The organism is Anaeromyxobacter oryzisoli (genome assembly GCF_022690765.1).
Taxonomy (GTDB): domain Bacteria; phylum Myxococcota; class Myxococcia; order Myxococcales; family Anaeromyxobacteraceae; genus Anaeromyxobacter; species Anaeromyxobacter oryzisoli.
In genome coordinates this window covers 1-57,671 of sequence record NZ_JALCZA010000011.1, presented here as the reverse complement: position 1 = coordinate 57,671, position 57,671 = coordinate 1, and the positions used below count along the sequence as shown (strand labels likewise).

Genomic DNA, 57,671 nt, shown 5'->3' with positions numbered 1-57,671 from the left:
GCAAGCTCGTGAGAACGCGCTACGCGGGGCGCACCTCCGGCGACCGCGGCGCGGAGCGGTACCGGCAGGCTATCCGGGAGGTGATCCTCGCGACCGCCCGCCTGGATCTCTCCGCGGGTCGCTTCGGCCCGGCCGAGCGCGGCGCGGACGCGTACCTCCTCCTGCGGCCGCGCTCCGCCGAGGCCCTCACGGTCCTCGCCGACGCCGCGCGCCAGCAGGGCGATCGCGACGACCGCGCGCTCGAGCTGTACCGCAAGGCGGTCGCCCTCGATCCGGCCTGCCCCGAGGCGGAGCGCGGCCTCGGCCTCGCCCTGTCGCGGCGCAACGACCGCGCCGGCGCGCGCGCCGCCCTGCGGACCTACCTCAAGCTCGCCCCGGCCGCCGTGGACCGCGCCTGGATCGAGGGCGAGCTCGCCGATCTCGATCGGAGGAAGCCGTGAAGACCCGCCCCGCGCCCCGCGCCGCCGCGCGCGTCGCCGCCCTGGCGCTCGCCGCCGCGCTGCTCCCCGGCTGCATGCAGAAGTACTCGCCGTGGGATCCCATCGGCGGCCGGTACGACTCCGGCGAGTGGTTCGGCGCCCGGTTCGCCCTCGACCTCCCGCGGGACTGGATGATGCTGAACCAGGTCGAGAACGGCCTGGTGGCCACGCGCGACGGGTTCAACCTCCAGACGGTCCGCGTGCGGAAGATGAAGTTCGGCGCGGACCTGCCGCACACGAAGAAGAAGGTCTCGAAGGGCATGGACCCGCAGGCGCTCGCGGAGGTGCTGCTCGACGACCTGCGCACCGACCCGTCCGCCAACGCGATCAAGGTCCTCGAGACCCGCCCCGAGACGATCGCGGGGAAGCGGGGGTTCCGCACCACCGTCGGCTTCAGGGACGGGCACGGCCTCCGCTTCAAGGCCGTGCTGTGCGGCGTCATCGCCGAGGGGCGCGCCTGGCAGATCACCTACGTCGCCCCGGCGCGCTACTACTTCGACCGCGACCTGCCGACCTTCGACTCCGCCCTCGGCTCGCTCCGGATCTGGTGAGCGCGGCCCGCGCGCGCCGCAGGTGACGCTCCGGGCGGCGGCCCCGCGATCTCCTGGCGCGCCAGGGGCGCCGCTCCTATGGCGCCACGGGAGACCGCGATGGCGGACACCTTCAAGGATCACTTCTCGGGCGTCGCCGCGGGGTACCAGGCGTTCCGGCCCGGGTACCCGCCGGCGCTGTTCGAGCTCCTCGCCGACCTCGCGCCGGCGCGGGGGCGCGCCGTGGACCTGGGGTGCGGGACCGGCCAGGCGACGGTGGCGCTGGCCCGGCACTTCGACGAGGTGATCGGGATCGATCCGAGCGCGGCGCAGATCGCCCGCGCCGAGCCGCACCCGCGCGTGCGGTACATGGTGGCGCCCGCCGAGGCGACGGGCCTGCCTCGCGCCTGCGCCGACCTCGTGACCGCCGCGCAGTCCCTCCACTGGCTCGACCCGGCCCGCCTGCCCCGGGAGCTCGAACGGCTCGCCCGGCCCGGCGCCGTCTTCGCCGCCTTCACCTACGGCCTCTGCCGCGTCGGCCCGGCGGTGGACGCGGTCGTGGACCGGCTCTACCGCGAGATCCTGGGGCCGTACTGGCCGCCGGAGCGTGCCCACGTGGACGCCGGCTACCGGACCCTGCCCTTCCCGTGGCCGGAGCTCGCCGTGCCGGCGTTGCACATCGAGGAGCGGTGGCCGCTTGAGCGGCTCACGGGCTACCTCGCCACCTGGTCCGCGGTGAGCGCCTACCGGCAGCAGACCGGCGAGGATCCACTCGCGATCGTCTCGCGCGCCCTGGGCGCGGCGTGGGGACCGCCCGAGCGCGCGCGTCGGATCACCTGGCCGCTCACGATCCGGGCCGGGCGCCTCGCTCCCTGACGGCGCCCCCCACTCGCGTCGAGCCGAGGGCGCCGGAGGCTTCAGCGCCGGCGCGCGAGCAGGCTCGCGAGGAACAGCGCCGCCGCGATCGCGATGATCACCGGCCCGGTCGGGCGGTGGATGGAGGCCGCCAGGACCTCCCCGGCGAGGGTGGCGGAGACGGCCACCGCCACCGCGATCGCGAACATCCCGTCGAGGCTCCGCGCGAGGTGCTTGGCCGTCGCGGCCGGGATGATGACGAGCGAGCCCATGAGCAGGACGCCCAGGTAGCGCAGCCCGAGGGCGACGGTCAGCGAGAACGCGAGCAGGTACAGGAGCTCGAGGCGCGCGACCGGGATCCCGGTGGTCCGCGCGATGTCGGACGAGACCAGCGCGATGACCAGCCGGCTCCGCTGGGTGAGCACGAAGACGGCCACCGCGGCGGCGCCCGCGAGCCCGAGCGCGAGCTCCCACGGCTCGAGCGTGCCCGGCGCGCCGAGGAGCGCGTCCACCAGCTCGTCGCCGGTGGCGAGCATGCTCCCCACCGCGAGGGCCAGCGAGAAGACCACGCCGATGAGCGTCTCGGTGGAGATGCGGGTCTGGCGCTCGAGGCCCCAGATCAGCAGCGTCCCGACGAGCAGCGCGGCGAGGCCGCCGAGCGCCGGGTGGAGGTGGAGGACGAGCGCGAGCCCGATGCCCGGCAGCGCGACGTGCGACATCGCGTCGGAGGCGAGCGCCATCCGCCGCATCACGGCGAAGCAGCCGACGAGGCCGGCGGCCACCGCCATCCCGATCGAGAGCGCGAGCCCGGTCCACGACATCGTCATCAGTGGTGATGGTACTTGAGCGGCGCCCCGTAGACCTGCTCGATCCGCTCGGGCGTGAGGATCTCCTCGGGGGGGCCGAGGGTCGGGCGGTCCCGCGAGAGGCACAGCACGTTGTTCGCGTGGCGGTACACGACGCTCAGCTCGTGCGAGATGAGGAGGAGCGTCAGCCCCTCGGCCTGCTGCACCCGGCGGATCATCTCGTAGAGCCGCTCCTCGCCCGGCTCGTCCACCCCGGCCGTGGGCTCGTCGAAGAGGAGGACCGTGGGCCGCCCCATGAGGGCGAACGCGAGCAGCAGGCGCTGGAACTGGCCGCCGGAGAGGGTGCCGACCGGCTGCGCCGCCACGGCGGGCGGCAGGTTCACGAGCTCGAGCGCGCGGTCCGCGTCGTGGCCGGGCGTTCCGGTGACCGAGGTCTTCGCCCGGAGGAAGTCGCGGCCGGTGATCGGGAGATCGCGCTCGATGTCGAGCTTCTGCGGGACGTAGCCGATCCGCGTCCCGGGCGCCCAGCGGACCGAGCCCTGGTACGGCAGTGCGCCGATGAGCGCCCGGAACAGGACGGTCTTCCCCGCGCCGTTCGGCCCGATCACGGCGAGCGCGCTGCCCGTCGGGACGGTGAAGCCGAGGTCCCGGAGGATCACGGTCCCGCCGAGGCGCACCGTGAGCTGCTCCACCTCGAGCGCGTTCGGCACGATCCCCCTCACCTCTCCGGTCGCGAAGGCCCGCCCGCAGGCGCGCGGCCCCGCTCGGCGCGCCGCACCAGGGCCAGCGCCGCGACCGCGCAGAGTACGCCCCAGACGGCGCCGGCGACGATGTCGCTCGGCCAGTGCACGCCGACGTAGACCCGGCTCAGCGCGACCGCCGCCGCGAGCACCAGCACCGCCCCGCCGAGCCGCCGGCTCGCGGCCCAGGCGACGGAGGCCATCGCGAAGAAGTTCGACGCGTGCAGGCTCGGCAGCGAGCCGACGTTCGCCGCCCGCGCGAGCCAGCGGAAGGTGCCGGGCGGGAGCGCGTAGCACGGGCGCATCCGGCCGAAGAGCGGCTTCAGCACCTGGGAGCCCACCATGTCGCTCAGGACGACGGCGATGACGAGCGAGAGGAGCAGGGCGACCCGCCGGCGCCCCGCCACGGCCGCGATGGCGAGCGCCAGGGAGACGAACGTGAGGACCCCGAACCACGGCGCGGAGAGCGTCACCGCGAGCGCGTCGAGGACCCGCCCGCCGCCGGCGTTCACGGCGTGGAAGACGGCGGCGTCGAGGGCGGTGTGGTGATCGACGGTCATGGGCCTCGCCAGGGGAGCGCCGGGGCGCGAGAGTAGGCCCTCCCCGGAGAAGATGCCACGTCGGAGCGGCGCGAGACGATCCTCGACGAGCGCGGGCCCCCCCGGGCGGGAGCCAGGCGCTCGGCCGGGACTAGCTCGCGAGGACGTGCAGCACCGGCGCGATCACGAGGGCCGGCAGCATCGCGCCGAGCCGGATCTTCCGGTCCTCGAGCCCGAGCCCGGCGAGCAGCAGGTTCACGCCGATGCCGGTCACGAGCAGCCCGCCCGCGCCGGTCACCACGAGCAGCCGCGGGTCGGTGGCGGGATCGGGGAGCACGCTCGCGAGCGCCGCCGCCCCCACGCTCACGCCGCCCTGGAGGAGCAGCAGCGGCACCGCCGCGAGGGCGACCCCGACCCCGTAGACCCCCGAGAGCGCCACGGACGCGATGCCGTCGAGGGCCGCCTTGACCACGAGCGTGCGCGGGTCGAGGGCGAGGCCGTTCTGGATCGACCCCACGATCGCCATCGGGCCGATGCAGAACAGGAGGGTCGCGGTCACGAACCCCTCCGTGAACCGCCCTCCCCCGCCGAACCGGCGCCGCGCCGCCTCGCCGAGGGCGGCGAGCCGCTCCTCGATCCCGAGCAGCTCGCCGGCGACGCCGCCCAGGGCGAGGCTCACCAGGGCGACGATCACCCCGGGGAGCGGGCCCGAGCGGACCCCCTCGAGCGAGCGCGCCATCCCGAGCCCCACGACCAGCGTCACCAGCCCGAGCACCTGCATCAGCGTCCGGCTCAGGCGCTCCGGCAGCCGCGCCCCCGCGGCCACCCCGACCGCGGTGCCCGCCGCGATCGCGGCGACGTTGATCCATGTCCCGGAGGTCCGGGTGAAGAGCTCGAGCATCGAAGCGTGCCTCGAAGGTGCGGACCCCGGCCGGCGCGACGCCGGGCGGGGTCCGTGTGACCGCGGGCGCGGGCGAGCACCGCCGGCGCCGGATGTTCCGAATCGCGCCCCGAATGTAACCGATCGGCGCGCCGGCGGCACACGGCCGGGCGGTCGGCCGGACTAGTAGGCGACCAGGGCGTCCGGCACGAGGAGCCCCGAGCTGGCGTCCACCTGCCCCAGGACGAAGCGCCTCGTGCCGTCCTTCGAGAAGAACACGAACCGTCCGTGCACGAGGTACCCGGTCCCGCTGATGCCCAAGTGCGGGAGCGCGACCGTCTCCTGCCGAGCGAGGTAGTCGTCGCTGAACACGCGAAGCTCGGCGTCGGCGGCCGGCTGCGGGGGATAGGCCCAGGGGTCGGCGGCCGGAATCGCGAGGACCCGATGGGCCGCGAGCGAGTGGTCCACCCAGCGCACCCGCGCGGTGCCCTCGAGGGCGCCGGCGTACGTCATGTCCGACCCCGCCGTCGTGCCCTGGACGGTGTTCGAGTGGAAGGTGTTGCCGCACGCGGTGAAGATCCGGAGCCCGTCTTCGGAGATCCACAGGTCGCCGCACATGGCGTAGTCGCCGTGGTACGGCGAGTCGTACAGGTACTTCGCCGTTCCGGACGCGATGTCGTACTTCTCGATGTCCGACGGCGAGACGCCGTTGTCGGCACCGTAGATCGAGGTGCCGCCCGGGTGGAGCTTCGCCTTGGTCCCGGCGTAGATGCTCCAGTCCGCGCTCAGGACCTCCTTGGCGGTGGAGATCTCGAGGCAGTGGATCTCCGCCCACTGATCCACCCGCGGGAACGCGTAGATCCAGCCGTTCCCCGCGAGCACGACGTCGAGGACGTCGGCCGTGGTGGCGATGGTCTTCTCCACGACGAGCGGCGCCGGCGAGAGCCGCACGTACGACACCCAGCCGTTGTGGCCGACCGCGGCATGGAGGCCGTCCGGCGACACGCTCACCGAGGTAGGGGCGAGCGAGAGATCGACCGATTGCTCGGTCATGCCGACCGGATCGGCGAGGTACAGGCGATTGGGCGACGTCCCTACGATGACCACGCGCTCGAGCGCCCGCGAGTACTCCGCGTCTACCACCGCGTGACCGAGCATCCACACCTTCCGGTATGCCGTCACCAGGACGGTATCCGCCGCGCTCGCCAGCGCCCCGTCGCTCACGGTCAGCGCGATCGTATAGGCACCCTCGGCGTCGGGGGTGAATGTCGGCGCGCAGGCCGCCGCGTCGGACGGCGCAGCGGTGCTGCCAGACGGGCGAGAGACGATCGTCCAGGCGCAGGTGAGCGGATCACCGTCGGGGTCCCTCGAGGCGGCCGCGGAGAGCGTCACGGCGGAGCCCTGGTTCGTCTCGAGATCGAGGCCAGCGTCGGCCACCGGCGCGTGGTTCACGACGGTGATCGTCACCTCGTCGGACGCCGAGAGGGCGCCGTCGCTCACCGTGAGCCGGATGACGTACGACCCGAAGACGTCGGGCGTGAAGCTGGTCGCGATGGCGGAGCTCAGGAGGACCGCGGCGCTGGACTGCGGCTTCGACACCAGCGTCCACGCGAAGGTGAGCGGGACCCCCTCCGGATCGAAGCTCCCCGAGGCGTCGAGGACGACCGCGGCGCCCCTCGGCGAGGTGCGATCCAGCCCCGCTTGCGCGACCGGTGGACGGTTTGAGCCGGAGATGGGCGAAACCTTGGCGCCGCTGCTGCACGCGCTGCACGCGCACAGCGCCAGCGCGACCGCGGCACGGCGGATCGATGGCATGTGGTCCCCTCCATTGATTGTCATGCTCGATCCTCCCGGAATCGAGCACGGACGGTGAACACATGCATCGTACCCGAGCGGGCACGCGCGAGAGGGGAGAATCCGCCGCACGGCACATCTCTCCACACCACCCACGCTCGCCAACATCGCCTACGGGCGGCCGAACGCGACGCGCGGCGACATCGAGGCGGCCGCGCTCGCCCACCACCGTCCCGGGTACGCGTCCGGGGGCGCGCGTGCCGCGTCCCGCGCGAGCGCGATGGCGGGCCGTGACGCACAGCGAGGCATGACGACGTCGCGCCGCGGCGCATCGCGGCGTCGGAGCTCATGGATGTGTCGAGGAACGTTCCGCCGGAGCGCGCGAGGGCCACGGCTCCGCGGCGAGCGGAGCGGGCCGCATCGAGGGCACGCCCGGGGAGTGAAAGCAAAGGAGGCGGGGGCGCGCGGCCGAGCCGCGCTGCCCCCACCTCCAGTCCGTCACGGCAAAGCTACTTCATGCTGCCGACGAGGCTCTTCACCGCGGCGACCGACTTGTCGAACATCGCCTGCTCCTCGGCGTTGAGCTTCAGCTGGAGGACCTTCTCGGCGCCGCCGGCGCCGATCACGACCGGCACGCCGACGTAGAAGCCCTTCACGCCGAACTCGCCGTTCAGGTAGACGCAGGACGGCAGGACCCGCTTCTGGTCCTTGAGGTAGGACTCCGCCATCGCCATCGCGCTGGAGGCCGGCGAGTAGAAGGCGCTGCCGGTCTTCAGCAGGGCGACGACCTCGCCGCCCGCGACGCGGGTCCGCTTGACCATCGCGGCCATGACCTCGTTGGCCTTGGCGGCGCTCCCGTACTTCTGCTCGAGGAGCTCCATCACCGGCACGCCGCAGACGCTCGTGTACCGGATCAGCGGCACCATGTCGTCGCCGTGGCCGCCGAGGGTGACGGCCGTGACGTCCTTCACGGAGACGCCGAGCTCCCACGCGATGAACGCGGCGAAGCGGGCCGAGTCGAGCACGCCGGCCTGGCCGACGACGCGGTTGTGCGGGAAGCCGGTCACCTTCTGGCAGAGGGTGACCATCGCGTCGAGCGGGTTCGAGATCACGATGACGAAGGCGTTCGGGGCGTTCTTCTTGATGCCCTCCGCCACCGTCTGCATGATCTTGGAGTTGACCGAGATGAGGTCGTCACGGCTCATCCCCGGCTTGCGGGGGAGGCCGGCGGTGACGATGACGACGTCGGCGCCCTTGATGTCCTCGTAGGAGTTCGTGCCCTTGAGGTTGACGTCGAAGCCGTCGACCGGCGAGGCCTCGGCGATGTCGAGGGTCTTGCCCTGGGGCAGCCCCTCCACGATGTCGAAGAGGACCACGTCGCCCAGCTCGCGCAGCGCGGCGAGCTGCGCGAGGACGCCGCCGATCTGACCGCCGCCGATCAATGCAATCTTGGCTCTAGCCATTGTTTTAGTCTCCTCGAGTTACGGGTCTGGTTCCGCTTCCTACACCTTACGCGAGCGCGTCGACGATCGCGTTGAGCGTCTTGCTGGGGCGCATCGCCGCGGCCGTCTTCACCGGATCGGGCTTGTAGTACCCGCCCATGTCCACCGGCTTGCCCTGTGCCGCGATCAGCTCCGCGTCGATCTTCGCCTCGTTCTCCTTGAGCTGCTTCGCCACGCCGGCGAAGCGGGCCTGGAGCTCCTTGTCCTTCGTCTGCTCCGCCAGCCCCTCGGCCCAGTAGAGGGCCAGGTAGAAGTGGCTCCCGCGGTTGTCGATCTGGCCGACCTTGCGGGCCGGGGACTTGTTGTTGTCCAGGAACTTGCCGATGGCCTTGTCGAGCGCCTCGGCCAGGATCTGGGCCCTCGGGTTCTCGTACACCCGCGCGATGTGCTCGAGCGACGCCCCGAGCGCGGAGAACTCGCCGAGCGAGTCCCAGCGCAGGTACCCCTCCTTCACGAACTGCTGGACGTGCTTCGGGGCCGAGCCGCCCGCGCCCGTCTCGAAGAGCCCGCCGCCGGCCAGGAGGGGCACGATGGAGAGCATCTTCGCGCTGGTGCCGATCTCGAGGATCGGGAACAGGTCCGTGAGGTAGTCACGGAGCGCGTTGCCCGTCACGGAGATGGTGTCCTTGCCCTGGCGGATGCGCTCGAGCGAGTACCGCATCGCCTCCACCGGCGACATGATCTTGATCTCGAGCCCCTTGGTGTCGAACGTGGGGAGGTACGTCTCCACCTTGGCGATGACCTGCGCGTCGTGGGCCCGGTTCCGGTCGAGCCAGAACACGGCGGGCGCACCGGTGGCCCGGGCGCGATTCACGGCGAGCTTCACCCAGTCGCGGATCGGGATGTCCTTCGCCTGGCACATCCGGAAGATGTCGCCCTCCTCGACCTTCTGCTCGAGGAGCGTCTTGCCGGTGTTGGCGTCCACCACCCGGATCGCGCCGGCGCCGCTGGCGATGAAGGTCTTGTCGTGCGAGCCGTACTCCTCGGCCTGCTGCGCCATCAGGCCGACGTTCGGGACGTTGCCCATCGTGGCCGGGTCGAGGGCGCCGTGCTTCTTGCAGTCCTCGATGATCTCCTCGTAGATGGTCGCGTAGCAGCGATCGGGGATCGTCGCCTTGGCGTCGTGCAGCTTCCCGTCCGGGCCCCACATCTTGCCGGACTCGCGGACCACGACCGGCATCGACGCGTCGATGATGATGTCGTTCGGCGCGTTCAGGTTCGTGATGCCCTTGTCGGAGTCCACCATCGCGAGCGGCGGGCGCTTCGCGTAGGTCGCCTTGATGTCGGCCTCGATCTCGGCGCGCTGGTCGGCGGGGAGCGACTGGATCTTCTTGTAGAGGTCGCCGAGGCCGAGGTTCGGGTTGACGCCGGCCTGCTTGAGGGCGGCGCCGTGCTTCTCGAACACGTCCTTGAAGTAGACGGTCACCGCGTGGCCGAACATGACGGGGTCGGAGACCTTCATCATGGTGGCCTTGAGGTGCAGCGAGAAGAGCACGCCGCGCTTCTGCGCGTCCTGGATCTGCTCCTCGTAGAACTTCCGCAGCGCGCGGACGTTCATGATGGTCGAGTCGATGATCTCGCCATCGAGCAGCGGCGCGTTCTTCTTGAGGACCGTCGCCTTGCCGTCGGCGCCCACGAACTCGATCCGGTATTCCGTCGCCTTCGGGATCGTGGTGGACGTCTCATGCGCGTAGAAGTCGTCCGCGTTCATGTGGGCGACGTGGGCCTTCGACTCGGGGCTCCAGGCGCCGAGCTTGTGCGGGTGCTTCTTCGAGAACGCCTTCACCGAGAGCGGCGAGCGGCGGTCGGAGTTGCCCTGGCGCAGCACCGGGTTCACGGCGCTGCCGAGGCACTTCGCGTAGCGCGCCTGGATCGCCTTCTCGGCGTCGTTCTTCGGGCTCTCCGGGTAGTCGGGGACGTTGTAGCCCTTCGCCTGCAGCTCCTTGATCGCGTCCTTGAGCTGCGGGAGCGAGGCGCTGACGTTCGGGAGCTTGATGATGTTCGCCTCGGGCTTCAGCGTGAGCTCGCCGAGCTGCGCGAGGTAGTCCGGGATCCGCTGGCGCTCGGTCAGGTTCTCCGGGAAGTTGGCGATGATCCGCCCGCTGAGGGAGATGTCCCAAGTCTCGACGGCGACCCCGGTGCCCTTCGTGAAGGCCTGGACGATGGGGAGCAGCGAGTACGTCGCCAGCGCGGGAGCTTCGTCGATCTCGGTCCAGATGATCTTGGAGGTCTTCGTCGTCATGTCCCTCTTCCTTGGTTTCCCTGCGTTCGTCACCAGCGCGTGGTGAGGTTCACTGTTCGTACCCGGTGCCGCTCGCCTCGATCCGGCAGCGCCACCGCTGATGAGCTGCGGCGCCGGATCAGCCCTGGGCTGTCCTCGTCTGCGGCGGTCGGTCTGGGCAAGAAACCCGCGGAATTTACCCGATCCCGCGGGCCTTTGTCTTTGAGGACCGTCACAAAGTATCGGACCGGCAATGTCGACGAAGGAGGTCGACTGGACCGCTCCGGGCGCGCGCCGCCGCCTGCGCGCGCGACGGCGTGCACGAATGACAACAGCACAGGCGGCTGGTTCGTTCCGCCACGCCCCACCAAAGGCCCAGCGCGGGCGCGCAGCTCCTGGGCGGGCGATCGAGGACCGCTCCGGTCGAGCTTCGACCGCGGGGCTCGAGCCGAGGTGCCCGCGGGCGCTTCGCGCGAGTCGAGGAGCGAGGGACGGGGGGCTCGTGACGCCTGCGAGGCGCGGCCGTCACCCTCCCCGGCGCTCCATCGCGGTGCGGCCCACCCAGTCGCAGGCGAACTGGTACGCGATGCGGCCGCTCCGGTCGCCCTTCCGCTGCGACCAGAGGATCGCCGCCGTCTCGGCGTCGCGGGTCCAGGGGAGCGGCGCGCCGACCTTCCCGGCGAGCTTCTCGACCCACCGGCGGACCACGTCCACGTAGAGGTCCTGGCTGAAGGGATGGAAGGACACCCAGAGCCCGAACCGGCCCGACAGCGAGATCTTCTCCTCCACCGCCTCGCCGTGGTGGATCTCCCCCTCCACCATCATCGCGCCGCGGTTGTCGCTCTCGTACTCGGGCACGAGGTGCCGCCGGTTCGAGGTGACGTAGAGGAGCACGTTGTCCGGCAGGCCGTAGACCGAGCCGTCGAGCGCGCTCTTCAGCACCTTGTAGCTCGCGTCGCCGGGCTCGAACGAGAGGTCGTCGGAGAAGACGACGAACCGGTACGGCTGCGCCTTCACCTGGTCCACGATGGTGGGGAGGCTCACCAGGTCGTCCTTGTCCACCTGGATGATCCGGAGCCCCTCGTGCGCGTGGGCGTGGAGCAGGGCCCGGACCAGGGAGGACTTCCCGGTGCCGCGCGTCCCCCACAGGAGGACGTTGTTCGCGGGCAGGCCGGCGAGGAACTGGCGGGTGTTCTCCTCGACGACGCGCTTCTGGGGCTCGATCCCGAGGAGATCGTCGAGGTGGATCCCCTCGATGCTCGGGACCGGCTCCATCGCGCCGGCGAAGGTGCTGCGGTGCCAGTTGGCGGCGTGGCAGGACGCCCAGTCGATCGGCCGCGGCGGGGCCGGCAGCAGCGGCTCCAGCGCCGCGAGGACCCGCTTCAGCTGCAGCGTCAGCTCGGGATCGAGGCTCACCGTTCCTCCTGGGCCTTTGGATGACGCCGCGCGCGACGGGTGCGGCGCGCCGCGGGCGACCGTCGCCATTCAACGAAACGGGGCAGGGACGCTGCGGCCCCTGCCCCGTTCACGGATCGACCTGTTGCGGCGCGGGCTACTTGCCCGACTGGGCGAGGGCGCCGACCTTGTCCTGGGCGAGCGCCTTCACGAACTCGCGGTTCATGCGGGCGATGAACTTCACGTCGATGCCCTTCGGGCAGGCCGCCTGGCACTCGTAGTGGTTCGTGCAGTTGCCGAACCCGTTCTCGGCCATCGCGTTGATCATCGCGGCCACGCGCTCGGGGGCCTCGACCTGGCCCTGCGGGAGCTCGGCGTACTGCGAGATCTTGGCCCCGGCGAAGAGCATCGCCGCGCCGTTCGGGCACGCGGCCACGCAGGCGCCGCAGCCGATGCACTCCGCCGCGTCCATGGCGTAGTCGGCGGTGCGCTTCCCGATGGGGGTCGCGTTGCCGTCGGGGACGCCGCCGGTGTGGGCCGAGATGTAGCCGGCCGCCTGGATCAGCTTGTCCAGGGCGCCGCGGTCCACCATGAGGTCCTTGACGATCGGGAAGGCCCGGGACCGCCACGGCTCGATGTAGATGGCGTCACCGTCCTTGAACTTCCGCATGTGGAGCTGGCAGAGCGTGGTCCGCTTGAACCCGCCGTGCGGGACCCCGTTCACGACCGCCGAGCACATGCCGCAGATGCCCTCGCGGCAGTCGTGATCGAAGACGATCGGCTCCTTGCCTTCCTTGATGAGGTCCTCGTTCACCACGTCCATCATCTCCAGGAAGGAGTGATGCGGCGTGATGTTCCTGGCCTCGTAGGTCTCGAACTTGCCCGGCTCGTTCGGACCCTTCTGCCGCCAGACGATCAGCTTGAGGTTCATCGTCCCGTCGGAAGCGTGCGCGCTCATTACTTGTAGCTCCTCACCGCGAGGTGGACGTTCTCGAACTTGAGCGGTTCCTTGTGGAGCTCGGGCTCCTTCCCCACTCCCTTGAACTCCCAGGCAGCCGAGTAGCAGTAGTTCTCGTCGTCGCGCTTCGCCTCACCGTCCGGATACTGGTGCTCCACGCGGAAGTGGCCGCCGCACGACTCGTTGCGGTGGAGCGCGTCGCGCGTGAGCAGCTCGGCGAACTCGAGGAAGTCGGCGGTGCGGCCCGCGTTCTCGAGCTGCTGGTTCGTGTCGGCGCCGGTGCCGGGCACCTTCACGTTCTGCCAGAACTCCTCGCGGATGGACGGGATCTTCTTCAGCGCGTCCGTGAGCGTCTTCTCGCTCCGGGCCATGCCGACGTCCTCCCACATGGTCGCGCCGAGCTCGCGGATGAACTCGGTGACCGTCCGCTTGCCGTTGATGGCGAGGAGCTTCTCGCGCTCCGCCTTCACGTCGGCGATCGACTTCACGCACTCCGGGTTGTCCGTCTTGACCTTGCCCGGCTTGGTCTTCGCGAGGTAGCCGCCGATCGTGTACGGGATGACGAAGTAGCCGTCCGCGAGCCCCTGCATGAGCGCGCTCGCGCCCAGGCGGTTCGCGCCGTGGACGGAGAAGTTGGCCTCGCCGAGGACGAAGAGGCCGGGGACGTTGCTCATCAGGTTGTAGTCCACCCAGAGGCCGCCCATCGAGTAGTGCGGGGCCGGGTAGATGCGCATCGGCTGCTTGTACGCGTTCTCGTCGGTGATCCGCTCGTACATCTCGAACAGGTTGCCGTACCGCTCGCGGATCTTGTCCTCGCCGAGCCGCTTGATGGACGTCGAGAAGTCGAGGTAGACGCCGCGGCCGCCCGGACCGACGCCGCGCCCGTCGTCGCACTGCTCCTTGGCGGCGCGGGAGGCGATGTCGCGAGGCGCGAGGTTGCCGAAGGAGGGGTACTTCCGCTCGAGGTAGTAGTCGCGATCCTCCTCGGGGATCTGGTTCGCCGGCTTGTTGAGGTCTTCCTTCTTCTTCGGGACCCAGATCCGGCCGTCGTTGCGGAGCGACTCGGACATCAGGGTCAGCTTGGACTGGTAGTCGCCCGCCTGCGGGATGCAGGTCGGGTGGATCTGCGTGTAGCAGGGGTTCGCGAAGAACGCGCCCTTCTTGTGCGCCTTCCACGCGGCCGTGACGCTGCAGCCCATCGCGTTCGTCGAGAGGTAGAAGACGTTCGCGTAGCCGCCGCTCGCCAGGACCACCGCGTCGCCGACGTGGACGCGGATCTCGCCGGTCTTGAGGTCGCGGATCGTGATGCCCTTCGCCTCGCCGTCCACGACGACCAGGTCGAGCATCTCGGTGCGCGGGAACATCTTCACCGTCCCGGCCTTGATCTGGCGCGAGAGGGCGCTGTACGCGCCGAGCAGGAGCTGCTGGCCCGTCTGGCCGCGCGCGTAGAACGTGCGGGAGACCTGGGCGCCGCCGAAGGAGCGGTTGTCGAGGTAGCCGGCGTAGTCGCGGGCGAACGGGACGCCCTGCGCGACGCACTGGTCGATGATGTTGTTCGAGACCTGGGCGAGCCGCCAGACGTCCGCCTCGCGCGCCCGGAAGTCACCGCCCTTCACGGTGTCGTAGAACAGGCGGTAGATGCTGTCGCCGTCGTTCGGGTAGCTCTTCGCGGCGTTGATGCCGCCCTGGGCCGCGATGCTGTGCGCGCGCCGAGGGCTGTCCTGGTAGCAGAACGCCTCGACGTTGTAGCCGAGCTCGCCGAGGGTCGCCGCCGCGGACGCGCCCGCGAGGCCGGTGCCCACCACGAGGATCTTGAACTTCCGCTTGTTCGCGGGGTTCACCAGCTTCAGCTCGAAGCGGTAATTGTCCCACGAGTCCTGGATCTTGCCCGTCGGTGCCTTGCCGTCGAGGATCACGGTGTCTCCCTTACTTGAGGATGCCAAAGAAGATCGTCACGGGGATGGCCACGAACCCGACGAGGAAGACGCTGGAGAGCACCTTCCCGAGCGCGCCGTAGCGCGGCAGCATCACCCCGTTGCTCAGCCCGAGCGTCTGGAACGTGCTCTGGATGCCGTGCTTCAGGTGGAGGAAGAGCCCGCCCATCGCGACGACGTACAGGAGCGCGATCAGCCCGACCTTGAACTGGGAGACCACCATCGTGAACACGTCGAAGCGGTTCAGCGCGTCCTGCTCGAGCACCAGGCCCGGCGTCTTGCGGATGGTGAACTGGAGCAGGTGGTAGACGATGAAGGCCCCGAGGATGAGCCCGGTCCAGATCATCGTCCGCCCGGCGAACGTCGCCTTGAGGTACCGCTCCACCTTGTACTTGGTCGGCTTCGCCGCCTGGTTCTCCATCGTGACCTGGATGGCGAGGATCACGTGCACGATCACCGCGAGGCCCATGACCACCCGGTTGCCCCACACGAGCGCCGGCAGGTGATGCAGCTTCTCGGCGTACGCGTTGATGCCGTGGGCGAAGATGCTGAAGTTACCGAGGAGGTGCCCGATGACGAACAGGACCATCAGCAGGCCCGTGATCGCCATCACGACCTTTCTTCCAATCGAGTCCGAGAACAGTCGCATTGAGCCTTTCCCTTCCTTCGTGGATGAGCAGCCGTCGTCGTAGTCGCGACGCAGCGCGCAACGGAGACAGGTAGCGAGGATGTGCAATTTCCTGCGACCTGCGCGCGACTGTCAAGGAGCGGACACGTCCGCAATGCGCGGTTTTCGCAGCGGATCGCGGCCGCTTGGCGCGCTGCCCGCTCGTCGCCGGACGCATCGGAACCGGGCACGCGCTCGGTTCCGTTCGAGCGCCTCCTCACGCCAGCTCGAGCCGGATCGCCGCGACCTTGTGGCGCAGTCGCCGCCAGAACGCGACGCCCCACGCGACGAGGACGAACGCGACCACGTGCTTCACCAGGAGGGCGACCACCTGCCCCCTCCCCGCCGCGTTCGCCCACTCGAACCGTCCGTACCAGATCGTCCGCGGGATGCCCCCGAGGACGATCCAGGCCAGCGAGAAGCGGGCGAGGCGCGCCATGCTCCGGTGGATCTCGAGGAAGTAACGCGCGGCCTCCGGCCCGCGGTCGCCCGCCTCGTAACGGCGGAGCATGACCCAGAGCGCGAACGCGCTCGAGACGAGGAGCGCCGTCGCCACGTCGTGGAAGTAGTTGTTCATCATCAGGGCGACGCCGGCCGCCGGGCTCATCTCAGGCCACCTTCCCCTCGTCTGCGCCGCCCGCCCGGCGGCGCGCGTGCTCGCGCGCGTACTCCGTGAACGCCCTGCCCTGCGGGAACTGGATCATCCAGGAGGTGACGTGGCTCATGGGGAACCCGCGCCAGCCGACCTGGACGACGCGCTTCAGGATGCGGGGCAGCGTGAACAGCCGGGCGCGGAGGTCGATCACGAGATCCTCGCGCTCGGCCACGCCGAGCGTGGGGTGCTCGAAGACCGCGTGGTTGCCGTCGAAGTCGTCCCAGTCGTGGCCGGGCACGAGGTACGGCTCGTACTGGGCGTAGAGCGCGGTGCCGGGGAACGGGGTCGTCATCACCGGGTGGGCGGAGACCTTCAGCTCGTCGCAGAGCTCCAGGAGCTCGTCGTAGTCGGCGCGGACGTCCTGCCGGCCGCCGAGCATCGTGAAGAGCATCACCTCGATGCCGTGATCGCGGATCCGCTTGATCTGGTCGCGGCGGTGCCGCCCCTGCTTGCCGACCGCCCGGTACTCCTCGAGCGTGGCGAGGTTGTTCGACTCCCAGCCGACGAGGACCGCGGTGAGGCCGGCCCGGCGGGCGTTGTCGAGCAGCTCGTCGGCGCGCGCGTGGTCGAGGGTCACGAGGTCGCCCGAGCCGAACCACCACTTGGCACGGATCGACCGCGCCATCTCGGCGTAGAGCTCGATGGAGCGCTTCACGTCCACGCCCCAGATGTTGTCGTCGATGCCCCAGAACAGCCGCCGCTTCGAGGCGGCGACCTCGGCGACCACCTCCGCGATCGGCCGCACGCGCGCGCGCCCGCCGAAGAACTCGTGCACCGAGCAGAACGTGCAGCGGTGCGGGCAGCCGCGGGAGGTCTGGAAGTAGCCGTAGACGTACTTCGTGTTCCAGAGGTCCGTCACCGGGTGCGGGAGACCCACGAGCTCGGGGAAGTCGCCGCGATAGACGGGCTCCGGCGCGCCGCGCGCCAGATCGGCCAGCACGCGCGCCCAGATCGTCTCCGCCTCGCCGAGCACGATCGCGTCGGCGTGCACCTTCGCCTCCTCCGGCAGGGCCGAGACGTGGATGCCGCCGAGGACCACCTGCTTGCCGAGCGCGCGGAGCCGATCGGCCATCCGGTAGACCCACGGCGCCTGCGGCGTGAGGACGGTGAAGCAGACCGCGTCCGCGGCGACCTCCTCCGGGACGAGGACCTCCTTGTTGGCGTCGAGCAGCGAGAGGCCGACGCCCGGGTCCACCTGGCGCGTGAGGCCGGCGAGGTACTCGAGGACCGGCGGGGCGATCGGCAGCCCCTTGGACATCTGGCCCTTCTCGCCGAACGGGGGGGAGACCAGCAGCAGGTTCATCGTGCGCCGGAGTCTACCAGCCCGGCCTCCGCGGGAGCCATCGCGCGACCGGTGACGAAGCTGCGGGCGTTCGCGAACTCGATCACGGGGTGGTCGTCCGTGTTGAGGTCGTCCAACGCGCTGGGCTTGGGGCGGGCGTCCGACAGCGCGACCGCGAGCGCTCCGCGCGCCCGGGGCGTCGCCCCCAGCGCGAGCTGCTCCACGTGTCGCTCGTCGGCGTACTGCCCGGAGCTCGCCCCGACGAGCACGACGTCTCCGCTCGGCACGCGCCAGGCCGTCACGTGGCGGAAGCTCTTCGCGAACGTCCGGAGCAGCCGGCTCATGTCCGCGTCGTCCATCATCGTGAAGTCCACCCAGACGCCGATCGCGCCGGTGGGCGTGAGGTGACGCGCCGCGAGGGAGAAGAACTCGTCCGTGAGCAGGCCCGCGGACGCGACGTCCGTCGCCCACGAGGGGCTCACGACGATCACGTCGTACGGGTGCTTCTCGACGAGGAGGTGGTTCCTGCCGTCCGCCACGACGTGACTGACCCGCGCGTCCGAGAAGAGCTCGGGGCTGAGGAACCGCCGGTTCGCCTCGAGCACGCCCCGGCTCAGCTCGACCGACTCGACCGACTCGACGGGCAGCTCGACCAGCCGGCGCAGGGTGCGGCCGGAGCCGAGGCCGATGCTCAGCACGCTCCGCACCGGCCCGGACAGGCGGGCCGTGAAGTAGGGAAGCTGGCCCAGCAGCGCGAACGAGACGTCGTCGCCCGCCTCGAGCTTGCCGCCGTTCAGGAGCGTCGTCTCGCGGTGCCCCGGCGGACCGCTCCGGAGGAGCCAGACGTCCCCCTCGATCCCCTCGTCGTGGAAGAGCACCTCCGCGCCGTCCGCCGCAGAGGACACCTGCCGCGCCAGCGCCGCCGACTCGAAGCGCCGGCCGTAGGCGTAGCCGAAGGTCGGGACCGCCGGGGGACGGATCTGGGTCGCGAGGAACGCCGCCCCGATCCCGGCGACGCCCGCCGCCGCGGCCCGCGCCGCGCCCGCCCCGAGCCAGAGGAGGACGACCGCGTTCAGGACGTCCACGGTGGCCGCGACGCCGGCGGCGCGCCCGACCCCCACGAGCGGGATGAGGAGGAACCCGGCGGAGAGCGAGCCGGCGATGCCGCCGAGCGTGTTCACCGCGTAGAGCCGCCCCGCGTCGCGCCCCACGCCTGCCGCCCCGCGCCGCTCCGCGAAGAGCTTCACGACGACGGGGAAGCTCATCCCCATGAGCGTGGTCGGCGCGCCCATCACCAGGAACGCGATCGCGAACTGGACGACGGAGAAGCCGACGAAGGACTCGTGGAACGAGTAGTACGTCGTCACGTAGAGCGGCGTCAGGCTGCGGATGATCGGGTTGATGGCGAAGCCGAGCACGCCGATGCCCAGCTCGCACAGCGCGAAGGTCACGACGAGGCGTCGCGTCCGCTCCGCCACGAGCGCGCCGACCATCCCGCCCACGGAGAGCCCCGCCATGAACGCGGCGAGCATCGTCGAGAGGGCGTAGGTCGACGACCCCATCACCGTCGACAGCGTGCGGGTCCAGGTCACCTCGAAGACGAGGGCGGCGGCCCCCGAGGCGCCGAAGGCGAGGTAGACCGACCGGCGAAGGAGCCGCGCTCGCATCCGTCACCGCTTCTCGATCGAGCGGAGCTCGATCTCGTACACGAGCGTGGGGCCGCCCGGGACCTCCGGGGACGCGAGGCGCTTCGTCGGGCGCGGATGTAGCAGGCGAAGGGAGTTCGCCGCCATGCGGCCCTCCGGCCCGGGCGGCGGGCTCATCGTGTCGTCGCGACCGTCGCGACCGTCGGGACGGTGAAGACGTGCTGCGTGCCCTTCAGGACCACGCCCACCCCGAAGTACGCGACGACGACGAGGAGGACGGCGAGGACCGCGAACCACGCGAACCTCGCGTCCCTCCAGCCGTACGTGACGCGCAGGTGGATGAGGATGCCGTACGCGAGCCACGCGACGAGGTTCCAGGTCTCGACGGGATCCCACGACCAGTAGGAGCCCCACAGGTCCTTCGCCCAGATGGCCCCGGCGCCGATCATGACGGCGCACGTGATGAAGCCGAACACGACGTAGAGGTAGGCGACGCGATCGAGCTGCTCGAGCGGAGGCAGCCAGTCCGGCCCCCCGCGCCGCGCGCGGACGAGGTAGGCGAGCGCCGCGCCGCTCGCGACGGAGAACGCCGCGTAGGCGAGGAACGCGAACAGCACGTGGACGTACAGCCACGCGCTGCGGACGGACGCGACGAGCGGCGTGACCGTGAGGTCCTCGGTGACCGACCAGCCGAGGATGAGCAGCGCGAGCGCGATCGCGCCCGTCCCCGCGGTGCGGTAGACGGCGAGGCGCCGTGGGGCCAGGAACGCGAGGAGCACGATCGACCACGCGCCGACCGACGCGTTCTCGTACGGCGTCACGACCGGGAAGTGGCCCGACACGACCGTGCGCGCCGCGATCGCGAGCGTGTGGGCGCCGAGCCCGCCGAGCGCGGCCCAGCGACCGGCGCGATACGCCCCCTCGCGCCCGGAGATCAGGCCCGCGAGCGACAGGGCGAACCCGGCGGCGTAGAGCGCGAACGTCGCCACGACGAGGACCGCTTCGACCCGGGGCATCGGTCGATGCTGCGGAAAGGGACCTGCGCTGTCAAGCGCGCGAAGGCTGCCCTTCCGGACCGCCGGCCGCGTCCGCGACGCGCGCGAGCAGCGCGTCCGGCCGCCACCCGGGGACGTCCGCCGCGACCGCGACGAGCACGCGCCCGCCGGGGCCGTCGGCGACGACCGCGACCTCGCGCCGGAACAGGAGGAGGCGGAGGACCAGCCCGATCGTCCCCAGGACGAAGCCCGCCCAGAGGAGGCCGCCGCCGTGCTCGTCCACGATCTGGAGCTTCGCGTAGTAACGCAGCTCGGGCATGTGCAGGACGCGCCGGCCGTCGGGCGTCGCGATGGAGTCGCCAGGCCGGAGCACGCCGCGCGCGATCGCGCCGTCCGGGCCTCGCACCGCGACCTCGACGCCGCTCGCCGCGAGGTCCTCGAGGCGCGACAGCCCCGCGCTCGCGAGCATGACGCCGCGCGCCTCCGCGCCGGTGGCCTCCGAGGTGTACGGTCGCGCGAGGACGTCGAGGGCGCAGGGCTCGAGCGCGAACCGGGTCCGTCCGGTCGGGTTGGGCACCAGCTCGACGAAGGCACCGTCCGTCGCCCCGCCCGCGTCGCACGTGAACAGCGGCGCCGCGCCGGCGGACACGACGAGGACCGAGGTGCTCCCGACCTCGACCGGCTCGTTGACGTTCGCGAGCCGCGGCGCCGCGTCGCCGCGGACCAGCAGCGCGACGTGCAGCGAGATCGGGAACCCGCCCTCGCTCCGGGGCCTGACCCCGACGACGGTGAACGCGAGGTCGGGTCGGCGGCCGCCGACCCGCGGCTCCCGGACGGGCTCGGCGTACTCGCCGGTCGCGGCGTCGAAGGGCTCGCCCTCGCCGACCAGCGCGACTCCCGAGAAGCGCGTCAGGTCGAGGACCACGCCCCCCGCGAGGAGGAGCGCGAAGGCGCCGTGGAACAGCAAGAACCCGAGCGGCGCGATCCGGAACCGCACCGCCCGCAGCGCGCGCGGCCCCGGCGCGTGGAGCCGGTACCCGGCGGCCTCGAGCACGCGCCCCACCCGGCGAACCGCGCCCTCGGGGTCCGCCGTGGACAGCGCGAGCGTGCCCTTGCGGCCGCCGATCGCGCCCGCGTCGAGCGGGATGCCCTGGTCGAGCCGCGTGCGGCGGAGGAGCCGCGGCAGCCGGTCCACGACGACCGCGCCGAGCGAGAGGAAGAAGAACCCGAGGGCCACGTACGTTCCCGGCGCGCGGTACACGTCGGAGAGGCCCGTCACCTCGAGCGCCCGGAAGAGCCCGGGCCGCTGCTCGCGCCATGCCGCCCACGCCGCCGCGGAGACGCTCCCGCGCTGGGGCACGACGAGCCCGAGCGCGTACAGGCTCGTCAGCAGCACGATGATGAACACCACGAAGCCGCGGTGCCGGAGGGCCTCGAGAAATCCTCGGATCGCGGCTGACGCGGCGCGCACCACCCGACGAGCCGCTGTCTCCCCCGCCTTCGGGCTTGCCCCGCTCGGCCGACGCGTCTCGATCACTCGGTCGGGCACGATAGCACGGCGCCGGAACGCGCGACCCGGCGGGACGGCGGCACCTCTTGAGCGAGCTCTCCGTTGCGCGTAAACCTCGTTCGCCCGCTCCCTGCGACCGCGAGAATGTCCTTCAGCCCCGCCCGCGTCCTCGCTCCCGCTGCCGTCCTGATCCTCGCGGCGGCGACGCGGCTCACCTCGTACGACATCGTGTACGGCGGCGAGCGGACGCGGCTCGTGGGCGACTCCGACCCGCACTACCACGTCCTCCGCGCCGCGAACTGGCTCACCGGAGCTCCGGGTGCCCCCTGGCGCGATCCGGGGCTGAGCTGGCCGGACGGCGCCGACATCCCCTGGCCGCCGCTGTTCGACGCGCTCGTCGCCGGCGCGGCGCGGCTCGTCCACGGAGCGACGCCGGCGCTGGACGCCATCGCGGCCGTCGCGGCGCCGTTGCCGGTGCTGCTCTCCCTCGCGCTCGTGCTGCTCGTCGCCGCCCTCGGCCGTCGGCTCGGGACGATCGGGTGGATCGCCGCGTCGCTCGTCGCGGTCCTGCCGGCGGCGTCCGAGCCGGGTGCGCTCGGCCGCGCCGATCAGCACGTCCTCGAGGTCGTCCTCTTCACGGCGGCCCTCCTGCTGTTCGTCGCCGGAGCGGCTCCGCGGCGGCGCGCCCCGTGGCCGGCGGCCGCCCTCGCGCTGGTCCTGACGCTCGCGTTCTGGTCGTGGATGGGATCCGCGCTGCACCTGGTCCCCCTGATCGTCGCCGCGGCCGCGTGGCACCTCCTCGACGACGACGCCGCCGGCCCCGGGCTCGCCACGCTGGCCGGGGGAGCCCTCGGCGCGGCCGCGCTGCTCGCCGCCTCGGTCGCATGGCTCGGACCGCCCGGCGCGCTCGCGAGCGGCGCGACCACGCGCGTCGGCGGGCTCCACGTCGCGCTCCTCGTCGCCGCGGGAGCGGGCGCCGCCCTCGTCCTGGCGCTTCGCCGGGCGCGGCGCGCCCCGGCGTCGATCCCACGCCGCGTCGCGGAGCTCGCCGCCGCGACCGCGCTGCCCGCGGCGGCGCTGCTCCTCGTCCCGTCGCTCCGGTCGGGGATCGAGGGGGGGCTCGTCGCCCTCCTCGCCGCCAACCCCTGGTACGACCGGATCAACGAGTTCCGGCCGATCCTCGGCTCCGGGACGGGCTCGGCGAGGACCTCCTCGTCCTGCTCGACGGCTACGGGCTCGCCCACGTCGCCGGTGTCGCCGGCGCGGTGTTCCTGGTCGCGCGCGTGCGTGAAGGGAGCGCGCAGCGGGCGCCCGCCGCCCTCCTGCTCGTCACGCTCGCCCTCCTCGTCCCCGCGTCGCTCGCCCGCAGGCGCTTCGGGATCTACGCGGTCGTACCGCTCGCGCTCGCCGCGGAGCTCGGCCTCGCGCGCCTGTCGGAGCGGCTCCTGCCCGTCGTCGCCCGCGTCGTGCCGCGGCTCGCGCGACCGGGCGCGCTCCGGCTGGCGGTCGTCCTCGCGACGGTCGCGCCGACGTTTCCGCACCTGCTCGCGCCACCGTGGGTCCTGCCGGAGGAGGAGGAGGAGTGCCTCCTCGCGGCGGGAGCGCTGCCGCTCACTCCCGGGGCCGAGGCGATCCTCACCCCGTGGTCGTTCGGGCACCTCGCCCGCTACCTCTCCGACCGTCCGGTGATCGCGAGCCCATTCGGCACCGAGGGTGGCGCGGGCGCCCTCGAGGACACCGCGCGGTTCTGGTTCGCCACCGACCAGCGGACCGCCGAGGAGGTCCTGGCGCGCAGGCGCGCCGGCCTCGTCCTGCTCGCGCAACCGGTGACGGAGGCCGTCGGCCTCCACCCGTTCGCGCCGGCGGGGACTCCCACCGCGATCGTGCGCGTCCGCGCCGGCGCACACGGCGGGCCGGTGCGCGACACGGACGCGTTCTGGCGGATGGTGCCGAACCGGCTCTACTTCCACGACGGGCTCGCGTCGAGCGACGGGCCCGCGCTCGACGCGTTCCGGCTCGTCTGGGAGACGCCGACGACCTCTCCGGAGAACCCGGCGCTCGAGGAGCGGTGGATGCTCGTCGAGCGCGTGCCCGGGGCGCGCGTACGCGTCTCCGGCGCGCGCGGGACGGTGACCGCGACCGTGCGGGTCGAGACCGGCGCGGGCCGGCGGTTCACCTGGCGAACGGAGGCGTCGCCCGACGCCGGCGGCGTCGCGACGCTGCGCCTGCCCTACGCGAGCGGCTACAACGGCTCGACCCGGGTCAGCGAGTGGACCCTCTCGGACGGGAGCTCCGCGACGCCGCTCGTCGTGCACGACGCGCACGTCCGGGAGGGGCGCGTGCTCGAGCTGCGCCTGGGGGCCGGCGGGGCCCCCTCGGCCGCGTTCACGCGTCGGCGCCCCTGAGCCCCCGGGCGCGCCGCGCGACCACGAACGCGGCGGCGACCGCCAGCACCGCGAAGGCGATCGCGCGCGCGTCCGGCGCGGAGCGGAGCTCGATCCGCGCCCACGGCGCCCCCTCCTTCTCGAGCCGGAGCGTGATCCCCTCGAAGCGCGCCTCCGAGCCCGCCGCGAGGTCGCCCTCGTGGACGCGCAGCTTGCCGCGCTGGACGCGCACGTGAAGCGACCGCGGCGCGGCGAGCGCCGTACCGGCCGGCTCGGGGACCGTGACGTAGAAGCGGTGCGGCAAGGTCCCCGCCGTGAACCATTCGCGCCGCCCGGGGTCGAGCTTCACGAGCGCGGACCCCTCGACCTCGCCTCGCGCGCGCTCGACGGACAGCGCCGGCGCGATCAGGACGTCTCGCACCACGAGCCGCCGCCCCCGGCCCACCGCGACGGGCTCGCCCGCCTCCGCGACGACCTCCCGGCCGTCCACCAGCAGCCGGATCTTGCCCGAGGGCCGGGTCGCCGGCACCTCGAGCACCTTCAGCGCCGGGGCGACCGCCGCGAGCCCGGCGTGGGCGATCCGCCAGGACGGCCCGTCCTCGTCGAGCCCGGCGTCCACCTCTCCCTCGATGCGCGTCGCCAGCGCCGCGGCGCCGGCGGCGAGCGCCAGCGCGCCCGCGACCCACGCGGCGGCCAGACCGCGCCTGCCCGAGGCGGACGCGCGCCCTCCGGCGGCGGCCGCCGCGAGCGCGGCGAGCCCCGCGAAGATCGTGACCGTCCGCGCCGCGAGCAGCTCGGCCCAGGGGACCCACCCGACTGCGGCGAGCGCGCCTGCCGCGAGCAGGGGGGCGACGAGCGCCGCGACGGCGCGCTCCGGGGCCGCCCACCCCGCCGCGCGGCGGGCCGCTCCCGCGGTCGTCACCACAGCCGCCTCCCGTCCCGCTCGGGCGCGGGGAGGTCGGCGAGGTCCCAGCCGACCACGCGCCACCCCGAGCCGTCGCGCCGGAGCGTGTACCTGAACCCCTGCCCGAATCCCTTCGGCGCGGTCACGGGCTTCCGGTCGCCCACGGTCTGGAGCATCTGATTCCACTCTTCGTACACGTCCGCCTCGACGACCCCGGCGCTCCTCCGCCGGACCGCGACGACCGTCGTCGCCGCGAGGTCCTGCACCTGCACCATGCCGGCGTCGCGCAGGAACCCGACGTCGCGGAACACGAAGTGCTTCAGCTCCTTCGTCGCCGGGAAGGCGTCCAGCATCGCCGGGCCCCCGCCGGACGCGAAGAAGTCCTCGTAGATGCGCTGGTACTGGCCGAGCGTCTCCCGGACCGCGGCGTCGTCCCCGGCCTCGAGCGCGCCGGGCCGCTCGACGCGCAGCGCCGGGTCGAGCAGCGCCGCCGTCGCCGCGAACACGACCGCCCCGACCAGCGCGGGCGCGACGCGCCGCGCCCACCTGCGAACGGCCGCGGTTCGCGGCGCCGGCGCCGCGCGCTCCGGAGGAGCCGAGCTCATGCGCGCATTCTATCGCAGCGCCGTCGGCCGACGCGCCGCCCATGGTTCAGTGCTTCAGTGCCCGGACTGCGCGCGGAGGAAGCGGGCGCGGAAGCCGTTCGCCCGGAGCAGCTCCGCCGCCACCTGCGACCGCATCCCGATCGCGCAGTACACGACGACCTCGCGATCGCGCGGCAGCTCCTCGAGGCGCCCGGCCAGCTCCGCGAGCGGGATCTTGACCACCCACGGCTCGGGGCTCTCGCTCGCGCCGCGCACGTCCAGGAGCGTCGCCTTCGCGCTCCCCTCGCCGCCGTGGCTGGCCCACAGGCGCTGGAACTCCTCGGGCGAGATCTCCGCGTCATCTACGGGGACGAACGTCGGCGCCCTGCGCGGCGTCCCCCCGCGCTCGACCGGGAGCCCGGCGCGCTCCCACGCCTCGAACCCGCCGGCGAGCACCGCGAGGCGGACGAGCGTCCGGACGCTGTTCGCGAAGCGGAGCTGGCGGAGGTGGTCCGCGACCGCCGCTGGCGTCGCGTCCGCCGCGTCGGCGCCCACGAAGAGCACGGGCGGGAGCGGGTGCTCTCCGTCGAGGTCCTCCCACCGGAGCGCCTCCGGCGGGATCGAGACGGCGCCGGCCGGACGGGCCTCGGCCGAGCGCGCGCGCGGGCGGACGTCCACGACGAGCCACCGGCCGACCGGGAGATCGCGGAGCGCGTCCGCGGAGACCTCGATCCATCGATCCGAGTCGACCCACTCCCGGATGCCGCCCCGATAGACTCGAACGTCCTTCGCCCCCGCGGCGAGCAGGCGCCGAGCGACCTCGGCCGGCGCCGGATCGCGAGGCCCTCCTCCGTACACGACGACGGAGCGGTCCGGCGTCAGCAACCGTACGACGTCCGCGCCGGGCGCGCCGGGCGGCAGCGCGACCGCCCCCGGCAGGCGACCCGCGCGGTGATCGGACGCGGGCCGTGCGTCCACGAGGAGCGGTGACCGCCCCTGCTCGATCGCGACGGCGAGCTCCGACCGGTTGCAGGTGAACGCCGGCTCCGTCGTGATCACCGGTGAGGCGTCGAGCTGCTCGGCGAGCCGCACGCCGCCCACCTCGCGCCGCCAGCGGTAGCGCACCGGATCGCCCGCCCCCAGCTCGCGGAGCGTCGCGATCCCGGTGAGGCTCGCCCCGGGGGCGGGGGCGACGAACGTGCGCCCACCCCCCTCCTCGAGCATCACCGGCGCGCCGGCGGCGACGACGACGCGTCCCTCGCCGGACCGGAGGTCGGTCGGGCCGGGGCCGCCGGGGCGGACCCCGGCGCAGCCCGTCGCGATCACGAGCGCGGCGACGATCCCGGGGCCCCGTCGAAATACCATCCCTCGCTCGCGCATCGCCTCGCGCATCGCCTCGCGCATCAGTACTGGAGCGGGCGCGCGTAGTTGGGGCTGAAGGTCTTGGCGCCCGTCGAGTGCTGCGTGCACCCACCGTACGTGTCCGCGGGGTTCGCGCCTCCGAGGGTGTAGCAGCCTCCGGTGGTCGTGCCACTCTCCCACATCGTCTCGGCCTCCGTGGCGTTGGCGGGCGCCGCCGCCTTGGGGGAGTACCAGCGCCAGGTGCCGCCGCCGCCCTGGAACCGGTAGGTCTTGGACGTGACCGTCCCGTTGTACGGCTTGTAGGTGAAGTTCATCCCGTGGATGTAGCCGAGGCCGCCGCCGGCGTGGCACATGAGGCAGGGGATCTGGTGCGTCGCGTCGCCGGAGTTGTCGTATCCGATGTTGGCCCCGAGGTTGGTCTGCACCGAGGGCCCGTCGATGCGGGGGCAGGACCCGGTGTGCGCGTCGGTCCGGGACTGGGTCGTGGCGTTCGCCGCGCCCTCGCCGTAGGTGCCCGGCGCGTGGCAGCGGAAGCAGCTGTCGGTCCCGGTCGGCGACCCGGTGGCGAGGAACTTGTTGTCCGCCGTCGCGTCGCTGAAGCTCGAGTCCGCGAGCATGTACCAGGTGGTTCGCGTCCCGTGGGCGTTCGCCTCGTTGAGGTGGCAGTCGGAGCAGTGGAGCTGGGCCGTCTCGCGGACGGTCGAGGCGTTGAGGGTCTGGCCCTCCTTCGTGACGTAGGCGGTCCAGGCGGTCGCGGGCCAGTTCGCGTTCACGGTCGTGTACCGCCGCGTGAACTGCTTGAGCTGGTGGTGGCTCGCGAAGTTCTTCCCGGACAGGTTGCCGGAGTTGAACTGGGACCTCACGTCGAGCACGCGCGTGCGGAGGGCGTTGATCGCCGTGGTGTCGTGCGCGTTGACCCGGGTGTCGTTCGTGTTGAACGGGGTGGTGGCGCGCCCGACCGGCGCGGTCGTCGGGTTCGTCGAGAGCTGCATGCCGTCGTTGGTCGCGTTCACCGCGATGCCGGCTGCGCCGTTCGAGTCGTGGCACCGGAGGCAGAACGTGTCCATCCTGTCGCGGTCGTTCGTGAGCGGGTCCGCCCCGCCGACGAACGCACGGGCGGTGGCTCCGCCGCGCGAGCCGGGCCAGGGGGCCGCCACCGTCCCGCCGCTCGCGGAGTCGACGTCCCGCAGGTCGACCGTCTTCACGGTCTGCGAGTCGCCGCCGTGCAGCGTGGGGACGGTCTTCACGTTGGTCCCCGTGGAGGTCGGGTCACCCTCCGCGTGGCACAGGATGCAGTCGAAGTTCGTGACGATCGGCGTCCCCGTCAACGCGCCGTTCGAGACGTGACGGCTCGGGCGGAGGAAGTCGTCGCCCGCGAACCCGAGCGACCCGCCGACGATCTGCGCGCGCGGGATGGTGCCGCTCGTCGCCTTGCCGTGGCACCCGAGGCAGTCGCCGGCCCCCTTGAACGCGAGGTTGGGCGGCTGGTTGTGGAGGTGGCACGCGGCGGTGCAGGTGGACCCCGCGTTGTGCGCGGCCGGCTCCGAGTTGTACTGCCAGTACTTGGTCGTGGTGTGGCAGATCTGGCAGACGCCGTTCCGGGTGGTGGTGTTCGCGTACCCGCTGGTGGTCGTGAAGACCGCCGGCGTGGTCGAGCGGGTCCCGGTGAGGCCGTGGACGTCGCTGCCCTGCTGCATGGTGTCCGACCCGATCATCTTGAGGTTGGTCGCGTCGCCGTGCGGGTCGTGGCAGTCCCAGCACCGCTCGCCGCCGTTCAGCGTCGCGGAGTGGACGCCGCCGGCGTGATACGCGTCGATCCGCGCCGTCGCCGGCCCGACCTTCGGCAGCGCGCCCGTCCCGTCCGGATCGACGCCGTAGGCGACGCTCGTGCTCGTCGCGTGGCAGTTGAAGCAGACGGCGTTCACGGCCGCGACGCTCGCGCTCGAGTAGGCGTTGGTCGCGCCCGTGCTCGTGGCCGCGCCGCGCAGCCGGAACGGGTTCGTGGCCTGCTGGTGGCTCGCCGCCGCGTTCTGGTTGTCGTGGCAATAGACGCACCGGTCGGCCGAGGCCACCGCGCCGAACTCCGAGAAGGAGTTGCCGGTGGTCGAGGTCGAGCCGTGGCCGTAGGTCGTCCACTCGGTCCCGGTGCCGATGACGGCGGGGGTGCCGTCGCCGATGTTCCAGTTGTTCGTGTCCGCCGCGCCGCTGTGGCAGCTCGTGCAGCTCAGGGTCGTGTCACCCCAGCTGATCGCCGTCGCGTTGTTCCCGTGGCAGGCGATGTTCGTGCACGTCGCCGACACGTAGGTGCTCGGGGACGTGAAGGAACCGGGCGCCGCGCTCGCGCCGGTGCCCGCCTTGGTCGTGTCGAACGCGATCTCGATCGTGCCGTTGGTGTGGAGCCCGCCGGCGAGGATCGCCGCGCCGGTCGTCGTGGTGGTCTTGTGGCACGTCGCGCAGGACGTCGCCGCCGAGACGTGCCTCGCGTGGCTGTTGGCGGTGGCGGTGTTCTTGCCGCCGTTCGCGTAATCCGGCGCGCCGAACAGGCTCCCCGTCGTGCCACCGTGGCACTTGACGCAGACGCTCCCGGTCCAGGCGGCGTCGGCCCAGGTCACCGTCACCTTCGTGTTCGCCGCGCCGCGCTGTCCGTCGGAGTGGCAGTAGGCCGCGCTGCACGTCGTGCCGGTGTCCGTCGTGTCCGTGTACGTCCCGCGGGCCGCGATGGACACGTCCTTCGTGCGGTTGACGTGCTTGCCGCCGGTGTAGCTCACGACCGGCGTCGCGCCGCCCGTGACGGTCGTCGCGTGGCAGTCGTCGCAGTGGTAGCTCTCGCCGAGCGTCCCGTTGTCGACGTGGTTCGTGTGCTTGCCGGTGCCGATGATCGTCCCGGTGTAGCCGCCGTGGCAGCTCGCGCACGTCGCGCTCGCGCTCCACGCGATGGACGTGTTCACGGGCGGGCTCGACGCGTTCGTCCCGTTCGAGTGGCAGTACGTGTTCGCGCAGGTGTAGGCAGGCCCCTGGTTGTAGCCGGTCGTCCCGGGGTTGAACGTCGCGTCGAACGCCACGTCGCGCGCCCCGTTCACGTGCCTGGTCTTGTCGGCGATGGTCGCGGCCGTCGTCGGGTAGTCCGCCTGACCGGTCGCCTCGCCGTAGTGGCACTGCGCGCAGCCGAAATAGTACCCGCTCGCGCTCGTCGCGGCCGTGTGGACGAAGTGCGCGTGGGACAGCTTCGTCGAGGTGGACGCGCCGGTCGAGTCGGCGGCCATCTGGTGGCACTTGGTGCACTCGTTCGCGGTGCCCCCGGTCTTCACCCACGCCGTCTCGTTCCAGGTCGGCGCCGCGCCGAGGTTCGTCCCGCCCAGCGGCGTCGCGTTCGAGTGGCAGTACGTGCTGCTGCAGGTCCCGTTCGTCCACTTGAAGGAGAGGGACCCGGTAGGCGCAGTGTCCGCGGTCTGGGCCGTCCCAGCGGCGTAGGTGCCGCCGACCGCCTTCGCGTCGAAGCTCCCGAAGACCACCTGCACCGAGTACGGGTTGTTCGAGTCCTGGTGCGTCCCGGCGTGGCAGGTGTTGCACGCGAAGCCGTACTGGGTCGCCGAGCCGTGGCGCGCGGCGTTCGTGTAGCTCGTCTCGGTGAACGTGGTCTCGTCGTGGCTCCCGTGCTTCCCGAGGGTCGGGGGCGCGTTGTGGCACGCGTTGCAGGTGGTGGCCTCGTGGAACGCGAGGCCGCCGGTCTGCTCGTGCGCGTGGCACGCCACGCACCTCGCGCCGCTGTTGTGGCCGTCGTTGGTGGTCGCGTTGTAGTGCGCCGCCGTGGTGTGGCACGCGCGGCACAGGCTGGTCGCCGAGGTGTTCGCGAAGTCCGTGCCGGTCGCGTCGGCCGTGAAGGTCACGCCCGGGGTCCGGGCGGCGGCCCAGCTGTGGTTGTCGGTCGAGGTCTTCACCACGTCCGCGCCGATCATCTTGATGTTCGACCCGTCGCCGTGCGGATCGTGGCAGTCCCAGCACCGGGCGCCGCCGGTGGTCCCCGCCGCGGTGTGCGCGGCGCCGTAGTGGTACGCGTCGATCTTCGTCGCGCCGGTGATGAGCGGGTTCGCGCCCACCCCGTCGGGATCCACGCCGTTCGCCCCGGAGGCGGCGTGGCAGTTCAAGCAGACCTGGTTCGCGGACGACGCGGTCAGCGCGCTGTAGTTGCCGTTGGTCACCGCCCCGCCCGTCCCGGTCGCCCCGCGCAGGCGGAACGGGTTGGTGGTGCTGTCGTGCGGCGCGGACGTGGAGCCGTCGTGGCAGTACAGGCACGGCGTGGCGGCCGCGCCGATCGAGGTCTTGCCATGCCCGACGCTCGTCCACTCCGTCGTGTTGACGATGCCCGCCGTCCCGAACGCGAAGCTGTTCGTGTCCGAGGCGCCGACGTGGCAGTCGCTGCAGAGCAGCGAGGCGCCGCCCCACTGCGGCGTGCCGGAGCCGTGGCAGCTCACGTTGCTGCAGCGCTTGTTCGCGTCGTTGGAGTAGGTCGCGCCGGTCCCGGCGGTCGCGCCGTCGAACAGGACCTGCCGGTTGCCGTCCGTGTGCGTCGTCGCGCCGGTCGCGATCGCGTTCCCGGCGGCGGTCACCGTGGCCTTGTGGCAGGTGTAGCAGTCCGCCGCGCTCTTCACGTGCGCCCCGTGGCTGTTCGCGGTCGCCGTCCCCGCGCCGCCGTTCGCGTAGTTCGGCTCGCCGAACCGCGACGTGAAGTCCGCCGGGCTGTACCGCCCGTGGCACTGCATGCAGTCGTTGGTGAGCGCAATGCCCCACGCCATGTCGCTGTACTTCTGCGGGGTGGCGGTGCCGCCCTGCCCCGACGAGTGGCAGTACGTCGCGCAGGACTTCGCGGCGCTCGAGTACGTGTGCGTCGAGTCCACGTCCGCCGCCATGTTCACGTGCAGCGTCGTCGAGGCGATGGTCGCGCCGTCCGCGGTCGTCCCGGCGTGGCACTGCTGGCAGGTGGAGTTCGCGCCGAACCCGGACGTTCCGTCATGGTTCACGTGGGCGGCGTGCGAGCCGGTCGCGAGCGCCGTGCCGGTGGCGTGGCAGGCGCTGCAGCCGCCGGCGCCGCCGTTCCAGGCGCGCGACGGCCCGGACGTGAACGGGTTCGAGCGGTCCTGGCCGTTCGAGTGGCAGTAGGTGTTGGAGCAGGTGTAGGCGAGCGTGTCGTAGTTGCCGCCCCCGACGTACGCGTCGAGCGCGGCGAAGCTCACGTCGTTGGCGCCGTTCACGTGCGCGCCGCCGCCGGAGACGATGCTCGCCCCCGTGTCGGTCGTGGCCGCGTGGCAGGCCTGGCACCCGATCCCGTAGGTCGAGACGTGCTTCGCGTGCCCGTTCGTCGCGAGGCCGGTGGAGGCGTGGCAGCTGGTGCACCCGAGGGCGGTCTGGCTCGTCCAGGCGATCGCCGCGGCCGGCGTGACGGTGCCGCCGATCGGCTTGCCGCTCGAGTGGCAATAATTGGTGCAATTCGGGCTCGCCCAGGTGGGCGTGACGCCCCCCGCGTTGGCGGGCGCGCTCCAGCCGATGGCCACCGCCCCGTTCGCGTGCGCCTCGTCCGCGGGCGTCGAGCCGTGGCACACGCTGCAGCTCTTCGCCGACATCAGCCCGGCGTTCACGTGCTTGACGTGCGCGCCGACGCCGAGCTGGGCCCTGTCGGTGCTGCCGCGCGTGTCCACCGAGAGCGCGTCGTAGCCCGGCGCCGCCTGGGGATCGCCGCTCGGCACGACCGTGCCGCTCGTCCCGGTGAGCTTGCCGTGGCAGGCGGTGCAGCCGTTCGGCCGATCCAGCGTGCCGTCGATGTGCTTCGACCTCGCCGGATCGACGACGCTGCCGGCGCCGGCGTTGTAGGCGTACCCGGCGCCGTGGCACGTCGCGCAGCCCTGGTTCTGCGGGTGCACGCCCGCGGTGGCGCCGCCGACCGGCGGGAGCACCGCGTGGCAGGTCCCGCACGCGGCGTCGGTCGAGGCGCCGTTCCAGGCCGGGGTGGTCTTGCTGCCCGCGGCCCGCGTGAGCGAGGCGCCGTGGCAGTAGTTGCTGCAGGTCGGGGCGGTCGTCCAGGCGGTGGCGACCGCGCCGGCGGCCGGCGTGGGCGTGAGGCCGCCGGTGCTGGCGAGCCCGGCCCAGGCCACGTCGGTCTGGCTCGGGCTCTGGTGCGTGTTGGGGCTCGGGTGGCAGCTCGCGCAGGCGAGCGGGGCCGCCCGGAGGGAGGCCTGGTTCACGTGCGCGACGTGCGCGCCGCCGTTGGCGACGAACACCGTCGCGCCGGTCGCGACGGCGGGCGGCGCGCCCGGCTGCTTGGCGTCGGCCCCCGCGATGGAACCTCGTCCCTCGGTGCCGTGGCAGGTGGTGCAGGTCGCCGCGAGCCCCTTCGCGTGCGCGTGACAGGAGGAGCACGGGCCGGTCTCGTGGGATCCGCCCGGCGACGTGCCGTCGGCCCGATAGTACTGCGTCTGCGTGTGGCAGACCTGACACGGACCGTTGTTGGCGCTGCTCGCGTACGAGCTCGCGGCGTAGCCGCTCTTGGACAGGAACGAGACGGTCTTCGCCGACTGCGCGCCGGTGATCGCGGGCGGGGTGATCTGGGGCGCGACGAGGGAGAGGTTCGTCGTCCCGTGCGGCGTGTGGCAGTCGCGACAGGTGGTGGACCACGAGCCGCGCGCGCTGCCGGTGACCTCGCTCGTGTGCCCCTGGAGCGCGTGGCAGTCGGTGCAGAGCTGCGCCGAGTTGTCGCGGACGAGCAGGTTTCCGTCGCCGGTGCTCGTCGCCGCGACGGTGAGGGCGACGCCGTTCGAGAGCACGTCCGTCGCGACGGCGTTGGAGGCCTTCGCGCGCAGCGTGTGCCCGCCCGCCGCGGGCGTGAGCTGCACCTCGTACGTCCGGCCGGTCAGGACGCCGCCGGAGAGCGTGTCGTAGGCGGTCAGCGCGGTGAGGTTGGTGCTGCTCCACGTCGTGCCGTTGTCGAGGCTGTACGCGAGGCTGTTCGCGGTGAGGCCGGCGATGCCCCCCTGCGCCGCGGAGTTGAACACCCGGATCTGGACGCGGAAGGTCCCGCTCACCGTGCTGCCCGTGAGCGGGTTGACGATCGAGACCATCGGCGCGCCGGGGACCGTGCTGCCCTCGGCCACGAACGCGCCCGCGGGCGTCCACGGTCCGCTCGCCACGCCGGCGCTGAAGTTGCCGCAGCCGTCCATGGCGTACAGCCGGTACACGTAGGTGTTCCCGTCCACCGCGCTCGTGTCGGTGAACGAGACCGCCCCGCCGGAGGTCCCGGCGCGCGAGTAGACGACGGTGCTCCCGCCGCTCGTCGTCGAGCCCTCGGTGGGCGCCCCCGCGCCGTCGGTGAGGGTCTCGGTGAACGCGGTGCTCGTCTTGCGCCGGAGCACCACGATCTGGCTCAGGGCGGCGTCGGTGGGGTTGGTCCACGCGAGCTGGACCTGGTTGTCGCCCGGCGTGACCGTCCCCCACGTCCCCTCGGCCGGCGCCTGGTTGTCCACGGTGAACGCGTTCGCCGTGTCGGCCCCCGCGCCCTGCGTGTTGGACGAGGTGTAGCTCTGGACCCGCGGCTGCACCGTGTACGTACCGCTCGCGAGCGCGGCGTGCCCCTTCGCCGTACCGTAGAGCCGGTAATACGTGGTCCCGACGGGCGCGCCGAGGCTCGCGGCGCCGAAGGTGTAGGTGTCGCCGGTGGGCGTGCCGGTCCGCGCCGGCGAGAGCGCCGCCCCGGCGCTGTCCCGCAGCTCGATGGAGGCGAGCGGCGCGGACGCGCCGAGCCCCTGGAACGTGACGGTGCCGATGGTGTCCGCGGTCCCGGTCACCGTGAAGCCGAGCTGGTCCAGGTACACCGGCGTCGTGGCGCCGGGGCAGATCACGGCGCCGGCGGGATCGGTCCCGGGGACGAGCGTGGTCTGGTTCGAGGGCGCGGCGGCGAGCACGGTGAGGGTCGCGCTGGTGGTGTCGTTGTCCACCCAGGCGAAGCCCGTCGCCGTCGCGGCGTAGGCGGTCCCGGTCACCGCGGTCGAGCTCCCGACGGTGCCGCCGGTCGCGCACAGGTAGCGATCGGTGTTCCCGGTGTTGGTCCTCGCGGTGATGGAGGTGGTGAGCGGGATGGTGTTGTTCCCGCTCACCGGGGACGACAGCGTCCCGTAGACGGTCCCGCCCGAGCAGGTGCTCGAGCTCTGGACCGAGATGGCCGAGAGCGCCCCGCCGTTCGTGAGGCTGACCTTCACCTCGGTGACCGTCGCCGTGGCCGTGCTCCCGAGGGTGAACGTGTCGAGGGCGAGGGTCTGGCCGGAGCTCAGGCTCTGGCTCGTCGGCTCCGCGGAGCCGTTGCCGATCGTGATGGTGCCGGCGGAGGCGCTCACGGTGAAGCTCGGGCCGGTGTCGCCGTCCGTGACGGCCCAGGAGCCGCTCGCGGCGGTGGCGCCCGTGACGTGGACGGCCACCGTCGTGCTGGTGCCGACGGCGGCCGCAGTCCCGCAGAGGTAGTACGTCGTCGACCCCGAGGTGGTGCTGGCGGGCAGGGAGACGCTCCCGAAGCTCGGGGCCGCGCCGGGGCTGGTCACGCTGGCGAGGTTGGTCCCGGTGCACCCGGCGCCGGTCCAGAGGTCGAGGCTCGTCAGCGCCGTGCTCCCCGTCAACGCGGTCGCGACCGCCGTCACCGTGGTCGAGCTCGCGCTCGTCGAGAGCGTGAAGGTGTCGAGCACGACCGTCGAGCCGGCGGAGATCGTCGTCCCGGTCGGATCGCTGCCGTTCCCGATCGTCAGCGACGAGGCGTTCACCGTGAAGTCGTTCGCGGCGTCGCCGTCCTGGACCGTGTAGGCCCCGGAGTACGTCACCCCGGAGACGTTGGCGTTGACGATCGTGCTCGACGCGACCACCGCGCCCGTGCCGCAGAGGGTGTAGCTCGTCGCGGTCGTGCCGATGCTCTGCGTCAGCCCGGAGAAGGTCGGAGCGCTGCCCGGGCCGTTGATGGCAGATCCGACGAGGGCTCCGCCGCACCCGGTGCCGGCGCGGAGCTCGAGGCTCGACAGCGCCGTGTTCCCGGTGAGCTGGACGGCGATCGCGCTCACGGTGCTCGTGCCGGTGCTCGTGGCGAGCGTGAAGTAGTCGAGGGCGGTCGTCGTGCCCGCGTTCAAGGCGGTCCCGGCCGGATCCGCGCTCGAGCCGTTCCCGATCGTGAGCAGGACCGGGGCGGCGACCGTGAAGCTCGGCCCCGTGTCGGAGTCCGTGACGCCCCACGTGCCGCTCGCGGGCGTCACCCCGGTGACGTTCACCGAGACGGTCGTGTCCGCCGCGACGGTCGCGGCGGTCCCGCAGACGTAGTACGTGGTCGAGGCCGAGGTGGTGCTGGCGGGCAGCGAGAGGCCCGAGAAGCTCGGGGTCGGGCCCGGGCTGGTCACGGTGGCGAGGTTCGTCCCGGTGCACCCGGCGCCGGTCCACAGCGAGAGGCTCGTCAGCGCCGTGTTCCCGGTCAGCGACGTCGCGACCGCGTTCACCGTCGTCGAGGACGTGCTGGTGGAGAGCGTGAACGTGTCGAGCACCGCCGTCGAGCCGGCGGAGACGGTCGTGCCGGTCGGATCGCTGCCGTTGCCGATGATGACGGACGGGGTGTAGTCCACGGTGACCCGGACGTAGTCGAGATAGGCCGTGAACGAGGTGTTGCTGGCCCCTCGGTTCGCGCGGACGCGCGCCATGAACGGGCTGGCGCCGCCGTCCAGGAGGTCCGCGCGCGTGAGCCCGGTGAACTGCGCGGTGTACGCGGTCGTGGTGGCCGGTTCGCTCGAGTCGATGGCTTCGGTACCGGAGAGCGTGCCGCCGTTCGCGACAGGCTGCAGGCCGAGGTTCGCGACGGACGCGGCCGTGGAGGCGTACCAGGCGACCTCGATCGTAACGGAGTTGATGGTGGACCCCGCGGGGATCGACGTGTCGAACCCGAAGCCCCCGAAGTCCGAGGTGATGCTCACGTTCCTGCCACTGGGCGTCGCCGTCGCGTAACTCGCGTCCGCCGCGTAGGCGTTGGTCGGGACCGTCCAGCCGGTCGTGACCACGGCGTTGGTCGTCGCGTAACTCGTGACCGTTACCGCCAGCGCCGGGTCTGGCAAGCCGAGCAGCAGGGCCGTCGTCATCCAGAGCCGAGTCCACCAGCGCCCAGCGAGATCTCGTCGAGCGTCTGTGTGGAGATGCGCCGCCATGCCCGCCTCCCGGGTGCAGATACACGAATCCGGGGGGCCCCGTTTGCAAGCGACGATCCGCCAGGAAGCCGTGCACCCCCGCGCGCGCTCTTACGTGGCGCACCATTCAGATAGGCGGAAATTGGGCTACCAACTTTGCTGCGACGATCTGCCATCATGCGCGCCGTGCCCCATTGGGTCATCTCGCGCAGCCGTAAAACGTCCATCACGACCGACGATGTACGCTAGACAAGAGACAGAATGACAATTTGCCGCACCTGAAACAATCGAGAATACCTGCGGCGCATTGACGCATGCGGCACTCAATCTAGCGACACTTTGCCGCAGGGCCAGGCTCGAACTCCGCGAGGCGGGATCTGCTACTTCGCCGAGGGCGCCCCGAGGTCGTGAGCCTTCATCGTGACCTGGGCGCCCGACCCGGAACGCTGCGGCGCGCGTCGAAGTGGATCAGGGCCGCCGAAGCCGGCGGCCCAGCGCGACCGAGCCCCCGCCCACGACGCCGAGGACCGCGCCGATCAAGACCAGAGGCAGCCCGGGATCGTGCGAAAGCTCGAGATCGACCCAGGGGAGCCACTCCGGGAACGAGAGCCGGACACCCTCTACGACGATGGGCTCTCCGCGCGCGACGGCCCCTTCGGCGATCGCCAGCTTCCCGCGGAAGGCCATGACCCGCAACGAGGGCGGCCGTCCGTCGGAGAACGCCTCGCCATCGCCGGGCGAGACCACCGCTCGGAGCGGGGCGCCCTCGAACCGGATTGCATCGGCGCGCCGCGCGCCCGGTGTCAGCTTCGCGACGACCGAATCGAGCGATGCGCCGCGCTCCGTGGTCAGGTCCGCGCGGACCGCCACGCCGGAGTCGACGACGCGCAGCCATCGTCCCCACGCGAGCCACGTCGGCCACCGCGAGAGCGTGATCTGCCGACCGCCCGTCGCCTCCGCGGCCCGAGCGCGCAGCGACGTCCTCCCGGCGGACGCGCCGCCATCGACCCGCTCGATCAGGAGGTCGAGCGGCACCGGCCCGGGTCGCATCGGGCGAAGGCCCTCGCGAGCCACGAGCTGGTCCGGCGATGCGGTGAAGCGCTCGCCCTGCGCGACGCGGAACCGCAGCGGCTCGGTCCCTGCCGACGACGCCACCAGTCCGAGCGCCACGAACAACCACCCCACCCTCATGGCGACGCTGCCGATCGAGCCGCGGTCGATCGACCGCCGCTCGAATCGCCCCTCCGCTCCCAGCGTGAGCGGCAGGCCGCGCAAGACGGCGGCACCCGCGTCCGCCACGGCGATCCAGGCGAACCCCCACCAACCCCAGGTCGAGGCGAGCGTCGAGGGCGCCGCGCCCATGCGTCGCCAGGCGGCGTCGGCGCCCATGAAGGCGACCGCCAGCACGGCGAGCGGAACCGACACCGCCGGCGTGCCGACGGACCAGAGCACGCTCCAGAGGAGGCGCGAGATCGCGAGGCGAGCCCTAGTCCACATTGAAGACGTGCGCGCTCCCCGACATGACGAGGTTCACTCCCAGAAGGTGACCAGCACCGTGACGATCGCGGAGACGAGGAGCCACGCCAGCCGTCGGCCCCTCCAGCCCATCGTGGTCCGCAGGGTCGTCCGCAGGGAGACGGCCACCGCCCAGACGCGCGTCACCTTCGTGCCCTCGACGCCGAGCCATCCTCGACGTCGATGTCCCAATCGGCGACGCGCCAGCCTCTACCGTCGCGCCGGACGGCGTAGCGGACCGGGACGACGTCCGAGCGGCTCGACGCTCCGTCCCGCGTCGAGCGTGTCACCCAGAACTCCCGCGCGCGGACCTCGGCGAGGCCCGGGGCCACGGGCTTCACCTCGCGCACCTCGAACTGGACGAGCTGCGGACGCTCCTCGCGCCCCTGGTGCTGGACGAACGCGATGTCGGCGAGGACCTCCGAGACGACCCCGTCGTCCGCCGGGAGCCGCTCCGCGAACCGCCGGTCCCCGCCGCTCGCTCGCAGGTGACCCGACAGGCTCGCGAAGAGCGCCGCCGAACGAGCCGCCGCCTCACGCGACGCCGCGTCGAGCCAGGTCCCGTCCTCGCGACGGCTGCTCGCCTCGACCACCGCGCCGCAGAGCAGGGCGAGCCCGGCGACCCCCACGAACGCCGCGACCCTCGTCGTCACGCCGATCTCCAGCGAGCGACGACCCAGACGCACAGGCCGACGGCCGTCGTCAGCAGGCCGAGCAGCGCGGCGACGTGGAAGTCGTGCCGGCGGAGATCGATCTCGGACCACATCTTCATCCCGCCGAACCCCACCTGCCAACCGTCCTTCATCGTGGCCCCGTGCCCCGGGAGCAGCTCACCCGCGCCGATCGTCTCCTCACCGCGCCGCAGCGCGACCCCGAGGACGGGGTGGCCCTTCATGCGTTCGTCGAGGCGGCTCAGGTCGACCGCGAGCTTCAGCTCCGCCTGTTGGTCCTGCAACGGAATGCTCGCCTCGAAGGATATACCCCGAGCGTCGTCGCGACGCGACTCCAGCTGGACAGGCTGGTCGAAGAGCGTCTTCCCCCGCCGCTGCACGATGATCCGCGGCACGAACCCGAAGGCGCCCTGCTGGAAGATCGCGCCCGAGCCGCGGCCAGGCTGGCCGGGCGCGACGACGATCTCCCGGCGTCGCGCAGGGGCGTCGGTCGCGAGCAGGAGCCGGCTCGCGGGGACGAATCCACCGTCGGGGGACGGCCTCAGCTCGACCTTCGCCAGCTCCAGCGTGCCGCTCAGGCCGCCGACGCGCCCCAGCGGGCCGGCGGTCACGTCACGCAGGTGCCGTTCGGGCCCGAGCAGCACCTGCTCGCCCTCCGTCAGCAGCAACAGCCCTCGGTAGTCGAAGAGCCAGTTCGCGAAGCCGACGCCGATGATGACGAGCAGCCCGGCCATGGCGGCGGCCTCGCCCGCCGCCGCTGCGCGTCTTCCCCCTTCGGCCACGAGGCGCTGGACGGCGCAGGCGAGCGCCCCCGCCGCGGCCAGCGCGGCCACGCCTCCGACCGCTGCGACGAGCCACGGCCGCGCCTCCAGCGCGCCGGAGCGGACCGCGAAGATGATCGCCGCCAATCCTGCGCCGGACGAGACGAGCGCGAGCCGCGTGGCGTTCCGAAACCTCGTCGTCACGTGGCTCGCACCCATCGTCCTAGTAGGTGAGCGGTCGCTTCAGCGTGGTCGGGCTGCCCGCCGACCTGCTGTGCTGCGTGCAGTTGCCGAACGTGGTCGCGTTCGCGAGCGTGTAGCAGCTCCCGCCCCCGGTGTCCCAGGTCGCGGCGCCCGGCTGGTAGAAGCGGAGCGAGCTGCCGTTCATGAACCGGTAGGCGTTGCGCGTGCCCACCGCGCCGCTCGCTCCCGTCGGGAACACCTGGCTCGTCCCGTGGATCCAACCGAAGCCGTTCGTGTCCCCCGTCCCGGAGCCGTTGCCCTGCCCGCCTCCGTGGCAGTTCAGGCACGCGATCCCGAAGATCGAGCCCGCGCTTCCCTTCGGGGTCGAGCTCGTGAGACGCGCGCTGCCGGTCTGCGCGACGCTGTCGTTGAAGTCGCTCCCGTTCCCTCCCGTGTGGGTCGTGCCGTAGCTGGCGTGAGCGTGACAACGGCCGCAGATCTCCGTGCCGCTGGCGTAGGCGCCCTCGGTGGCGGCGCCGGAGGCGTCCTTCAGCAGGTACTCCGAGGTCGACCCGTGGGCGTTACCGCTCGTTCCGTTCGCGCCGTCGGTCGTGTGGCAGTCGGCGCAGCCCATCACGGAGGTGTCGTTCCAGTTCGGCTTGCCGCTCTCGTCCGTGCCCATCGCGGTGAAGCGACCCGCGTCGTACATGGTCGTGAAGCCGGTCCCGATGTTCCCCGTGTACGCGCCGTACTTCGACGAGGACTGGCCGCGAATGGCGTGCCGGGCGAACGAGCCCTGCGCCGGCGGGCTGCCGCTCACCTTCGACTTGATGTCGATGACGTGGCCGCCGGTCGTCGGGGGCGCCGTGGTCGGACCGGCGGTGCTGCCGGCCTGGTCGGCGCGGTTGTAGGTGTCGTACCCGTTCGTGATGTTGCCGGCGCCGTCCCAGAACGGATCGGTGGCCGTCCGGCTCGTCTCGGAAGACAGGCGGAACGAGGAGATCTGGGCCGCGCCGCCCGAGTCGTGGCAGTTCAAGCAGAACTTGTCGAGGCCGGCGTTGGAGGGCAGCGCGCCGTCGGTGCCGTCGTTGCTGGTCTCGTTCACGCCGGACGTCCACTCGCGCCACCGCTGGTTGCTGCTGTTCCAGTTGGCGGCGGCGCCCGCGGACGCCGCGACCGCGGCCTTGTCGTACAGGAACGACGTGCCCGTGCCGTCGGCGGCCGGCGCCGCGACGTCCACGTCGCGGAGGTCGATCTTCCCGTTCGCGTGGTAGCTCGGGTTGGTGCAGCTCATCGGCAGCGTGCCGCTGCCGGACCCGCAGTCGGCCGAGTAGGCCGTGATGACCTGGCCCTCCATGTGGCAGACCACGCAGTCCGCGTTCGTGCCCGCGCCGGCGACGTTGCTCCCGGCGCCGAAGGCGCCCGCGTTGACCCGGACGTGGTGCGATTGCAGCCCGAAGTCGCCGCTCAGCGCGCGCGTCTTCCCCTGCCCGCCGCTGTGGCAGCCCCAGCAGTCGGACCCGCCACCCTTGCCTGCGAAGGCGACGTTCACCGTCGCCTGCTGGTGCGCGTGGCAGCTCATGCAGTCCGCGCCCGTGTTGTGGGTCTGCAGCGTCCCGTCGTAGCGGTAGTACTTCGTCGCGGTGTGGCACACCTGGCAGACGCCCGTGTACGGCGTCGTCCCCTTGGCGTAGGCGCCCGCCCCCAGCGCGGTGAGGACCGCGCCGGTGGTGGACCGGGTGCCCACCAACCCGTACGCGTCCGACGAGTCGCGCAGCGTGTCGGTGCCGATCATCGCCACGTTCGTGCCGTCACCGTGCGGATCGTGGCAGTCCCAGCAACGGCTGCCGCCGTCCGTCGTGGCGGTGTGGCCCGCGCCGTAGTGATACGCGTCGATCTTCTTCGCCCCGTTCTTGACCAGGTAGGCGGTGCCCGAGCCATCCGGATCGACGCCGTTCGAGCCAGTGCCGTGGCAGTTCCAGCAGACCCCGTTCCCGTTGTTCGTCGCGGCGTTGAAGTTGCCAACGGTGATCGCGCCGTTCGCCCCGGTCACCCCGAGCAGGCGGAACGGGTTGGTCGTCGCGCCGTGCGCGACGTTCCAGTCGTGGCAGTAGCGGCAGACGTCGATGCCGGTCTTGCCCTGCGCCAGATCCACCTTCGTCCCCGTCGTGGCGTTCGAGCCGTGGCCGTAGGTCGTCCACTCGGTCCCGGTGTTGATGACGGCGGGGATGCCGTCGCTGATGTTCCAGTTGTCCGTGTCCGCCGCGCCGCCGTGGCAGTTGATGCAGGTCAGGCCAGTGTCACCCCAGCTGATCGCGGTCGCGTTGTTCCCGTGGCAGGCGATGTTCGTGCACGTCGCGGAGGTCGTGGACGTCCCGGCCTGGCACGTCGCGCCGCTGCCCGCCTTCGCCGCGTTGAACGCCACGTCGATGACGCCGTTGGTGTGGAGCCCGCCGGCGAGGATCGCCGTGCCCGTGCTGGTGGTGGTGGTGTGGCACGTCGCGCAGTCCGTCGCCGCCGCCACGTGCTTCGCGTGGCTGTTGGCCGTGGAGGTGTTCTTGCCGCCGTTCGCGTAGTCCGGTGCGCCGAACAGGTTCCCCGTCGTGCCGCCGTGGCACTTGGCGCAGACGTTCCCCGTCCAGGCCGCGTCGTTCCAGGTCACCCCCACCTTCGTGTTCGCCGCGCCGCGCCGCCCGTCCGAGTGGCAGTACGTGGCGCTGCACGTCCCGGTCGTGTCGCTGCTCGTGTACGTCCCGCGCGCCGCGATCGAGACGTCCTTCACCCCGTTCACGTGCTTCGCGTACGTCGTGATCGGCGAGTTCCCGCTCGCCACCGTCGCCGCGTGGCAGTCGCCGCACACGTAGTTCGTGCCCAGCACCGACGCGTTGGAGACGTGGTTCAGGTGCTTCGCCGACCCGTTCCCCGCCCCGTTGCCCATCACCACCGCGGCGCCGCTCGGGCCGCCGTGGCAGGAGGCGCACGTCGAGGTGCCGGTCGTCCAGGCCAGCGCGGCGCTCACCGTCGTGCCGAACGGGGCCGTGGTCGTCGTGCCGTTCGAGTGGCAGTAGGTCGAGGCGCAGGTGCCGGTCGAGTACGTGCCCGCGGACTGGTCGATGGTCGTCGTGAGGAGCGTCGTCGAGAAGACCACGTTCTTCGTGCCGTTCACGTGGTTCGCCGGCGTGCCGATCGCCGTCGCCGAGTCGTTCGTCATGGTCGCGGCGTGGCACTCGTCGCACTTGAACGCGTACGTCGTCGCGTCGAGGTGCTTGCCGTGCTTCTGCGAGAGATCCGTCGCAAGTCCGCCCGTCCGGTCACGCGCCACCGTCGCGTGGCAGCTCGAGCAGGTCAGGGTCGTCGTGCTCGTCCACGTCATCGTCGCGGTCGCGAGCGTCCCGCCTGTCGGCGAGGCGTTGGAGTGGCAGTAGTTGGTGCAGGTCGGGGTCGCCTCCCACGTCGAGCCGAACGCCGACGGCGTGGGGGTGATCGTCCCGCCGCCCGTCGCGACCGTGCTCCACCCGAGCCCGATGGTCCCGTTCGCGTGGGTGGTGTCCCCGCTCGCAGGCAGCGTGCCGTGGCAGCTCGCGCACGCGAGCGACGCGACGGAGTTGAGGCTCCCCGCCGGACGGACGTGCGCGTCGTGCGCGCCCACCTTCGCCGAGGTCGTCGCCGACGACCCCGTCGTGTCCACGCCCGTCGCGGTCCCCACGTAGCCGGGAGCGGCGGACGGATCGGTGTTCGCCACCGCGGCGCCGGTCAGGCCGGCCAGCACGCCGTGGCACGCGGTGCAGCCGTTCGCGGGCTTCTGGGACGTCCCGTCGATGTGCGTCGCCTTCGCCGCCGTCGAGAGGCTGGTCGCCGTGTACCCGGCGCCGTGGCAGGAGGAGCACGTCAGGTTCTGCGGGTGGTCCGCCCCGGCGACGCCGCCCACCGGCGGCGGCAGGCCGTGGCAGGTGCCGCAGGCCGCCTGGGAGCTGCCGCTCGTCCAGCTCGGCGTCTGGTTCGTGCCGCCCAGCGCCGCCCCGCCCGGCGCGTGGCAGTACGTGGTCGCGCAGGTGGTCCCGTTCCAGGTCGGGACGGCCCCGCCCGTCGTGGCGATGGTCCCCCAGACCACCTCCTTCACGCCGTTGTGCGTCGTGCCGAGGTGGCACTCCGAGCACGGCAGCGGGTTCGTCCTCAGCGTGGCCTGGTTCACGTGCGCGACGTGCGCCCCCACCGCCCGCGTCGTCGTCGCGCTCTCGCCCGAGGTGCCCAGCGGCGGCGCCGCCGTCTGGTTCGCGTCCGCGCCGGTGAGGCTCGTCCGCGCGGCGTCGCCGTGGCAGTTGGTGCAGGCGAGCGTCCCACCCCACGTGCTCGAGCCGACGTGGCAGGAGATCCCGCTGCACGTCTTCGTGGCGGGATCGTAGTTCGCGGTCGCGCCGTTCGTGTCGTACGCCGCGGCGATCTGGATGTCGTGCGCGCCGTTCGTGTGGAGCGTGCTGCCCGAGACGATCGCGCCGCCCGCCGCCGCGACCGTCCCGGCGTGGCACTTCGGACAGCTCGTCGAGTCCGAGCCGAGGGACGTGTGCTTCGGGTGGCTGTTCGCGGTGGCGGTGCCCGCGCCGCCGTTCGCGTAGTCCGGCGCGCCCGCGGTGGTCGAGGTCCCGTGGCACCCGTTGCAGCCGAGCGCCGCGCCCGTCCAGGAGACCGGGACGTAGGTGGGGGTCGTCTGTCCCGAGGAGTGGCAGTACGTCGTCGAGCAGGTCTGGCCGGTGTACGACTCGCTCGAGGCGTAGGACCCGCGCGTCGCGATCGAAATGTCCTTCGTGCGGTTGAGGTGGTTCGCCTGGTTGGTGAGCGGCGCGTTCCCGCTCGCCACGGTCGCCGCGTGGCAGTCGGCGCACACGTAGTTCGTCCCGATCACCGCCGCGTTGTCCACGTGGTTCTGGTGGCGCGTCGAGCCGCTCGTGGTCCCCATCACCGCCGCGGCGCCCGACGGGCCGCCGTGGCAGGAGGTGCAGGTGTCGGCGCCGCCGTTCCAGGCGAGGGAGCCGGTCGGCGCGCCGAAGGGCGCCGTGATCGTCGTGCCGTTCGAGTGGCAGTAGGTCGCCGAGCAGGTGTGGAACGTCGTGTCGTAGCTCCCGCCCGCGGGATACGGATCCGACGGATCGAGCACGGCGTCGTTCGTCCCGTTCACGTGCGCGCCGCCGCCCGAGACGATCGCCAGGTCGCCCGACACCGTCGCGCTGTGGCACGCCTTGCAGCCGATCCCGTACGTCGAGACGTGCTTCGGGTGGGCGTTGGTCGTGAGCGAGGCGCCGTAGGCGTGACAGCTCGTGCAGGTCATCGCCGTCGTACTCGTCCACGTGACGGTGCTCTTCGAGACGGTCCCGCCCAGCGGCAGCCCGGTCGAGTGGCAGTAGTTGGTGCAGCTCGGGCCGGCCTGCCAGGTGGAGTCGTACGCGGCCGGCGTCGGCGTGACGCCCTGCGCGTTCGCCGGCGTGTTCCAGCCCGCCGCCACGGTCCCGTTCGCGTGCGAGACGTCGCCGTCCACCGGGGTCGCCCCGTGGCAGACCGAGCACCCCTTCCCCGCCATCAGCCCCGCGTTCACGTGCTTCACGTGCGCGCCGACGCCCACGACCGAGCGGGCGGAGTTTCCGTGGGTGTCCACCGAGGTCGTGTCGTAGCCCGGCGCCGCGCGGGGATCGCCGCTCGCGATCGGCACGCCGCCGAGGCCGGTGAGCTGGCCGTGGCAGGCCGCGCACCCGGTCGCCGCGTCGATCGACCCGTTGACGTGGAGATCCTTCGCCGCGCCGGCGACGCTCGGGGTCGCGCCCCCGGTGTACCCGGCGCCGTGGCAGCTCGAGCAGGTGCTGTTCTGCGGGTGGTTGTTCCCGCTCCCGCCCACCGGCGGCGGCAGAGCGTGGCAGGTGCCGCACGCGGCCTGGCTCGAGCCGCCGGCCCAGCTCGGCGCGGTGTTCGACCCGCCGCCGGCGATGCCCGCGCCGTGGCACCAGTTGGTGCAGGTAGGCGCCGCCTCCCAGGTCGTGGTGTAGCTCGGCCCCGCCGCCGGGGAGATCGTGTAGCTCGTGCCGTTCCCGGTGGAGGCGAGCGCGCTCCAGGCCGCGTCGCGCGTCCCCTGGTGCGTGTTCGGGACGGGGTGGCAGTCCGCGCAGGCGAGCGCGTTCGTCCGGTACGTCGTCTGGTTCACGTGCGCCACGTGCGCGCCGACCCGCACGCCCGTCGTCGCCCCGCTCGTGTCCACCGGCGGCGCCGCCGTGAGGTGCGAGTCCACCGTCCCGGCGATGGCCGGGTTCTTCGTCCGGGTAGCGTCGCCGTGGCACTGCGTGCAGCTCGCCGCGAGCCCCTTCGTGTGGTTGTGACAGTTGAAGCACGGGCCGGTCTCGTGGGTGCCACCGGGCGACGTGCCGTCCGCGCGGTAGAACTGGGTCCGGGTGTGACAGACCTGGCACGGGCCGTTGGCGGCGCTGCTCGCGTACGAGCTCGCGGCGTAGCCGGTCTTGTTCAGGAACGAGACCGCCTTCGCCGGCTGCGAGGCGGTGAACGCGGGCGGGGTGATCCGGGGCGCGACGAGCGAGAGGTTGGTCGTCCCGTGCGGCGTGTGGCAGTCGCGGCAGGTCGTGGACCACGCGCCGTACTGGCTCGAGGTGGTCCCCGAGCCGTGCGCCGCCAGCGCGTGGCAGTCGGTGCAGAGCTGGCTCGCGTCGTCGCGGACGAGCAGGTTGCCGTCGCCGGTGGACGTGCCGACGGTGATCGGGACCGACCGCGAGTTGACGCTCCCGGAGGCGTTCGTCGCGACGGCGACGAGCGTGTACCCGCCCGCGGCGACGTCGCTGGAGGTGAGCGTGCACTCGTAGACGCCGCTGTCCGCCGCCGTCCCATAGTTGGAGTTCCGGGCCATCGCCTTGCTCGACCCGCCCCAGGAGAGCGTGACGCCGGTGATCGCGGCCCCGTTCGGGCTGGCGACGCGCGCCTGGACGCGGAACGCCGGGAACACCGCGGCGTTCGCGGCGGGGTTCACGATCGAGGCCGACGGCTTCGGGCTGTTCGCGGTGGTGTCGCCCTCCGCGATGAAGGGCGCGAGGGTGGTCGCCGCCGCGGTGGAGGCCACCTGCGACCAGTTCACGCACGGGTCCCGGGCGTAGACCGCGAAGTAGTAGGTGTGCCCGGCGGTGAGGCCGGACGCGGTGGCGCCGGCGGTGACGCCGGAGTAGGCGACCCAGGGCGTGCCCGCCGGCTGCGGCGTACCCGCGGACGGGATCGTGCCGTCGGTCGGGACGCTCGCGGGGGCGCCGCCGTCCTGCGCGTAGACGACGTAGCCGGAGGCGCCCGCGACCGCCGTCCAGGACAGCGCGATCGCGGTGGAGCTGCTCGCGGTGGCGCTCACCGCGCCCACGTTCGTGAACGCGACGTTGTCGATGGTGAACGTCTGGGCCGTGTCGCTCCCGGACTGGGCGTTGGTCGAGGTGAACGCGCCCACGAGCGGGGTGACGGTGAACGCGCCCTTCGCGCCGAGCTGCGCGCGGGTCTTGGCGGTGAAGTAGAGGCGGTAGGAGGTCGTCCCGACCGGCGCGGCGAGGTTGGCGCCCGTGAACGTGTACGTGTTCGCGGCGGGCGTCCCCGTCATCACCGACGTCACGCCGTCGTCCTGCCGCAGCTCGAGCTGCGAGATGGCGGGCGTCGCCCCGAGGCCGGAGGCGGTGACGTTCCCGATCGTGTCCGCGACCCCCGTCGCCGTGAAGCCGAACTGGTCGGCGTAGATCCCGGCGTCCCCCGGGCAGACCGTCACCGCGGCGGGATCCGTGCCGGAGACGAGCGCGGTCGCGCCCGAGGGCGCGAGGGTCGTCACGCTGCTCGCGTTGCCGGTGGTCGAGCCGCCCGGTCCGACGGCGATGATCTGGTACCAGTACCGGGTGCCCGCGGTGAGGCCCGAGTCGGGGTAGCTCAGCCCGGTGAGGCCCGTCGCGATGCTGGTGTAGCTCGTGCCGTCCGGCGAGCGCTGGACCGTGTAGCTCGAGACGGTTCCGCCCGAGGTCGGAGCCGTCCAGCTCACCGTGAGCGTGGTCTGCGCCACGCTCGTGTACGTCGGGGTCCCGGGTGTCCCGGGCGCCGCGGGCGGCGCCAGCGTCGTCACGGTGCTCGCGCTGCCCGTGGTCGAGCCGGCGCCCCCGGTCCCGACCGCGACGATCCGGTACCAGTACTGGGTAGCCGCGGTGAGGCCCGAGTCGCTGTAGGTCAAGGTCCCCGCAGCGAGGCCCGTCACGATGCTGGTGAAGGTCGTGCCGTCCGGCGAGCGCTGGACCGTGTAGCTCGCGACGCTCCCGCCCGAGGTCGGAGCGGTCCAGTTCACTGTCAGCGTCGTCGAGGCGACGTTCGAGTACGTCGGGGTTCCAGGGGGGCCAGGGGGGCTCGGAGGCGCCGCCAGCGCGAGAGCCGAGGCGAGCAGCGCCGACACGACGACCGCGATCGCCCAGATCCACCGACCCTGCCTGCGCATGCCTGGCACCCTCTCCGTCCGCGCCCCGCGAGCTCGATCTCGGGGCAAACTCCCGCGACAAAGTGCCCTGCACGTGGCATTCCGCCGCATGGGCGCACACGAACCCACAGCCGCCTACAGTTTGAGCACCAGTGAATTCACGTCGTTACGAAATCGTGAACGCGAGCACGCTGTTCGTAGAGATGGTCGCCTACATGCGCGGAATCGCGCGGGGTGCGCCATCTCGCGCATGTTCACTTTCCGCCAACCACCTCCCGCTCTTCCCCGGCCGCACGCGCGCCGCCGAACTGGCGCGCGGCTCGGCGTGCCTCCCCGCGCCCCGGTTCGGCGCTAAACGGTCGGTCATGATTCGAGAACGGTCAGCGGGGAGGGGCCCCACCGCAGGTGGGGAGGGGCAGCGCCCCTCCCCGCGGGACAGCGCGCGCCAGCGCGCGTGGGCCCCGCTTCGCGGGGTGAGGCATCATCGAACACGCGCACGCTCTGCGTGCGCTGGGGAGCCTCGCTCGACGGGGCGGGGGCGCAGCCCCCGTGTAAAATGGCTAAACGAGGGCGCGAGGCGCGACACCGAAGGTGTTCGCGAATCGCGAACCCTCGTTTAGAGTCGCCAGGTGACGGCCTCCTCGCTCCGCATCGCCTCCCCCTCGGACCTCGCGCCCCTCGGCGACGCGCTCGCCGCGCTGGGCATCGGGATCACGCTGGTGGACCGCGAGCTCCGGGTGCAGCTCGCGAACGCGTTCGTCCGCGAGCAGGCCTCCGAGCTCTCCTGCGGGGCCGATCACTGCTTCGCGGCCCTGTGGCACCGGTCGCAGCGCTGCGCGGATTGCCTGCCCCTCCTCGTGTTCCGCACCGGCGAGGCGCAGGAGGGCGTGCGCGAGCGCGGCCGCCCCGGCGAGCGGCCGGAGGCGTGGCGCGTCCGGGCCGTCCCGGTGGAGGACGCCTCGGGGCGGCTCGCCTGGGTCGCGGAGACCTTCCTGCGCCTGAACGCGCTCGTCCCCGACCTCGCCGGCCGCGCGCCCGCGGAGGCGGGGAGCACCGCGCACCTGGTCGTCGATCGCGAGGAGCGGATCGTCTCGTGGAGCCCCGGCGCGGCGGCGATGCTCGGCTGGACCGTCGAGGAGGTGCTGGGGCGCAGGGTCGCGCTGCTGATCCCCGAGGACCGCGCCGACGAGGAGCGCGCGCTCGCGGCGCGGGTCGTGGCCGAGGGGCGCGCGCCGCGCCTCGAGACGGTCCGCAGGGCGCGCGACGGGCGACTGGTGCCGGTCGCGATCACCGCGGTCGCCCTCCGCGGCGAGGCGGGCGAGCTCGTGGGGCGCACCTGCGCGATCGAGGATCTCTCGGCGCTCCATCAGCTCCGCGGGCGCGTGCTCCGGCAGGAGCAGCTCCTCGCCCACATCAGCCGCGAGGCCGCGGACGCGATCGTCGCCGTCGATCTCGACGGGAAGGTCACGAGCTGGAACCGCGGCGCCGAGCAGCTCCTCGGGCGCGCCGCGGCCGAGATGGTGGGCCAGCCGCTCGCGCGGGTGGCGCCGGCCGAGCCGCTCGCGCGGCTGCTCGAGCGCGCCGCGCGCGGCCGCCCGGTGCGCGGCGTGCGCCTGGAGTGGCACGACGCCCGCGGCGAGCCCGTGCCGGTGGACGTCTCGGCCGCGGTGCTGGGCGGCGCGGGGAGCCCGAGCGGCGTCGCCCTGGTCGCCCGTGACGTGTCGGCGCAGGCCCGGCTGGATCGACAGCTCGTCCGCTCCGAGAAGCTCGCGATGGTCGGCAGCCTCGCGGCGGGGCTCGCCCACGAGATCGGCACGCCGCTCAACGTCATCAGCGCCACCGCCGAGTACCTCCTCCCCGACGCGGCGCCGGACGCGCGCGGCAAGCTCGAGGGGATCGTGGCCGAGACCGAGCGGATCAGCCGGCTCGTCCGCGACCTGCTCTCCTTCGCCCGCGGCGGCCGGACCGGCCGGATCGCGGTCCCGCTCGCGGGCGCGCTCGACCGCGTGCGCTCGCTCCTGCGCATCACGCTCGATCGCAGGCGGGTGCGCCTCGAGGCCGAGCTCCCCGTCGACCTGCCCGCGGTGGACGCCGATCCGGACGGGCTGCACCAGGTGCTCCTGAACCTACTCGTCAACGCCGCGCAGGCGGTGGCGGAGGGGGGCCGCATCGGCGTCCGCGCGCAGACGATCGAGCAGGAGGGCGAACGCATGGTCCGCATGGAGGTTTACGACGACGGGCCGGGCGTCCCGCCCGCGCTGCGCGAGCGGATCTTCGACCCGTTCTTCACCACGCGCGCGGAGGGCACCGGCCTCGGCCTCGCCGTCTGCGCGCGGATCGTCGCCGAGCACGGCGGCGATCTGCGGGTGGGCGACGGCCCGCTGGGCGGGGCCGCGTTCGTGGTGCAGCTCCCGGCCGCCGCGGAGGTCGCGTGAGCGGGCCCGGCGAGGCGGCGGGGGCGCTGCGCGTGCTCGTCGTCGAGGACGACCCGCGCCTCCTCGACATCCTCACCCGGCACCTCGACCGGATCGGCTACGCCGTGCGCGGCGCGGGCGGCGGCGCGGCCGCGCTCCAGCTCCTCGAGGCGGCCCCCGCCGACGTGGTCCTCTCCGACGTGCGCATGCCCGGGATGGACGGGCGGACGCTCCTCGCCGAGCTCCGGGCGCGCCACCCGGCGGCGAAGGTCGTCCTCATGACCGCCTTCGGGAGCGTGGACGACGCCGTCGAGGCGATGCAGGCGGGCGCGTACAGCTACGTGGTGAAGCCGTTCAAGGTGGAGACGGTGGCGGCGGTGCTGCGCAACGCGGCCCGCGAGCTGGAGCTGCGCCGCGAGGTCGAGGGGCTCCGGCGGGCCGCCCAGGGTCCCTTCTCGGCGGACCGGCTCATCGGGACGAGCGCCGCCCTGGGCGAGGTGCGCCGCGCGCTCCGGGACGCGGCGAGCGTGACCGCGACCGTGCTCGTGACGGGCCCGTCCGGCACCGGGAAGGAGCTCGCCGCGCGCGCCGTCCACTTCGGCGGCCCCCGCGCCGCCGGCCCGTTCGTCCCCGTGAACTGCGCCGCCATCCCCGAGCCGCTCTTCGAGAGCGCCCTGTTCGGCCACCGCAAGGGGGCCTTCACCGGCGCCACCGAGGCGCAGCCCGGGTTCGTGGAGCAGTCCTCGGGCGGCACCCTCTTCCTGGACGAGGTGGCGGAGATCCCGCTCGCGCAGCAGGCGAAGCTCCTCCGCGTGCTGCAGGAGGGCGAGGTGACGCCGGTCGGCAGCGTGCGGCCGGTGAAGGTGGACCTGCGGGTGGTGGCGGCGGCGAACCGCGACCTCGAGGCGATGGTGAGGCGGGGCGCGTTCCGCGAGGACCTCTTCTACCGACTGAACGTGCTCCGGGTGGAGATGCCGCCGCTCGCGGCGCGGCCGGAGGACGTGCCGCCCCTCGCCGAGCACCTGCTCGTCGAGATCGCCCTGGCGCAGGGCGCTCCCGCGCTGGGGTTCACCGAGGCGGCGCTGAAGGCGCTCGCGGCGTACCGCTGGCCCGGCAACGTGCGCGAGCTGCGGAACGCGGTGGAGCGCGCCTTCGTGTCGGCCCGCGGGCGGCGCATCGACGTCGCCGACCTGCCCCCCGCCGTCCGGCAGCCGGTCGCGGCCGCGGCGCCCGCGCGCGAGGACGGCGCGGCGGCGACCGAGGGCGTCGCCGGCCTGTCCCTCGCCGAGGTCGAGAAGGCCCACATCGAGCGCGTGCTGGCGATGACCGGGTGGAACCGCTCGATGGCGGCCCGGCTCCTCGGCATCGACCGCCGGACGCTGTTCGCGAAGATCCAGCGCCACGGCCTGGTCGGCCCGCTGCGCCCCGGGCCAGGTCCGGACCCCGCCCCGGACGACGACCTGAACGACGGGTGAACGTACAAGACGATCCCACCGCCCGCCGGCAAGATCGCCCCACCCCCCACCTCCCCTCTCCCGCGAGCCCTTCCATTCCGCGGGGTTCGCGCGTGGCACCGCGGTTGCTGACTGGCCCCGCGGGGGCGCGAGGCCGCCGCCGCGTCCATGATGGACGCGACCGCGCGGCACCGCCCTCACGAGGAGAGGGCCATGGACGCCTTGACGCTCGCCCGGGTGCAGTTCGCCGTCACGGCCGGGTTCCACTACCTGTTCCCGCCGATCTCCATCGGCCTGGGGTGGCTGCTCGTCATCGCCGAGTGGTTCGCCTGGAAGCGGCAGGACGCCGCCTACGAGGCGGTGGGGAAGCTCTTCGGCAAGCTCTTCGCCGTCACCTTCGCCGTCGGCGTGGCGACCGGCATCGTGATGGAGTTCCAGTTCGGGACGAACTGGTCCGCCTATTCGAGGTTCGTGGGCGACGTCTTCGGCGCGCCGCTCGCCGCCGAGGGGCTCTTCGCGTTCTTCCTCGAGTCCACCTTCCTCGGCGTCTACCTCTGGGGCCGAGGGCGCGTCTCGAGGCGGCTGCACTGGTTCTCGGCGCTGATGGTCGCGGTCGGCGCGACCCTCTCCGCGCTCTGGATCATCATCGCCAACTCCTGGCAGCAGACGCCGGCCGGGTACGTGGTCCGGAACGGCCGCGCCGAGCTCACCGACTTCTGGGCCGCCGCGCTGAACCCCTCCACGCTCCCGCGGTACGCCCACACCGTGATCGCCGCCCTGGTGGTGGGCGCGTTCATCATGGCGGGCGTCTCGGCGTGGCACCTGCTCCGGGACCCGCGCGCGCCCTTCGCGCGCAAGGCGCTGAAGCTCGCGGTGGCGTGGGGGCTCGTCGTCTCCTGCCTCGAGGCGATGCCCTCCGGCCACCTCCACGCGCAGCAGGTCGCCCGCACGCAGCCGGAGAAGTTCGCGGCCATCGAGGGGCTCTACACCAGCCAGTCGGGCGCGCCGCTGGTCCTGTTCGCGGTGCCGTTCTCGGACCCGCCGACCCTCCGCGCGAAGGTCGAGATCCCGGGCCTGCTCTCCTGGATGGCGTTCGGCGACGCGAGCGCGCACGTCCAGGGGATCGACCAGTTCGCGCCCGAAAACCGGCCGCCGCTCTGGCTCACCTTCGTCTCGTTCCACAACATGGTGGCGCTCGGCGGGTGGTTCATCGCCCTCATGGCGTGGGCCGCGTGGCAGCTCTACCGCGGCAAGCTCTTCGAGGATCGCCGCACGCTCCGCCTCCTGCTCTGGTCCATGCCGCTCCCGCTCGCCGCGTGCGAGCTCGGGTGGGTCGCGGCCGAGGTGGGCCGGCAGCCCTGGATCGTCTACGGCCTGCTCCGGACCGGCCAGGCGCACTCGCCCGCGGTGTCCGCGGCCGAGATCGCCTTCTCGCTGGGGCTCTTCGGGCTCGTCTACCTCGGGCTCTTCGCGCTCTGGCTCACCCTCATGATCCGCAAGGCGCGGATCGCCCCGGCCGTGGACGTCGAGCCCGCCGCCCGCGCCGCCGCCTAGCCAGGAGACCGCCATGGCTCTCGACACGATCTGGTTCGCCCTCGTCGCCGTCCTCTTCGCCGGGTACGCCGTCCTCGACGGCTTCGACCTCGGCGTCGGCGTCCTCTCCCTGCTCGCGCGGGACGAGGGGGAGCGGCGCGTCCACCTCCAGGCCATCGGGCCGTTCTGGGACGGCAACGAGGTGTGGCTCCTCACCGGCGGGGGCGCGCTCTTCGCGGCCTTCCCGGTGGTCTACGCCACGGTGTTCAGCGGCTTCTACCTCGCGCTGATGCTCGTGCTCGTCGCGCTCATCGGCCGCGCGGTGGCGATGGAGTTCCGGCTCCTCGGCGACGGGCCGGCGTGGCGGCGTGGCTTCGACCTCGCCTTCGGCCTCGGCAGCCTCCTCCCGGCCGTCCTCTTCGGGGTGGCGGTGGGGAACGTGCTGCGCGGGGTGCCCGTGACCGCCGAGCACGAGTGGGCGGGACACTTCCTCGGCCTCCTGAACCCGTACGCGCTCCTCGTCGGCGTCCTCTCCCTCGCCATGTTCACGATGCACGGGGCGCTCTACCTCCGCCTGAAGACCACCGGCGCCCTCGAGGCCCGCCTGGCGCGCTGGGTGACGCCGCTCTGGGGCGCGTTCGCCGCGCTCTACGCGGCCGCGACGGTCGCCACCTGGGCGACGTCCCCGTTCCTGTTCCGGAAGGTCGGGGACCCGCTCTGGCTCGCGCTCGCCGTCGTGACCCTCGTCGCCCTCTTCGCCGTCCCCGTCCTCTCGCGGCGCGGGCGGGCCGGCGCGGCGTTCGTGGCGTCCTCGGTCACCCTCGCCGGGATGATCCTCGTCACGGCGGTGTCGGCCTTCCCCGTGATCGTGCCCTCGTCGCTCGACCTCGCGAACAGCCTGACGGCCTACAACGCGTCGTCCTCGCCCCGGGCGCTTGGGGCGATGCTCGTCATCGCCGCCCTCGGCGTCCCGCTCGTGCTCGCCTACTCGATCTTCGTGTACCGGCTGTTCCGCGGGAAGGTCGTGGCCGCGCCGGCCCTGGTGCAGGCGTCGAGCGGCCAGCGTGAGCCCCATGATGGAACCCACTCGTATTGAAACGCTGTGGCACATGCTGCTTGCCAGCGCGGGACCTGCCCATGCTCAAGGTGCCTTCCAGGCTTCAGGATCCATCATGTCCTCGCGCAAAGAGCAGTCCCGGTCGAGGAGGGACCTTGCAGGCGAACGGCCCTGAACGACGAACGGTCTGGGCTCGGGAAGATGAAAAGGCCGGGGCGCCGCAGTGCGTGGGAATCGTCTGCGCAAGATCGGCCCCGAAGAGGCCCGCGTTTCACCGATAGCGCTGCGAGCTTCCGCCGGCACCATGGCCTGAGTCCCCCGTCGCGCTGCCGCTCGTTCGCGAGGCGGCCGATGGCTTCACGGTGAGCATTGGGGCGCAGTCCTTTCGCAGGAACCCCGATTTCACCACTCAGCGATTGACGCGTTTTCCGGTCGGTGACGCTTCGCGAGTCCAGGTGGTCCGAAGAGGCCTCTCTCGCAGCGCCGCGGGGGCGCCGTGCGCCGGGAGTCCTTGCGGGGCCGAGGCGCGAAGGCGGGTTCCCGTTCTCGCGCCAGGGCGCAATTGCGTGCGTCTGCGGAGGCCGCGAATTCCCGTGAGACGATCCGCTCATGAACGCACGCGATCTCTCCGCCCGGCTCTCCGAGCTCCTCCGCCGCGAGCACGACTGCATGGCCGATTTTCTCGTCGCGCTCGCCGATTTCGATCGCCGGCGGCTCTGGGTCGAGCTCGGCTACTCGAGCCTGTTCTGGTTCCTCCATCGCGAGCTCGGGCTTTCGAAGGGGGCGGCGTTCTACCGGAAGACCGCGGCCGAGCTGGTGCAGCGGTTCCCCGAGGTGATCGAGCCGTTGCGCGATGGGCGACTTTGCATCTCGAGCATCGCGGAGCTGGCGAAGGTGATCTCGCCCGAGAACCGGGCGGAGGTGCTGCCGCGGTTCTTCCACCGCTCGAAGCACGAGGCGGCGGAGGTTGCAGCCGAGATCAAGCCGGTCGAGAAACCGCCGCATCGCGAGATCGTGACGGCGGTGCGCGCCCCGGCCACGGAGGAGGTCGTTCCGGGTCTCGAGATCGCGGCGGCGGCGAGCCCGGGCGGGGCGCTCGCGATCGCAGCTCCGAACGTCGTCACGGCGGCGCCGTTCGAGCTGCTCGAGGCGCGAGGTTCGCCGGAAAACCCTGTCGATGCCAACTCTCCGCGCGCTGCGGCGCAAGCCCCATCTTCCCGCGAGCCCCGTGGCACATCCATCGAGCCGCTCAGCGCCGACCTCCGGCACCTTCATTTCAACGTCTCCCGCCGCTTTCTCGAGAAGCTCGACGCTGCGCGGGATGCGCTCTCCCATTCGCATTTCGGTGCCACCACGGAGGAGATCCTCGAGGTCGGCCTCGACCTCCTCCTCGCCCGGAGCGCCAAGCGGAGGGGGCTCGTGCAGAAGCCGCTCGCGAAGCGCCGCCCCTCGAAACCGGAGCACCTCTCCGCCGAGGTGAAGCGCCAGGTCTGGCTCCGCGACGGCGGCCGCTGCCAGTACCCCCTCGACTCCGGCGGCATCTGCGGCTCGACCTACCAACTCGAGTTCGAACACCGCGAGGCCGAGGCCCTGGGCGGCCCGCCCACGGTCGAGAACATCTACCTCCTCTGTTTCTTTCACAACCAGCTCGCCGCTCGGAAGGTCTTCGGGGACGCCTTGATGGACCGGTTCAGGCGGCGGTCGAACGGTGGGCTCATCGACTCCGCACCTGTCGCGCGAACGGAGCCGCAGCCACCGCGCGCAGTGAAGAAGAAGCGCTCGGGGTGAGCGGATAGCCGCTCCGGCTCGCGGCCGACGGTGACACGTGCGGCGCTTCCCCGTCGCACCCGCGACGGTGGCGGGCGAGAGTCGCGGCGGGCGCCTCATCAAGCCGGTGAAGCACGGGCTGTTTCGGGGCCGATCTTGTCACTCCGGTTCCCGTCCGCGGGCGGCGCCCCGGCCTCCACATCCTTCTCGAGCCAGCCCCACGCTTGCCGTGCAGGCGCGCTCGCACCCGCGGCCCCTCAGCGCCTTCCAGACACGCCTGCGCTCGTGGGTCGTTGTGTACCCAGCCCCCTTCATCCGGTGATGGCAGAGAGCGCAAGCATAACGATGGCTGATGGACCATCCGTTCTTGCGTCTCTCCCCGCGCCGGGGACGCGCGCATCGTGGATTCCCAACCTTGGAGGTCCACAATGCAGCAGACCACTGGAGCCCAGGCCGCCGCCGCGATGTCCCTCGTAGCCGTCCTCGCGATCGTCGTCCCGTTGTTCGGCATCTTCCTCATCCCCGTCGTGCTGCTCGCCGCGGCCGGGCGGGGGCTGGTCCGGGCCGTGGAGGCGATCGCGGAGGCCGTGCGCCCCGCGCCGGCTGCCTGGCCGAGGATGACGACCGCTGGCCTCGCGGAGCGCCTCCGCGCCCGCGCGAGCTAAACGAGGGTTCGCGATCCGCGAACACCTTCGGTGTCGCGCCTCGCGCCCTCGTTTAGCCAGGTTACACGGGGGCTGCGCCCTCAGGATTCAACACATCTCGGGCAGAGAGCAGGCCCGGTCGAGGAGGGGCCTTGCAGGCGAACGGCCCTGAATGACGAGCGGTCCGGGCTCAGGAAGATGGAAAGGCCGGGGCGTCACGATGCCATGGAAACCGTCTGCGCAAGATCGGCCCCGAAGAGGCTCGCGTTTCACCGAGAGCGCAACGAGCCTTGGCCGGCGCCGTGGCCTCGAATCGCACGTCGCGCTACCGTCCGTTCGCGAGGCGGCCGATGGCTTCACGGTGAGTGTTGGATCGCGCTCCTTTCGCGG

General features: G+C 72.5%; 37 protein-coding genes (1 of these 37 running past the window's edge). 11 read left to right on the top strand and 26 right to left on the bottom strand.

What is annotated here, in order from left to right; all coding sequences use genetic code 11:
- The 3 genes from MNZ27_RS05955 to MNZ27_RS05945 all read left to right on the top strand — a co-directional run.
- Positions 1–440: the 3' portion of a M48 family metallopeptidase gene (locus tag MNZ27_RS05955; RefSeq protein ID WP_242393125.1), read on the top strand. Its footprint begins 754 nt before the window's first position; the window shows 440 of its 1,194 coding nt (coding positions 755–1,194); its start codon lies beyond the left edge, outside the window; it ends in the stop codon at positions 438–440.
- The gene (locus tag MNZ27_RS05950; RefSeq protein ID WP_242393124.1) at positions 437–1,030 is read left to right on the top strand and encodes a hypothetical protein; all 594 of its coding nucleotides are present in this window, start codon (positions 437–439) and stop codon (positions 1,028–1,030) included. The genes MNZ27_RS05955 and MNZ27_RS05950 overlap by 4 nt, the downstream gene beginning before the upstream one ends.
- Before the next feature lie 99 nt (positions 1,031–1,129).
- Positions 1,130–1,885 (top strand): class I SAM-dependent methyltransferase, encoded by a 756-nt coding sequence (locus MNZ27_RS05945; protein WP_242393123.1) that lies wholly within the window; start codon positions 1,130–1,132, stop codon positions 1,883–1,885.
- Between the two features lie 41 nt (positions 1,886–1,926).
- Here the strand turns inward: MNZ27_RS05945 and MNZ27_RS05940 are convergent, their stop codons facing one another.
- The 17 genes from MNZ27_RS05940 to MNZ27_RS05865 all read right to left on the bottom strand — a co-directional run bounded on the left by MNZ27_RS05940 (position 1,927) and on the right by MNZ27_RS05865 (position 21,349).
- Complete coding sequence (locus MNZ27_RS05940) at positions 1,927–2,691, bottom strand: metal ABC transporter permease (RefSeq protein WP_242393122.1); 765 nt, start codon at positions 2,689–2,691, stop codon at positions 1,927–1,929.
- A complete protein-coding gene (locus MNZ27_RS05935; RefSeq protein WP_242393121.1) occupies positions 2,691–3,380 on the bottom strand; it encodes a metal ABC transporter ATP-binding protein in 690 nt (229 codons plus the stop codon). The genes MNZ27_RS05940 and MNZ27_RS05935 overlap by 1 nt, the downstream gene beginning before the upstream one ends.
- A gap of 8 nt (positions 3,381–3,388) precedes the next feature.
- Positions 3,389–3,970 (bottom strand): phosphatase PAP2 family protein, encoded by a 582-nt coding sequence (locus MNZ27_RS05930; RefSeq protein ID WP_242393120.1) that lies wholly within the window; start codon positions 3,968–3,970, stop codon positions 3,389–3,391.
- Positions 3,971–4,100: 130 nt separating this feature from the next.
- Positions 4,101–4,850, bottom strand: coding sequence for a DUF554 domain-containing protein (locus MNZ27_RS05925; protein ID WP_242393119.1), 750 nt, complete (start codon positions 4,848–4,850; stop codon positions 4,101–4,103).
- Positions 4,851–5,012: 162 nt separating this feature from the next.
- The gene (locus MNZ27_RS05920; RefSeq protein ID WP_242393118.1) at positions 5,013–6,644 is read right to left on the bottom strand and encodes a PKD domain-containing protein; all 1,632 of its coding nucleotides are present in this window, start codon (positions 6,642–6,644) and stop codon (positions 5,013–5,015) included.
- A 488-nt stretch (positions 6,645–7,132) separates the two neighbouring features.
- A complete protein-coding gene (mdh, locus tag MNZ27_RS05915) occupies positions 7,133–8,086 on the bottom strand; it encodes a malate dehydrogenase (RefSeq protein ID WP_242393117.1) in 954 nt (317 codons plus the stop codon).
- A gap of 46 nt (positions 8,087–8,132) precedes the next feature.
- Positions 8,133–10,367, bottom strand: coding sequence for an NADP-dependent isocitrate dehydrogenase (locus MNZ27_RS05910; protein ID WP_242393116.1), 2,235 nt, complete (start codon positions 10,365–10,367; stop codon positions 8,133–8,135).
- Positions 10,368–10,871: 504 nt separating this feature from the next.
- Positions 10,872–11,762 (bottom strand): ATP-binding protein, encoded by an 891-nt coding sequence (locus tag MNZ27_RS05905; RefSeq protein ID WP_242393115.1) that lies wholly within the window; start codon positions 11,760–11,762, stop codon positions 10,872–10,874.
- A 136-nt stretch (positions 11,763–11,898) separates the two neighbouring features.
- A complete protein-coding gene (locus MNZ27_RS05900) occupies positions 11,899–12,699 on the bottom strand; it encodes a succinate dehydrogenase/fumarate reductase iron-sulfur subunit (protein ID WP_242393114.1) in 801 nt (266 codons plus the stop codon).
- Positions 12,699–14,615, bottom strand: a complete 1,917-nt coding sequence (locus tag MNZ27_RS05895; protein WP_242393113.1) for a fumarate reductase/succinate dehydrogenase flavoprotein subunit — start codon at positions 14,613–14,615, stop codon at positions 12,699–12,701. The genes MNZ27_RS05900 and MNZ27_RS05895 overlap by 1 nt, the downstream gene beginning before the upstream one ends.
- A 10-nt stretch (positions 14,616–14,625) precedes the next feature.
- Positions 14,626–15,282, bottom strand: coding sequence for a succinate dehydrogenase cytochrome b subunit (locus tag MNZ27_RS05890; RefSeq protein ID WP_277957634.1), 657 nt, complete (start codon positions 15,280–15,282; stop codon positions 14,626–14,628).
- A gap of 235 nt (positions 15,283–15,517) precedes the next feature.
- The gene (locus MNZ27_RS05885; RefSeq protein ID WP_242393111.1) at positions 15,518–15,907 is read right to left on the bottom strand and encodes a hypothetical protein; all 390 of its coding nucleotides are present in this window, start codon (positions 15,905–15,907) and stop codon (positions 15,518–15,520) included.
- A gap of 1 nt (position 15,908) precedes the next feature.
- On the bottom strand, positions 15,909–17,258 hold the full coding sequence (locus MNZ27_RS05880) for a B12-binding domain-containing radical SAM protein (RefSeq protein ID WP_242393110.1): 1,350 nt from the start codon (positions 17,256–17,258) through the stop codon (positions 15,909–15,911).
- Positions 17,255–18,904: a spermidine synthase gene (locus MNZ27_RS05875; protein ID WP_242393109.1), complete on the bottom strand. Its 1,650-nt coding sequence runs from the start codon at positions 18,902–18,904 to the stop codon at positions 17,255–17,257. The genes MNZ27_RS05880 and MNZ27_RS05875 overlap by 4 nt, the downstream gene beginning before the upstream one ends.
- A 3-nt stretch (positions 18,905–18,907) precedes the next feature.
- Positions 18,908–19,030, bottom strand: coding sequence for a hypothetical protein (locus MNZ27_RS23440; protein ID WP_277957633.1), 123 nt, complete (start codon positions 19,028–19,030; stop codon positions 18,908–18,910).
- Positions 19,031–19,056: 26 nt separating this feature from the next.
- A complete protein-coding gene (gene ccsA / locus MNZ27_RS05870) occupies positions 19,057–19,899 on the bottom strand; it encodes a cytochrome c biogenesis protein CcsA (protein ID WP_242393108.1) in 843 nt (280 codons plus the stop codon).
- A gap of 31 nt (positions 19,900–19,930) precedes the next feature.
- Positions 19,931–21,349, bottom strand: coding sequence for a cytochrome c biogenesis protein ResB (locus MNZ27_RS05865; protein ID WP_242393107.1), 1,419 nt, complete (start codon positions 21,347–21,349; stop codon positions 19,931–19,933).
- Between the two features lie 183 nt (positions 21,350–21,532).
- On the opposite strand from MNZ27_RS05865, the gene MNZ27_RS05860 reads away from it, so the two are divergent.
- Both MNZ27_RS05860 and MNZ27_RS23930 read left to right on the top strand, forming a co-directional pair.
- On the top strand, positions 21,533–23,077 hold the full coding sequence (locus MNZ27_RS05860; RefSeq protein ID WP_242393106.1) for an STT3 domain-containing protein: 1,545 nt from the start codon (positions 21,533–21,535) through the stop codon (positions 23,075–23,077).
- Entirely contained in the window at positions 23,074–23,793 is a 720-nt protein-coding gene (locus tag MNZ27_RS23930) for a hypothetical protein (protein ID WP_242393105.1), read from the top strand. The genes MNZ27_RS05860 and MNZ27_RS23930 overlap by 4 nt, the downstream gene beginning before the upstream one ends.
- On the opposite strand, the gene MNZ27_RS05850 is transcribed toward MNZ27_RS23930, so the two are convergent.
- From MNZ27_RS05850 to MNZ27_RS05815, 9 genes are all read right to left on the bottom strand, one after another.
- Positions 23,774–24,694: a hypothetical protein gene (locus MNZ27_RS05850; protein ID WP_242393104.1), complete on the bottom strand. Its 921-nt coding sequence runs from the start codon at positions 24,692–24,694 to the stop codon at positions 23,774–23,776. The two genes, MNZ27_RS23930 and MNZ27_RS05850, sit on opposite strands and share 20 nt — an antisense overlap.
- A complete protein-coding gene (locus MNZ27_RS05845) occupies positions 24,691–25,281 on the bottom strand; it encodes a hypothetical protein (protein ID WP_242393103.1) in 591 nt (196 codons plus the stop codon). Before MNZ27_RS05845 ends, MNZ27_RS05850 begins: the two co-directional genes overlap by 4 nt.
- A 54-nt stretch (positions 25,282–25,335) precedes the next feature.
- A complete protein-coding gene (locus MNZ27_RS05840) occupies positions 25,336–26,625 on the bottom strand; it encodes a rhodanese-like domain-containing protein (RefSeq protein WP_242393102.1) in 1,290 nt (429 codons plus the stop codon).
- Positions 26,626–26,663: 38 nt separating this feature from the next.
- The gene (locus MNZ27_RS05835; protein ID WP_242393101.1) at positions 26,664–36,764 is read right to left on the bottom strand and encodes a CxxxxCH/CxxCH domain c-type cytochrome; all 10,101 of its coding nucleotides are present in this window, start codon (positions 36,762–36,764) and stop codon (positions 26,664–26,666) included.
- Between the two features lie 513 nt (positions 36,765–37,277).
- Positions 37,278–38,306, bottom strand: coding sequence for a hypothetical protein (locus MNZ27_RS05830; RefSeq protein ID WP_242393100.1), 1,029 nt, complete (start codon positions 38,304–38,306; stop codon positions 37,278–37,280).
- Positions 38,307–38,339: 33 nt separating this feature from the next.
- A complete protein-coding gene (locus MNZ27_RS23430; RefSeq protein ID WP_277957631.1) occupies positions 38,340–38,471 on the bottom strand; it encodes a hypothetical protein in 132 nt (43 codons plus the stop codon).
- The gene (locus MNZ27_RS05825) at positions 38,468–38,977 is read right to left on the bottom strand and encodes a hypothetical protein (RefSeq protein WP_242393099.1); all 510 of its coding nucleotides are present in this window, start codon (positions 38,975–38,977) and stop codon (positions 38,468–38,470) included. The genes MNZ27_RS23430 and MNZ27_RS05825 overlap by 4 nt, the downstream gene beginning before the upstream one ends.
- Positions 38,974–39,960, bottom strand: coding sequence for a hypothetical protein (locus tag MNZ27_RS05820; RefSeq protein ID WP_242393098.1), 987 nt, complete (start codon positions 39,958–39,960; stop codon positions 38,974–38,976). The genes MNZ27_RS05825 and MNZ27_RS05820 overlap by 4 nt, the downstream gene beginning before the upstream one ends.
- Before the next feature lie 19 nt (positions 39,961–39,979).
- The gene (locus MNZ27_RS05815) at positions 39,980–48,433 is read right to left on the bottom strand and encodes a CxxxxCH/CxxCH domain c-type cytochrome (protein WP_242393097.1); all 8,454 of its coding nucleotides are present in this window, start codon (positions 48,431–48,433) and stop codon (positions 39,980–39,982) included.
- A gap of 608 nt (positions 48,434–49,041) precedes the next feature.
- Between MNZ27_RS05815 and MNZ27_RS05810 the strand changes: the two genes are divergently transcribed.
- From MNZ27_RS05810 to MNZ27_RS05785, 6 genes are all read left to right on the top strand, one after another.
- Complete coding sequence (locus MNZ27_RS05810) at positions 49,042–50,847, top strand: PAS domain S-box protein (protein WP_242393096.1); 1,806 nt, start codon at positions 49,042–49,044, stop codon at positions 50,845–50,847.
- On the top strand, positions 50,844–52,301 hold the full coding sequence (locus MNZ27_RS05805) for a sigma-54-dependent transcriptional regulator (RefSeq protein ID WP_242393095.1): 1,458 nt from the start codon (positions 50,844–50,846) through the stop codon (positions 52,299–52,301). The genes MNZ27_RS05810 and MNZ27_RS05805 overlap by 4 nt, the downstream gene beginning before the upstream one ends.
- Positions 52,302–52,493: 192 nt before the next feature.
- The gene (locus MNZ27_RS05800; RefSeq protein ID WP_242393094.1) at positions 52,494–53,834 is read left to right on the top strand and encodes a cytochrome ubiquinol oxidase subunit I; all 1,341 of its coding nucleotides are present in this window, start codon (positions 52,494–52,496) and stop codon (positions 53,832–53,834) included.
- A 13-nt stretch (positions 53,835–53,847) separates the two neighbouring features.
- Positions 53,848–54,909: a cytochrome d ubiquinol oxidase subunit II gene (gene cydB / locus MNZ27_RS05795; RefSeq protein WP_242393093.1), complete on the top strand. Its 1,062-nt coding sequence runs from the start codon at positions 53,848–53,850 to the stop codon at positions 54,907–54,909.
- Between the two features lie 570 nt (positions 54,910–55,479).
- Positions 55,480–56,658, top strand: a complete 1,179-nt coding sequence (locus MNZ27_RS05790) for an HNH endonuclease (RefSeq protein WP_242393092.1) — start codon at positions 55,480–55,482, stop codon at positions 56,656–56,658.
- Between the two features lie 407 nt (positions 56,659–57,065).
- Entirely contained in the window at positions 57,066–57,302 is a 237-nt protein-coding gene (locus tag MNZ27_RS05785) for a hypothetical protein (protein WP_242393091.1), read from the top strand.
- The last annotated feature ends 369 nt before the right edge of the window (positions 57,303–57,671 follow it).

Coding starts and splice junctions, on each gene's coding strand:
- MNZ27_RS23440 (WP_277957633.1), bottom strand. CDS start 19,030: ATGGCGGCGAACTCCCTTCGCCTGCTACATCCGCGCCCGACGAAGCGC.
- MNZ27_RS05940 (WP_242393122.1), bottom strand. CDS start 2,691: ATGACGATGTCGTGGACCGGGCTCGCGCTCTCGATCGGGATGGCGGTG.
- MNZ27_RS05910 (WP_242393116.1), bottom strand. CDS start 10,367: ATGACGACGAAGACCTCCAAGATCATCTGGACCGAGATCGACGAAGCT.
- MNZ27_RS05900 (WP_242393114.1), bottom strand. CDS start 12,699: ATGAGCGCGCACGCTTCCGACGGGACGATGAACCTCAAGCTGATCGTC.
- MNZ27_RS05920 (WP_242393118.1), bottom strand. CDS start 6,644: ATGCCATCGATCCGCCGTGCCGCGGTCGCGCTGGCGCTGTGCGCGTGC.
- MNZ27_RS05830 (WP_242393100.1), bottom strand. CDS start 38,306: ATGTGGACTAGGGCTCGCCTCGCGATCTCGCGCCTCCTCTGGAGCGTG.
- MNZ27_RS05860 (WP_242393106.1), top strand. CDS start 21,533: ATGTCCTTCAGCCCCGCCCGCGTCCTCGCTCCCGCTGCCGTCCTGATC.
- MNZ27_RS05885 (WP_242393111.1), bottom strand. CDS start 15,907: ATGAGCCCGGCGGCCGGCGTCGCCCTGATGATGAACAACTACTTCCAC.
- MNZ27_RS05945 (WP_242393123.1), top strand. CDS start 1,130: ATGGCGGACACCTTCAAGGATCACTTCTCGGGCGTCGCCGCGGGGTAC.
- MNZ27_RS05925 (WP_242393119.1), bottom strand. CDS start 4,850: ATGCTCGAGCTCTTCACCCGGACCTCCGGGACATGGATCAACGTCGCC.
- MNZ27_RS05880 (WP_242393110.1), bottom strand. CDS start 17,258: ATGAACCTGCTGCTGGTCTCCCCCCCGTTCGGCGAGAAGGGCCAGATG.
- cydB (WP_242393093.1), top strand. CDS start 53,848: ATGGCTCTCGACACGATCTGGTTCGCCCTCGTCGCCGTCCTCTTCGCC.
- MNZ27_RS05845 (WP_242393103.1), bottom strand. CDS start 25,281: ATGAGCTCGGCTCCTCCGGAGCGCGCGGCGCCGGCGCCGCGAACCGCG.
- MNZ27_RS05835 (WP_242393101.1), bottom strand. CDS start 36,764: ATGACGACGGCCCTGCTGCTCGGCTTGCCAGACCCGGCGCTGGCGGTA.
- MNZ27_RS05815 (WP_242393097.1), bottom strand. CDS start 48,433: ATGCGCAGGCAGGGTCGGTGGATCTGGGCGATCGCGGTCGTCGTGTCG.
- MNZ27_RS05930 (WP_242393120.1), bottom strand. CDS start 3,970: ATGACCGTCGATCACCACACCGCCCTCGACGCCGCCGTCTTCCACGCC.
- MNZ27_RS05800 (WP_242393094.1), top strand. CDS start 52,494: ATGGACGCCTTGACGCTCGCCCGGGTGCAGTTCGCCGTCACGGCCGGG.
- MNZ27_RS05840 (WP_242393102.1), bottom strand. CDS start 26,625: ATGGTATTTCGACGGGGCCCCGGGATCGTCGCCGCGCTCGTGATCGCG.
- MNZ27_RS05785 (WP_242393091.1), top strand. CDS start 57,066: ATGCAGCAGACCACTGGAGCCCAGGCCGCCGCCGCGATGTCCCTCGTA.
- MNZ27_RS05790 (WP_242393092.1), top strand. CDS start 55,480: ATGAACGCACGCGATCTCTCCGCCCGGCTCTCCGAGCTCCTCCGCCGC.
- mdh (WP_242393117.1), bottom strand. CDS start 8,086: ATGGCTAGAGCCAAGATTGCATTGATCGGCGGCGGTCAGATCGGCGGC.
- ccsA (WP_242393108.1), bottom strand. CDS start 19,899: ATGCCCCGGGTCGAAGCGGTCCTCGTCGTGGCGACGTTCGCGCTCTAC.
- MNZ27_RS05890 (WP_277957634.1), bottom strand. CDS start 15,282: ATGCGACTGTTCTCGGACTCGATTGGAAGAAAGGTCGTGATGGCGATC.
- MNZ27_RS05875 (WP_242393109.1), bottom strand. CDS start 18,904: ATGCGAGCGCGGCTCCTTCGCCGGTCGGTCTACCTCGCCTTCGGCGCC.